Origin of the sequence: Rhizobium sp. N621 (genome assembly GCF_001664325.1) — a bacterium.
Lineage (GTDB): Bacteria > Pseudomonadota > Alphaproteobacteria > Rhizobiales > Rhizobiaceae > Rhizobium > Rhizobium esperanzae.
Genome location: NZ_CP013498.1, coordinates 228,211 through 283,294, shown reverse-complemented (window position 1 = coordinate 283,294; position 55,084 = coordinate 228,211). Strand labels below are relative to the sequence as shown.

Annotated in this window: 58 protein-coding genes and 2 pseudogenes (1 of these 60 cut by a window edge); 28 read left to right on the top strand and 32 right to left on the bottom strand. The window is 61.2% G+C overall.

Annotated elements, in window-relative coordinates; translation table 11 throughout:
• The 7 genes from ku to AMK00_RS25925 all read right to left on the bottom strand — a co-directional run.
• Positions 1 to 302: the start of a non-homologous end joining protein Ku gene (ku, locus tag AMK00_RS25955; RefSeq protein ID WP_064808432.1), read on the bottom strand. The gene continues 598 nt to the left of window position 1, outside the view; only the first 302 of its 900 coding nucleotides appear in the window; it begins with the start codon at positions 300 to 302; the stop codon falls past the left edge of the window.
• 228 nt (positions 303 to 530) lie between these two features.
• A complete protein-coding gene (locus AMK00_RS25950) occupies positions 531 to 1,589 on the bottom strand; it encodes an ABC transporter ATP-binding protein (RefSeq protein ID WP_046977162.1) in 1,059 nt (352 codons plus the stop codon).
• 4 nt (positions 1,590 to 1,593) lie between these two features.
• On the bottom strand, positions 1,594 to 2,424 hold the full coding sequence (locus AMK00_RS25945; protein ID WP_016737554.1) for a carbohydrate ABC transporter permease: 831 nt from the start codon (positions 2,422 to 2,424) through the stop codon (positions 1,594 to 1,596).
• Positions 2,425 to 2,428: 4 nt separating this feature from the next.
• Positions 2,429 to 3,364, bottom strand: coding sequence for a carbohydrate ABC transporter permease (locus tag AMK00_RS25940; RefSeq protein ID WP_064808430.1), 936 nt, complete (start codon positions 3,362 to 3,364; stop codon positions 2,429 to 2,431).
• Positions 3,365 to 3,579: 215 nt separating this feature from the next.
• Complete coding sequence (locus AMK00_RS25935; RefSeq protein ID WP_064808428.1) at positions 3,580 to 4,839, bottom strand: ABC transporter substrate-binding protein; 1,260 nt, start codon at positions 4,837 to 4,839, stop codon at positions 3,580 to 3,582.
• 30 nt (positions 4,840 to 4,869) lie between these two features.
• Entirely contained in the window at positions 4,870 to 6,042 is a 1,173-nt protein-coding gene (locus AMK00_RS25930) for a PLP-dependent transferase (RefSeq protein WP_004669611.1), read from the bottom strand.
• Positions 6,039 to 6,761: a FadR/GntR family transcriptional regulator gene (locus AMK00_RS25925; RefSeq protein ID WP_064812174.1), complete on the bottom strand. Its 723-nt coding sequence runs from the start codon at positions 6,759 to 6,761 to the stop codon at positions 6,039 to 6,041. The genes AMK00_RS25930 and AMK00_RS25925 overlap by 4 nt, the downstream gene beginning before the upstream one ends.
• A 201-nt stretch (positions 6,762 to 6,962) precedes the next feature.
• On the opposite strand from AMK00_RS25925, the gene AMK00_RS25920 reads away from it, so the two are divergent.
• A complete protein-coding gene (locus AMK00_RS25920) occupies positions 6,963 to 7,538 on the top strand; it encodes a hypothetical protein (RefSeq protein WP_064812173.1) in 576 nt (191 codons plus the stop codon).
• Between the two features lie 32 nt (positions 7,539 to 7,570).
• On the opposite strand, the gene AMK00_RS25915 is transcribed toward AMK00_RS25920, so the two are convergent.
• Positions 7,571 to 8,125, bottom strand: coding sequence for a cytochrome c (locus AMK00_RS25915; RefSeq protein WP_064812172.1), 555 nt, complete (start codon positions 8,123 to 8,125; stop codon positions 7,571 to 7,573).
• A 191-nt stretch (positions 8,126 to 8,316) separates the two neighbouring features.
• On the opposite strand from AMK00_RS25915, the gene AMK00_RS25910 reads away from it, so the two are divergent.
• From AMK00_RS25910 to AMK00_RS25875, 8 genes are all read left to right on the top strand, one after another.
• Complete coding sequence (locus AMK00_RS25910) at positions 8,317 to 8,820, top strand: cytochrome b (RefSeq protein ID WP_064812171.1); 504 nt, start codon at positions 8,317 to 8,319, stop codon at positions 8,818 to 8,820.
• A gap of 124 nt (positions 8,821 to 8,944) precedes the next feature.
• Positions 8,945 to 9,343: a hypothetical protein gene (locus AMK00_RS25905; protein ID WP_081279287.1), complete on the top strand. Its 399-nt coding sequence runs from the start codon at positions 8,945 to 8,947 to the stop codon at positions 9,341 to 9,343.
• A gap of 93 nt (positions 9,344 to 9,436) precedes the next feature.
• Positions 9,437 to 9,664, top strand: coding sequence for a hypothetical protein (locus AMK00_RS25900; protein WP_064808420.1), 228 nt, complete (start codon positions 9,437 to 9,439; stop codon positions 9,662 to 9,664).
• On the top strand, positions 9,661 to 11,127 hold the full coding sequence (locus AMK00_RS25895; RefSeq protein ID WP_064812170.1) for a TolC family protein: 1,467 nt from the start codon (positions 9,661 to 9,663) through the stop codon (positions 11,125 to 11,127). Before AMK00_RS25900 ends, AMK00_RS25895 begins: the two co-directional genes overlap by 4 nt.
• Before the next feature lie 14 nt (positions 11,128 to 11,141).
• Positions 11,142 to 12,488, top strand: coding sequence for a multicopper oxidase family protein (locus AMK00_RS25890; RefSeq protein WP_064808415.1), 1,347 nt, complete (start codon positions 11,142 to 11,144; stop codon positions 12,486 to 12,488).
• Between the two features lie 34 nt (positions 12,489 to 12,522).
• Entirely contained in the window at positions 12,523 to 13,002 is a 480-nt protein-coding gene (locus AMK00_RS25885; protein WP_064808413.1) for a cupredoxin domain-containing protein, read from the top strand.
• A 24-nt stretch (positions 13,003 to 13,026) separates the two neighbouring features.
• Positions 13,027 to 13,314: a copper-binding protein gene (locus AMK00_RS25880; RefSeq protein WP_064808848.1), complete on the top strand. Its 288-nt coding sequence runs from the start codon at positions 13,027 to 13,029 to the stop codon at positions 13,312 to 13,314.
• 56 nt (positions 13,315 to 13,370) lie between these two features.
• The gene (locus AMK00_RS25875) at positions 13,371 to 13,829 is read left to right on the top strand and encodes a DUF411 domain-containing protein (RefSeq protein WP_064808411.1); all 459 of its coding nucleotides are present in this window, start codon (positions 13,371 to 13,373) and stop codon (positions 13,827 to 13,829) included.
• Between the two features lie 34 nt (positions 13,830 to 13,863).
• On the opposite strand, the gene AMK00_RS25870 is transcribed toward AMK00_RS25875, so the two are convergent.
• The 5 genes from AMK00_RS25870 to AMK00_RS25850 all read right to left on the bottom strand — a co-directional run bounded on the left by AMK00_RS25870 (position 13,864) and on the right by AMK00_RS25850 (position 17,805).
• Complete coding sequence (locus AMK00_RS25870; protein WP_064808410.1) at positions 13,864 to 14,232, bottom strand: hypothetical protein; 369 nt, start codon at positions 14,230 to 14,232, stop codon at positions 13,864 to 13,866.
• Between the two features lie 94 nt (positions 14,233 to 14,326).
• Complete coding sequence (locus tag AMK00_RS25865; protein ID WP_064808408.1) at positions 14,327 to 14,749, bottom strand: EF-hand domain-containing protein; 423 nt, start codon at positions 14,747 to 14,749, stop codon at positions 14,327 to 14,329.
• 150 nt (positions 14,750 to 14,899) lie between these two features.
• A complete protein-coding gene (locus AMK00_RS25860) occupies positions 14,900 to 15,205 on the bottom strand; it encodes a hypothetical protein (protein WP_020923106.1) in 306 nt (101 codons plus the stop codon).
• A 233-nt stretch (positions 15,206 to 15,438) separates the two neighbouring features.
• Positions 15,439 to 16,254, bottom strand: coding sequence for an endonuclease/exonuclease/phosphatase family protein (locus AMK00_RS25855; RefSeq protein WP_064808406.1), 816 nt, complete (start codon positions 16,252 to 16,254; stop codon positions 15,439 to 15,441).
• A gap of 87 nt (positions 16,255 to 16,341) precedes the next feature.
• The gene (locus AMK00_RS25850; RefSeq protein ID WP_064808844.1) at positions 16,342 to 17,805 is read right to left on the bottom strand and encodes a phospholipase D-like domain-containing protein; all 1,464 of its coding nucleotides are present in this window, start codon (positions 17,803 to 17,805) and stop codon (positions 16,342 to 16,344) included.
• 162 nt (positions 17,806 to 17,967) lie between these two features.
• Here AMK00_RS25850 and AMK00_RS25845 point away from each other — a divergent pair, with 162 nt between their 5' ends.
• The 4 genes from AMK00_RS25845 to AMK00_RS25830 all read left to right on the top strand — a co-directional run bounded on the left by AMK00_RS25845 (position 17,968) and on the right by AMK00_RS25830 (position 20,832).
• The gene (locus tag AMK00_RS25845) at positions 17,968 to 18,609 is read left to right on the top strand and encodes a UdgX family uracil-DNA binding protein (protein WP_064808846.1); all 642 of its coding nucleotides are present in this window, start codon (positions 17,968 to 17,970) and stop codon (positions 18,607 to 18,609) included.
• 142 nt (positions 18,610 to 18,751) lie between these two features.
• Positions 18,752 to 19,027: a DUF2934 domain-containing protein gene (locus AMK00_RS25840; RefSeq protein ID WP_064808404.1), complete on the top strand. Its 276-nt coding sequence runs from the start codon at positions 18,752 to 18,754 to the stop codon at positions 19,025 to 19,027.
• A 316-nt stretch (positions 19,028 to 19,343) separates the two neighbouring features.
• The gene (locus AMK00_RS25835; protein WP_064808402.1) at positions 19,344 to 19,523 is read left to right on the top strand and encodes a hypothetical protein; all 180 of its coding nucleotides are present in this window, start codon (positions 19,344 to 19,346) and stop codon (positions 19,521 to 19,523) included.
• Between the two features lie 103 nt (positions 19,524 to 19,626).
• On the top strand, positions 19,627 to 20,832 hold the full coding sequence (locus AMK00_RS25830) for an MFS transporter (protein ID WP_064808400.1): 1,206 nt from the start codon (positions 19,627 to 19,629) through the stop codon (positions 20,830 to 20,832).
• A 98-nt stretch (positions 20,833 to 20,930) separates the two neighbouring features.
• Here the strand turns inward: AMK00_RS25830 and AMK00_RS25825 are convergent, their stop codons facing one another.
• The 6 genes from AMK00_RS25825 to AMK00_RS25800 are packed head-to-tail and all read right to left on the bottom strand — an operon-like array spanning position 20,931 to position 26,451.
• Positions 20,931 to 21,623, bottom strand: a complete 693-nt coding sequence (locus AMK00_RS25825; RefSeq protein WP_064808398.1) for an amino acid ABC transporter permease — start codon at positions 21,621 to 21,623, stop codon at positions 20,931 to 20,933.
• A 19-nt stretch (positions 21,624 to 21,642) separates the two neighbouring features.
• Positions 21,643 to 22,350, bottom strand: coding sequence for an amino acid ABC transporter permease (locus AMK00_RS25820; protein ID WP_064808396.1), 708 nt, complete (start codon positions 22,348 to 22,350; stop codon positions 21,643 to 21,645).
• Between the two features lie 56 nt (positions 22,351 to 22,406).
• A complete protein-coding gene (locus AMK00_RS25815; protein WP_064808395.1) occupies positions 22,407 to 23,225 on the bottom strand; it encodes an amino acid ABC transporter substrate-binding protein in 819 nt (272 codons plus the stop codon).
• A 15-nt stretch (positions 23,226 to 23,240) separates the two neighbouring features.
• A complete protein-coding gene (locus AMK00_RS25810) occupies positions 23,241 to 23,981 on the bottom strand; it encodes an amino acid ABC transporter ATP-binding protein (protein WP_064808393.1) in 741 nt (246 codons plus the stop codon).
• Positions 23,982 to 23,989: 8 nt separating this feature from the next.
• Complete coding sequence (locus AMK00_RS25805) at positions 23,990 to 25,465, bottom strand: NAD(P)-binding domain-containing protein (protein WP_064808391.1); 1,476 nt, start codon at positions 25,463 to 25,465, stop codon at positions 23,990 to 23,992.
• Positions 25,462 to 26,451, bottom strand: a complete 990-nt coding sequence (locus AMK00_RS25800) for a LysR family transcriptional regulator (protein ID WP_064808843.1) — start codon at positions 26,449 to 26,451, stop codon at positions 25,462 to 25,464. The genes AMK00_RS25805 and AMK00_RS25800 overlap by 4 nt, the downstream gene beginning before the upstream one ends.
• A gap of 166 nt (positions 26,452 to 26,617) precedes the next feature.
• On the opposite strand from AMK00_RS25800, the gene AMK00_RS25795 reads away from it, so the two are divergent.
• Complete coding sequence (locus tag AMK00_RS25795; protein ID WP_064812169.1) at positions 26,618 to 27,100, top strand: CMD domain-containing protein; 483 nt, start codon at positions 26,618 to 26,620, stop codon at positions 27,098 to 27,100.
• Complete coding sequence (locus AMK00_RS25790) at positions 27,097 to 27,672, top strand: peroxidase-related enzyme (RefSeq protein ID WP_064812168.1); 576 nt, start codon at positions 27,097 to 27,099, stop codon at positions 27,670 to 27,672. Before AMK00_RS25795 ends, AMK00_RS25790 begins: the two co-directional genes overlap by 4 nt.
• 47 nt (positions 27,673 to 27,719) lie before the next feature.
• Here AMK00_RS25790 and AMK00_RS25785 read toward each other — a convergent pair whose 3' ends face one another.
• Positions 27,720 to 28,202, bottom strand: a complete 483-nt coding sequence (locus AMK00_RS25785) for an Lrp/AsnC family transcriptional regulator (protein ID WP_064808386.1) — start codon at positions 28,200 to 28,202, stop codon at positions 27,720 to 27,722.
• Positions 28,203 to 28,298: 96 nt separating this feature from the next.
• Between AMK00_RS25785 and AMK00_RS25780 the strand changes: the two genes are divergently transcribed.
• The 6 genes from AMK00_RS25780 (at position 28,299) to AMK00_RS25760 (ending at position 35,358) form a co-directional block, all read left to right on the top strand.
• Positions 28,299 to 29,798, top strand: coding sequence for an aminotransferase class V-fold PLP-dependent enzyme (locus AMK00_RS25780; protein WP_064812167.1), 1,500 nt, complete (start codon positions 28,299 to 28,301; stop codon positions 29,796 to 29,798).
• On the top strand, positions 29,791 to 30,669 hold the full coding sequence (locus AMK00_RS25775) for an MBL fold metallo-hydrolase (RefSeq protein WP_064812166.1): 879 nt from the start codon (positions 29,791 to 29,793) through the stop codon (positions 30,667 to 30,669). Before AMK00_RS25780 ends, AMK00_RS25775 begins: the two co-directional genes overlap by 8 nt.
• A gap of 64 nt (positions 30,670 to 30,733) precedes the next feature.
• On the top strand, positions 30,734 to 31,513 hold the full coding sequence (locus tag AMK00_RS25770; protein ID WP_064812165.1) for a sulfite exporter TauE/SafE family protein: 780 nt from the start codon (positions 30,734 to 30,736) through the stop codon (positions 31,511 to 31,513).
• Between the two features lie 77 nt (positions 31,514 to 31,590).
• Positions 31,591 to 31,752, top strand: coding sequence for a hypothetical protein (locus tag AMK00_RS31595; RefSeq protein WP_189637645.1), 162 nt, complete (start codon positions 31,591 to 31,593; stop codon positions 31,750 to 31,752).
• 11 nt (positions 31,753 to 31,763) lie between these two features.
• On the top strand, positions 31,764 to 32,312 hold the full coding sequence (locus AMK00_RS25765) for a hypothetical protein (RefSeq protein WP_064812324.1): 549 nt from the start codon (positions 31,764 to 31,766) through the stop codon (positions 32,310 to 32,312).
• Between the two features lie 310 nt (positions 32,313 to 32,622).
• Entirely contained in the window at positions 32,623 to 35,358 is a 2,736-nt protein-coding gene (locus AMK00_RS25760) for a hybrid sensor histidine kinase/response regulator (protein WP_064812164.1), read from the top strand.
• On the opposite strand, the pseudogene AMK00_RS33640 reads toward AMK00_RS25760, so the two are convergent.
• Positions 35,318 to 35,588: pseudogene (locus AMK00_RS33640) on the bottom strand (hypothetical protein). The gene AMK00_RS25760 and the pseudogene AMK00_RS33640 overlap by 41 nt on opposite strands.
• A gap of 274 nt (positions 35,589 to 35,862) precedes the next feature.
• Between AMK00_RS33640 and AMK00_RS25755 the strand changes: the two are divergent.
• The 3 genes and pseudogenes from AMK00_RS25755 to AMK00_RS25745 all read left to right on the top strand — a co-directional run bounded on the left by AMK00_RS25755 (position 35,863) and on the right by AMK00_RS25745 (position 37,305).
• Entirely contained in the window at positions 35,863 to 36,177 is a 315-nt protein-coding gene (locus AMK00_RS25755) for a hypothetical protein (protein ID WP_064808370.1), read from the top strand.
• A 112-nt stretch (positions 36,178 to 36,289) separates the two neighbouring features.
• Positions 36,290 to 36,577 (top strand): annotated as a pseudogene (locus tag AMK00_RS25750) (DUF3175 domain-containing protein).
• A 2-nt stretch (positions 36,578 to 36,579) separates the two neighbouring features.
• Positions 36,580 to 37,305, top strand: coding sequence for a glutathione S-transferase (locus tag AMK00_RS25745; protein ID WP_064812163.1), 726 nt, complete (start codon positions 36,580 to 36,582; stop codon positions 37,303 to 37,305).
• Here AMK00_RS25745 and AMK00_RS25740 read toward each other — a convergent pair.
• The 8 genes from AMK00_RS25740 to AMK00_RS25705 form a co-directional block, all read right to left on the bottom strand.
• Positions 37,288 to 38,316 (bottom strand): DNA topoisomerase IB, encoded by a 1,029-nt coding sequence (locus AMK00_RS25740; protein WP_064812162.1) that lies wholly within the window; start codon positions 38,314 to 38,316, stop codon positions 37,288 to 37,290. The genes AMK00_RS25745 and AMK00_RS25740 overlap by 18 nt on opposite strands.
• Before the next feature lie 15 nt (positions 38,317 to 38,331).
• Entirely contained in the window at positions 38,332 to 40,488 is a 2,157-nt protein-coding gene (gene glgX, locus AMK00_RS25735) for a glycogen debranching protein GlgX (protein WP_064812161.1), read from the bottom strand.
• A gap of 103 nt (positions 40,489 to 40,591) precedes the next feature.
• A complete protein-coding gene (locus AMK00_RS25730) occupies positions 40,592 to 41,386 on the bottom strand; it encodes an SDR family NAD(P)-dependent oxidoreductase (protein WP_064812160.1) in 795 nt (264 codons plus the stop codon).
• Between the two features lie 193 nt (positions 41,387 to 41,579).
• On the bottom strand, positions 41,580 to 42,785 hold the full coding sequence (locus AMK00_RS25725; RefSeq protein ID WP_064812159.1) for an MFS transporter: 1,206 nt from the start codon (positions 42,783 to 42,785) through the stop codon (positions 41,580 to 41,582).
• A gap of 135 nt (positions 42,786 to 42,920) precedes the next feature.
• A complete protein-coding gene (locus tag AMK00_RS25720) occupies positions 42,921 to 43,403 on the bottom strand; it encodes a GNAT family N-acetyltransferase (RefSeq protein WP_064812158.1) in 483 nt (160 codons plus the stop codon).
• A 48-nt stretch (positions 43,404 to 43,451) separates the two neighbouring features.
• Complete coding sequence (gene pcaF, locus AMK00_RS25715; protein ID WP_064812157.1) at positions 43,452 to 44,657, bottom strand: 3-oxoadipyl-CoA thiolase; 1,206 nt, start codon at positions 44,655 to 44,657, stop codon at positions 43,452 to 43,454.
• A 10-nt stretch (positions 44,658 to 44,667) separates the two neighbouring features.
• Positions 44,668 to 45,357, bottom strand: a complete 690-nt coding sequence (locus AMK00_RS25710; protein WP_064812156.1) for a CoA transferase subunit B — start codon at positions 45,355 to 45,357, stop codon at positions 44,668 to 44,670.
• Positions 45,354 to 46,061 (bottom strand): 3-oxoacid CoA-transferase subunit A, encoded by a 708-nt coding sequence (locus AMK00_RS25705; protein ID WP_064812323.1) that lies wholly within the window; start codon positions 46,059 to 46,061, stop codon positions 45,354 to 45,356. The genes AMK00_RS25710 and AMK00_RS25705 overlap by 4 nt, the downstream gene beginning before the upstream one ends.
• A 124-nt stretch (positions 46,062 to 46,185) precedes the next feature.
• Here AMK00_RS25705 and AMK00_RS25700 point away from each other — a divergent pair, with 124 nt between their 5' ends.
• Positions 46,186 to 46,944 (top strand): IclR family transcriptional regulator domain-containing protein, encoded by a 759-nt coding sequence (locus tag AMK00_RS25700; protein ID WP_064812155.1) that lies wholly within the window; start codon positions 46,186 to 46,188, stop codon positions 46,942 to 46,944.
• Positions 46,945 to 46,995: 51 nt separating this feature from the next.
• Here the strand turns inward: AMK00_RS25700 and AMK00_RS25695 are convergent, their stop codons facing one another.
• The 3 genes from AMK00_RS25695 to AMK00_RS25685 form a co-directional block, all read right to left on the bottom strand.
• The gene (locus AMK00_RS25695) at positions 46,996 to 48,087 is read right to left on the bottom strand and encodes an acyltransferase family protein (RefSeq protein WP_064812154.1); all 1,092 of its coding nucleotides are present in this window, start codon (positions 48,085 to 48,087) and stop codon (positions 46,996 to 46,998) included.
• 82 nt (positions 48,088 to 48,169) lie between these two features.
• Positions 48,170 to 49,684, bottom strand: coding sequence for a lipopolysaccharide biosynthesis protein (locus AMK00_RS25690; RefSeq protein WP_064812153.1), 1,515 nt, complete (start codon positions 49,682 to 49,684; stop codon positions 48,170 to 48,172).
• 19 nt (positions 49,685 to 49,703) lie between these two features.
• Positions 49,704 to 50,792, bottom strand: a complete 1,089-nt coding sequence (locus AMK00_RS25685; protein ID WP_064812152.1) for a polysaccharide pyruvyl transferase family protein — start codon at positions 50,790 to 50,792, stop codon at positions 49,704 to 49,706.
• A gap of 338 nt (positions 50,793 to 51,130) precedes the next feature.
• Here AMK00_RS25685 and AMK00_RS25680 point away from each other — a divergent pair, with 338 nt between their 5' ends.
• The 3 genes from AMK00_RS25680 (at position 51,131) to arfA (ending at position 55,011) form a co-directional block, all read left to right on the top strand.
• Positions 51,131 to 52,201, top strand: coding sequence for an acyltransferase family protein (locus tag AMK00_RS25680; protein WP_064812151.1), 1,071 nt, complete (start codon positions 51,131 to 51,133; stop codon positions 52,199 to 52,201).
• Positions 52,202 to 52,368: 167 nt separating this feature from the next.
• A complete protein-coding gene (locus tag AMK00_RS25675; RefSeq protein ID WP_064812150.1) occupies positions 52,369 to 53,292 on the top strand; it encodes an ArsR/SmtB family transcription factor in 924 nt (307 codons plus the stop codon).
• Positions 53,293 to 53,502: 210 nt separating this feature from the next.
• The gene (gene arfA / locus AMK00_RS25670; RefSeq protein WP_064812149.1) at positions 53,503 to 55,011 is read left to right on the top strand and encodes an arabinosylfuranosidase ArfA; all 1,509 of its coding nucleotides are present in this window, start codon (positions 53,503 to 53,505) and stop codon (positions 55,009 to 55,011) included.
• Positions 55,012 to 55,084 lie beyond the last annotated feature (73 nt).

Below are 55,084 nucleotides of genomic sequence, written 5' to 3'. Positions count from 1 at the left end.
GGAATAAACGCCTCCACCTTCAGCGTTTTGTCGCTTTCGGGAACGGCGGCGGCGACCTCCTCGGGCTCAAGGACAACATAGCGACCATCTTCGATCTCGAAACCCTTGACCTGGTCCTCGCGTTCGACCGGATCGCCGGTCTCGCCGTCCACGAATTCTCGGCGCACCCGATTGCCGGTCTTCCTGTTCAGCGTGTGAAACGCAATCCGCTCGGATGTGGAGGCGGCGGTGTAGAGCGCCACGGGGAAAGCGACCTCTCCGAACTTGATAAAGCCTTTCCAATTCGCTCTCGGGGCAACCATTTCGTACGCGCTCCTGCCGCAACCAGTGCGAGTCAACCGAATCACTTTACGATTGGTTCCGAATCAAAACGAATCAAATTTCAATAGCTTAGCCAAAATGATTCACGCGTTTTCCGAGTCTCGATCATCCCCTTGAATCTGATCGATCTTTTCCACGCCCGGTGCTTTCTGCGATGGGAACAACCAGGAGATAGGAGCGCCTGAGGAGTGGTTTTGATCCTCGACGGCTCAATCGACGCGTTGTCCTTCGCCATCGAACACATGCAGATATTGCGGCGGGAAGGCGACGTTGACCTTCGGCCCCGCCCTCAGCGCATCGCGGTCGAGCGTGAAGATCTTGAACGGCAGGCCGTGAAGCGCGAGGTGCAGGATGATGCCGAAGCCGGTGGGCTCGACGAGCTCCACATCGGTTGCAAGCCCGGTTCCATCATTCGTCATCAGCACATGCTCGGGCCGGATGCCGAGCGTCACCTTCGCGCCGTCTTCAAGCGGCAGCGGCTTTGCCAGCGGCACGATCGTTCCGTCTTTCAGCCGCACGCCACCCGCATCATAATTCGCCTCGAGGAAATTCATCCCCGGCGAACCGATGAAGCCGGCGACGAACAGGTTGGCCGGCCGGTCGTAGAGTTCCAGCGGACTGCCGACCTGCTGGACGACGCCGCCATGCATGGCGACGATCCGGTCGGCCAGCGTCATCGCTTCGATCTGATCGTGGGTGACGTAGATCGAGGTCGCCTTCAGCTCGCCGTGCAGTTTCTTGATTTCGGCGCGCATCTGTTCGCGCAGGCGCGCATCGAGATTGGACAGCGGCTCGTCGAACAGGAAAGCCTTCGGCTGGCGCACGATGGCGCGGCCCATGGCGACGCGCTGGCGCTGGCCGCCGGAAAGCGCCTTCGGCCGCCGTTCAAGCAGCGGGTCGAGGCCGAGCTTGGCGGCGGCCGCCGCCACCGCGCTCGTGATCTTCTCCTTTGCCGTCTTTCGCAGTCTGAGGCTGTAGCTCATATTGCCGGCAACGTTCATGTGCGGATAGAGCGCATAGGACTGGAACACCATGGCAATGTCACGGTCCTTGGGATGCCGTTCGTTCACCCTGGCGCCGGCAATCCGGATTTCGCCCGATGTGACATCCTCCAGCCCGGCAATCATGCGCAGCAGCGTGGACTTGCCGCAGCCGGAAGGGCCGACGAGCACGACGAATTCGCCGTCCCGGATTTCAAGATCGACGCCGTGCAGCACCTGCACGTGGCCATAGGCTTTGCGGATGTTCTGGATGTCGATCGATGCCATTTGTTTAACCCTTGACCGCGCCGGCCGTCAGGCCCTGGACGAGATAACGCTGGATAAGCAGGAAGAAGAGACCGGCCGGGATGAGCGCCAGGACGCCCGCCGCCATCATCTGTCCGAAATCCACCGAGAATTTCGAAACGAAGGTGAGAAGCCCGACCGGGAAGGTCGCCGCGTCATTGCCGTTGATCAGCATCAACGCAAAGAGCAGCTCGCTCCAGGCCGCGGTGAAGACGAAGCCGAGTGTGGCGGCGATGCCGGGCAGCGTCAGCGGCAGGATGATTTGCCGGAAGGCGGTGAACTGCGTTGCCCCGTCGATCATCGCCGCCTCTTCGAGATCTTTGGGGATGCCGTCGAAAAAGGACTGCATCAGGAAGGTGGCGAAGGGCACGTTGAAGGCGGTGTAGACGATAACGAGGCCGGTCAGGCTGTTGGTCAGATGCAAGGGCGACAGGATCTTGAAGATCGGCGCGACCAGCATGACGAGCGGGAACATCTGGGTCAGCAGCATCAAGGCGACAATCCAGTATTTTGCCCGGAAATTGAAACGCGACAATGCGTAGCCTGAGAGCGAGGCGCAGATCGTCACGGTCACGGCCGTCGAGACCGAGACGATCAGACTGTTCTTGAAGAAGGTCGGAAAGGCGCTGTGCTGCAGCACGAAGGCATAGTGATCCCAGCTCGTGCGCGACGGCCACATACGCACGCCTTCGCTATAAAGCAGGTCGTTCGGCGTCACCGAGACCTTCAGCAGCCAGAACAACGGGAAGAGCGCGAAGGCGATGTAGCAGAGGATTGCCAGGCGGTGCGCGATCGTGGGAAGGATGGATCGTCTCATGGTCTCAATCCTTGTTCAGCAGCGTCTGCCTGAGCAGGATGATCAGCATCGAATAGGCGAGCAGCAGGGCAAGCAGCACCAGCGCGATCGCCGAGGCATAACCGAAATCGAGCCGTTTGAACGCCGTCGTGAAAATATAGCTCGCGACGATCTGCGTGCGGTCGGCCGGCCCGCCATTGGTCATGACGACGATCAGATCGGCGAAATTGGAAATCCAGACGGTGCGCAAGAGCACGGTGATGGCGATCGTCGGCGCGAGAAACGGCAGGGTGATGGAGCGGAAGCGCTGAAACCAGCCGGCGCCGTCGATCGAGGCCGCCTCGTAGAGATCGCGCGGGATCGCCTGCAGGGCCGCCAGCAGCGTGATGGCGAAGAAGGGAATGCCCCACCAGACATTGGCGACGATCGGTCCCCACATCGCAAAGTTGGGATCGGAAAGGATATTGCCCGGCGCCTGCATCAGCCCGAGGGCGAAAAGCCAGTGCGGGATCGGCCCGATAACCGGATTGAACAGCCAGGCCCAGTTGAGGCCGGCAAGAAAGGACGGCACCGCCCAGGGCAGGAAGACCAACGCCTGCGCGATCGCCCGGCCCGGGAACGGCTTGTCGAGCAACAGCGCCAGGATGAGCCCGAAGACGAACTGCAGGACGACGGAGGCGCCGGTCCACCAGAGCGTGTTCCTCAGCGCCCCGTAAAAGGCGGCATCGCCCGCAAGCTCGCGGAAATGATCGAGCCCGATGAAGCCGCCGGAAAACGGATTGAGCAGCTGGATATCGCGGAACGCATAGGACACGCCCAATGTCAGCGGCACCAGCATGACCGCGATGATCAGGATCAGCGACGGCGCGCTGTAGAGATAGGGCTCCGAAGCATCGGCAAGACGACGCAGCCACGGCCTGCGGTCGCGACGTATGTCGATAATATCGGCGGAAATGGTCATCGGTTTGCAGTTTCCATTATCTTTACACGGTGAGGCCTTGCGCGGGTGGTGCCTTTGAACTGGGTGGCTGAGGCCCCCTCATCCGACCCTTCGGGCCACCTTCTCCCCTAGGGGAGAAGGGATATGCCGCAACGTTTCGACTCCCTCTTCTCCCCTCGGGGAGAAGGTGCCCGTAGGGCGGATGAGGGGCTTCTGTCTCGAAGCCCCCTTCACCCCTACTTCTTGCTCAAGAACTTCTGCTGCGCCTTGGTCAGATAGTCCGCCCACTGGTCAGCCAGATCCTTTGCCGAGATATCGCCGAGCAAGGCCTGCTGCGAGGTCTTGATCGCCAGCGAATCCTTGAAGAAGGCGAATTCCTCGAGATAGGTCGGCATGACCGTCGGCACGGTGTTCGGATCCGCCAGCTCTTCGAACCAGCCCTTGAACTGGTCACCGGCGTAGAAGGGATCCTTCTCGGCCGCGGTATAGGCCGGCAGGGCGCCGATGCGCTTGTTCCACTCGATATTGCCTTCCGGCCCTTCGAGGGTGGCGATCAGCTTCCAGGAGAGATCCTTGTTGGCGCTCGTCGCAAACATCGACCAGCCGCCGTAACCGATGGTCGGGAAGGACTTGCCATCAGGCCCCTTCGGCAGCGGCATGACGCCGAAATCTTCCTTCTTCATGCGTTCGGCAATGGCGATCAGCGCATCCGGGTCCTGGTCGAGGAAGGCGCAGGTGCCGGAATAGAAGCCGGCGACGACTTCGTTGAAGCCCCAGTTGACGCTGTCCTTCGGCGCATAACCCTTCTTGTAGAGGTCGACCATCCACTCGATGCCCTTGGCCCAGCCAGGGCTGTTCATTGTCGAGGTGCCGTCCTCATTGAAGTATTTGTTCGAGCCGGCCATCGAGGCGGCAAAGATCATCCAGCCGTTGAGACCGCCCGGTCCGCCGCGCATGCAGTAGCCGTATTTGCCCTGCAATTTGGAGACTTTTTCGGACGCAGCGGTGAATTCATCCAGCGTCTTCGGCGGCGCGGCGACACCGGCTTCCGAAAGCAGCTTCTTGTTGTAGAACATCGCCCTCAAATAGAAGCCATAGGGCAGCATGTAGGCGGTGTTCTTGACATCGCGGCCGAGTTCGAGGGCACGCGGCGTCAGCTCCTTGGTGTGCTCCCACTTTGCGAGATAGGGCTCGAGGCTTTCGAGCATGCCGTTATTGGCGTAAAGCGACAGCCAGGTATCGGGCATTTCCATCACATCGGGCACGTCGCCGGCCGACACCATGGTGGCGAACTTCTGAAAGGCTTCGTTCCAGGGCAGCGAGATGATGTCGACCTTGGTGCCGGGATTGGCGGCCTCGAACTTGCCGACGATCGATTTCAGCGTTTCGGTGCGCTCCGGGCTGGTGATGACTTCGACGAGCTTGAGCGTCGTATCGGCAAAGGCCGTACCCGCCATCATCGTAGCAAAGAGCGTCGAGATTATTAGTTTTTTCATGCTCAGTCCCCCTTTTAGGTTCTCTCGGTTTCAAGATTGCGAGGCGGCGGCGAGCGCCTCCTCGATGTCTCTCCACAGCGCCTCGGTTCCTTCGAGACCGACATGGAGACGTACGGATCGCGCATGGATGCCAAAGGTTTGCGCGGAATTCGGCTGGGCCTTCTGCTGCAGCACCACCTCGCCCGGTACGATCAGGCTTTCGTGCCCACCCCAGCTCACACCCAGTTTGAAGAGCTTGAGGTGATCGGCGAAGGCGCGGATATCGACCCCTTCGCGGAAGATGAAGGAAAACAGGCCCGACGTGCCGTTGAGCCCGGCCGGCAGCCGGTTGGCGAGGCCCGGATGACAGACCGTCTCCACCACCTCCAGCCGCTGCAGGCGCCGGGCGATCTCGAGAGCCGAGGCCTCATGCGCCTTCATGCGCAGCGGCAGGGTGCGCAGGCCGCGGATCAGCAGCCAGGCGTCGAAGGGCGAAAGCTTGCCGCCGAGATAGGGATAGGCCTCGGCCTTGATCCGGGCGACCACCTCCTTCGAGCCGGCGACGACGCCCGCCACCACATCGCTGTGGCCGCCGAGATATTTCGAAGCCGAATGGATGACGAGATCGACGCCGAGTGTCAGCGGTCGCTGGAAGAACGGGCTTGCCCAGCTGTTATCGATCATCGAGACGACGCCGTGGCGCTTGGCAAGGGCGGCGAGCGCGCCGACATCATGCGCCTCCATCACCCAGCTCGTCGGGCTTTCCAGGTACAGCAGCTTAGCGCCGGGCAACGCTCTGGCAACGGCCTCCTCGTCACGCCCGTCGACATAGGTCACCTCGATCTTCATCCGTTTCAGGATGGTGCCGAACAGGCGGAAGGCATCGGGATAGACGTGTTTGACGGCGACGATGCGGTCGCCCGGCTCGACGAAGCTCAAAACACTCGATGAGATCGCCGCCATGCCGCTGGCAAAACCCAGCGCATCCTCGGCGCCTTCGAGCTTGGCCAGCATTTCCTCGAAGGCCCGCACCGTCGGGTTCAGCCCGCGCGTATAGGTCGGCCGCACCTTCTCACCGCGATAGACAGTGATCATCTCGTCATAATCGGAAAAGGTGAAAAGCGAGGTCTGGAAGATCGGCGGCACGACGGCGTCGGCGAAATTGCCGTCGTCATGGGCGGTGATGATGGAGGCAAGATCGAACGGGTCTGCGCCGCTGCTCATTTGGACATTTCCTTGATGTCTTCCTCGACGATATCGAGAATTTTCAACGTTTCGGCGCGCGCCGCCTCGGCATCTCCGGCGGCGATCGCGTTGAAAAGGGTGCGGTGAAAGGGAAAGGACCGGCGGGCGAAATCCTGCCGGTCGAAGGGATGCTCCCAGAAGCGCTCGAAGGTCTCGCGCATCTGTTCGAGCAGCTGGCGAAACAGCGGATTGTGGGTGGCGTCGTAGACGGCGAGATGGAAGGCCAGATCCTCCGGCCCCGATGTGCCCTTTTCCAGATGCACCCGCTCCATCTCGTTCAGTTTCTCCTCGATGACGACGAGATCCTTGGCGCTACGCCGCCGCGCCGCGACCATGCCCGCCTCGCATTCGATGCCGCGGCGCACTTCGAGCGTCTGCAGCAGCGCGTCGCGCAGATGCGCCGCGTCGAACGACAGCGGCATATGGATCGTTGCCCTCGAAACCGGTTTCAGCAGATAGGTGCCGCTGCCCTTGCGCGTCTCGATGACGCCGAGCGCCTGAAAATGGCGGATCGCTTCGCGAATGGTCGAACGCCCGACGGCAAGGGCGGCCATCAGTTCCCGCTCCGCCGGCAACCGGTCCCCGGCCTGCAGGCGCGCGTCTTCGACATAATCCGCCAACGCATCGGTGACCTGACGCGCGCGGTCGATAACAGGAAGCGGCCGGATCACCGGCCTGTCGCTGCTGTTTGCCTTCATGGGTTCCCCATTTTCTTATCAGGCAATCCGGCTAAAATTGGTCTGACATCTTAGCATTTCGCAAAGTTGGGAAGGCGTCAAGAGATGTTTGCACTAAGGAGCCGATCGCAACGAATCTCATCGCCAAGTTCAGACATTGCGGCATCGATTCTGCCGTGAGATGTTCCAGGACGTTGCGGCCGAAATCGGAGGCTCCGAACCATGCGCGACTATGTGAAAAGCAAAGATTTTCACCGACATATGCGCTCGCTGCTGGTCGCGAGATTTCAGGAGCTCGGCTGGCAATCGCAAGCGGCTGGCAAGTGCAGCTTTGTCCAAGGCAGACGTGTTTTCTGGCTACAGGTATCGCAATATTCGAACAGCCTTACCGGCGGCAAGTTTACGCTCAATCTTTCGGAAGGTGTGGGCGCCGCCGGCGATACGAGAATATTGCGCCATCTTGACGAAACTGACCGAGCCATTGGCAAGGCTTTGGAAGAGCACATCATCGCCCGCCTTCCCCGGCCCGATCCCGATCCGGACGTCGAGGTTGTCGGAGACGACGGCGGACCTGTCTTGGTGAAACTCGGTGATCTGGCGAAGGCAAATCCAAGACAATGGGATGGTCCCTCCGACGTCTGGCTGCCCTACTTCAGCAAGAGCGACCTCGACGACTGGGCCGCGTTTCTTCTGCCTCGGCTTGACAGGCTGATTCGGCCGTCCAAGCCTGAAATCATCGATCCGATGATCTGGGCCAGGTGGTTTGATCACCTCACGGGTTTGTTTCGCCGGCGATGAGCCGGACGCCGCCTGCGCGCAGACGCCTCGCGTCAGCGCTCCATCCTGAACCGCGCATGGCAGGTTGTGCAGGTCTGCAACATCAGGTGGAAAAGGTGTTCGGCGGGAAGCGACGACAGGCTCGACGCGTTGGCGACATGGGTTCCGAGCGGTCCGCCGCCCATCGGCTCTCCCGGCTGCATCCGCATGCGCTCAGTCATCGCCCCGGGATTGGCTTTCGCCGCCGCGCCCAGTGCGCGCGCATAGGTCCGAAGATCCTCGGCAAGACGGTCGAAGCGATCACGCTCGCGGGCGATGTCAGGCTTCGCTTCCGACCTCGCATCCTCGATGCCATCCGCAAAATGTCCTGCAAGAACCTCGCCCGACCTCTCGGCGATCGCGCCGGCGGCGGCTGCGAATGGCATGGAGGAATAGGTGTCGGGGTTCCGGAACATCTCAGCCATGGTCTTCGCCGCTGCGGCCATGGCTTTCATGTCGGCCTGTCGGTCGCTGATGATATCCGCGCTCGCCGGTGCAACCAGTGCGGACACGGCGAGGGCGGTGCCGAAAATGGTGGGCACTCCTGAAATCATCGAGAAACCTCGCATGTGATTGACCGGCCGGTCGCGCCAATTCTGAAGAGGCGAACTGAACGACCCTCCGACCCTGTCGCAGCGAAGTCGAGCGAAAAGAGGGCGTAACCGCTCTGCCGCGCGGCGGGCGTCGATGGTACAGCGCTGGCAGCGCACGAAACATTAACTGCGGCAGGATAGGTTGTGGAGCAGGTCCGGAGGGGATGATGAAAGGCAGCTATTCGACGGCGCAGATCGGCCTGCATTGGCTGATCGCTCTGCTTCTCCCGGTCCTGTACCTCACCGGCGGCAGCATCGAACGCACTCACCATGCCGCCTATATGGGCGTAACACCCTCGTCCTTCGATCTCTTCCAGCACAACGTCCACAATTATGCCGGCATGCTGATCGGAGTGCTGATGGGCGTCCGGCTGCTTCTGCGCATCACGAGGCCGCCGGCGCCGCGATCGCCGGCTTCACGGCGGCAGAAGGCTGCGGCCGCCCTTCATCACGCCCTGTACGCGGCAATCCTGGTGCAGGCCGGCTTGGGTTTGGTCACCAGCTATTTCTGGTTCGGAACCGCAGCCTACCATGTCGCCATCGCGAAAATCATCCTGCTGATCGTCGCTCTGCACTTCGGCGCCGCGGTGTGGCACACGCTTGTCCTCAAGGACGAAACGCTTGATCGGATGATCTTTCCGCGTCGCGATCCATCCTCCGAAAAGCTGTAAACTCAAAGCTATAGAGTGTCAGCCTGCGGGCGCACGATGCGCCGGCGCCACAGAAATGGCGCGAATCGCTGCCAGTCCTTCCGTGCAATTGATAATGGACGGCGTTCGATGTAATCGACGCAGTATGGGCAATATGTACCGAATCGCACTGAGCAGACTGCTCCTCCTCGTGCGGCTGGCGATCATCGTATCGCTGGCTGGGTACAGCATTTCCACTGTCGACGCCGCCATGCACGGTCCCGCCCTGCAAGTTGAAAAGACCATGTCCAGTGCTGCGTCCCACGGCAGCTACGATATGGCCAGCGTCTCAAACCACAAGCACGCACATGCCGATGCAGCCGACAATGACGGTCCTTCCAAGATCGCCAAACAGGAATGCTGCAAAGATTTTTGCGGCGGCTTCGTGCTTCTGTGCGCGAGCCAGAGCTTAGGCGGGCCGGTCGTCGCCTCGATCCGGCAGTTTATCGACGATCAGCACGTGATGGGGGAATTGCCGCCCCTGGATCGCCCCCCGAATATCTGATGAGGGATATGCCGGCTTGACCGGATCCAGTCGGTCGCCTGCCCGCATCAGGGCAAGCGCGCCGTAGGCTATCTCTTTTTCGGAAATTTCATAATGAAACCCTCGCTTTTCGTGGTGGGGCTGCCGCTTGTTGTCGGCGGCTGCGCATCCACGCTTCCTCCCGATGTCGTGGCGTCTTCCGCCGCGATCGAAGAGCCGTCCCCGCGCCCGGTCGTCTATCGATCACCGGTTTCGGGTTATATCACCAGGCAGCCGGTCGACCCGAAGCCGTGGCGCAAACAGAATGATCTGCAGTCTCCTCGGAAGGGAGATGCCTCATGATCGGCCTCGGAAAATTCGTCACGGTACTGGCCTTCCCGCTGATGCTGAGCGGCTGCGTCACCGGCGCCGAATATGCAAGCAAGCAGGCCGGTTTTGCTTCCGTTGCCGACAAGACCGCGATCGTCACCACCAAGCAGACGGTCTGGATACAGAACCAGAACCAGGCCCGCTCGGCGGCCGCGCAGGTAAAAAGCCTGCTTGCGCAAAAGAAGACCATCGATGTCGAGACTGCCGTTCAGATCGCCCTGCTCAACAACAAGGGCTTGCAGGCCGCCTACGCCGATCTCGGCGACAGCGCGGCCGATGCGTGGCAGTCGACGATGTTCACCAACCCGACCGTTGCCATCGCCACGACGGGCATAGGGACGCCGGAACTTGGGGCGTTCAAGACCATCGAGGCGATGATCACGACGAACATCCTGGCGCTCGCGACCAGAAACCGGGACATAGCGATTGCCGACACCCGTTTCCGCCAGGCGCAACTGACCGCAGCCGTCAGGACGCTCCAGCTCGCCGCCGACACGCGACGTGCCTGGATCGGGGCGGTGGCGACTTGGGAGACGGTCGGCCAGCTCCAGCGCGCCCAGGCGGCGGCGGATGCCGCTTCCGAACTGGCGGAGAAGCTCGGCGAGACAGGCGCGATGACCAAGGGCGCCCAGGCCCGCGAACATGTGTTCGTCGCCGAACTTGCCGGAGAGACGGCAAAAGCCCGCCTGGCGGCACGCCTCGCCAAGGAGGAGCTGACGCGGCTCATGGGCCTGTGGGGCAACGATCTGGACTATCAGGTCCCGAACAGCCTTGCGCCGCTGCCCAAGGCCATTGCCGGACGAGACGCGATCGAGGCCGAAGCAATCCGAAACCGGATAGACCTCCAGATCGCAAAGCTGGAACTCGAAGCCACAGCCAGATCCTACGGCCTGACCGAGGCGACACGCTATGTCACCGATCTCGAGATCCTGACCGGCTTCGAAACGGAGCGGGAAGTCGAGGACGACGAGAAGAAGACGAGGACGACCGCCCAGGTCGAGCTGGAGTTTGCGATCCCCATCTTCGACAGCGGAAAGGCCCGGATGCGCAAGGCCGAGCTGGCATACATGCGGGCGGCGAACCAGCTCGCGGAGAAGGCCGTCAACGTCCGCTCGGAAGCGCGCTCCGCTTACGAGGCGTACCGCTCGCACTACGACATCGCGCGGCACTACCGCAACAATGTCGTGCCGCTGCGCAGCAAGGTCGAGGAGGAATCCCTGCTCACCTACAACGGCATGATTACCAACACCTTCGAGCTGCTGACCGACACGCGCGACAAGATCAACTCCATCCTGCTCTCCGTCAATGCGAAACGCGACTTCTGGCTGGCCGAAGCCAATCTCGCGCCCGCGATCTATGGCGGCGGGGCGTCGAACGCGTCGGCAGAAACCGAAGTCGGCGCTGCTTCCGAAAGCAGCGGGGGCGGCGGCCATTGAGAAAGGACCTCACCATGTTCAACAGACGACAACTGTTCGGAGCAAGCGCCGCCCTGCTGGCGGCTGGCGCTTGGACGAAGACCTCGGCCATGGGCCTTCCCGACGCTCCGACAATGGAGACGGCCGACATGCAGCCGCCGCTTCACCCGACCTCAGGCCCCGACTACCAGCCGGTCGTCACCCTCAACGGCTGGACCCTGCCCCACCGGATGATTAACGGCGTCAAGGAGTTCCACCTCGTCGCCGAACCGGTGGAGCGTGAGATGGCCGAGGGCATGACCGCCTACCTGTGGGGTTACAACGGCCAGTCGCCCGGACCGACGCTCGAGGCCGTCGAGGGCGACCGGGTGCGCATCTTCGTCACCAACAAGCTGCCGGAACACACGACCATCCACTGGCATGGCATGATCCTGCCATCCGGCATGGACGGCGTCGGCGGACTGACGCAGCCGCACATCCCCGTCGGCAAGACCTACGTCTACGAGTTCGACCTCGTGAAATCAGGCACCTTCATGTACCACCCGCATTCCGACGAGATGGTGCAGATGGCGATGGGCATGATGGGCTTCTTCGTCGTGCATCCGAAAGATCCGATGTTCATGCGCGTCGACCGCGACTTCGTCTTCCTGCTCAACGCCTACGACATCGATCCCGGTTCCTATGTGCCGCGCATCATGGAGATGACCGACTTCAACATGTGGTGCTGGAACAGCCGCGTGTTTCCGGGCATCAGCCCGCTGGTCGTCTCGAAGAACGACAGGGTGCGGGTTCGCGTCGGCAATCTGACGATGACCAACCACCCCGTCCACATGCATGGCTACGACTTCGAGGTGACATGCACGGATGGCGGCTGGGTGCGGCCGGAAGCGCGCTGGCCCGAGGTCAGCATCGACATCCCGGTCGGCGCGATGCGGGCCTACGAGTTCGACGCCAAGCATCTCGGCGACTGGGCCATCCACTGCCACAAGTCGCATCACACGATGAACGCGATGGGGCACGACATCCCGACCTTCATCGGTGCCGACAAGTCGAAGGTCACCGAAAAGATCAGGAAGCTGCAGCCGGAATACATGCCCATGGGCACCAAGGGCATGGCCGATATGGGCGAGATGGAAATGCCCATTCCCGAAAACACTGTCCCCATGATGACGGGTTGGGGCCCGCACGGCCCCATCGAAATGGGCGGCATGTTCTCGGTGGTGAAAGTCCGCGAGGGCATCTCGGCGGACGATTACGCCGATCCGGGCTGGTACGAAAACCCGCCCGGAACACAGGCCTGGGAATGGACCGGCGAACTGCCGGACGCGACCAAGGCCAAAGACGCAAAAACGCAAATCACACCGAAGCCGACAAAGGGCTGAGGTTCAATCCCCCACGTCCAGAAAGGATATATGCATGAAGAATTATCTACTCGCATTGGCGATCGTCGCCTTGGCAGGCCCGGCTTTCGCCTCCGGCAATCACGCCGGCGGCCACGGTGAGAAAATGGCTGTCGGCGAGCCCGGCGACAAGGCCAAGGCGACGCAGACGATCCGCGTCACGATGAAGGAAACCGATGACGGCAAAATGCTCTTCACCCCGGCTGTCTTCTCCGTCCGCAAGGGGCAGACGGTCAAGATCGCGATCAAGAACGCCGGGACGGTCGACCACGAGTTCGTGCTCGATCAGGAAGACAATATCCTGGAGCACAAGAAGGTCATGGAGAAGTTTCCCGAAATGGAACATGCCGACGCCAATTCCATCCGCCTCCCGGCCGGACAATCCGGCGAGATCGTCTGGAAATTCACGTCCGACGGCGCCTTCAAGTTCGCCTGCCTGATCCCCGGCCACTACGAAGCCGGCATGCACGGCGACGTCACCGTCGCTGGCAAGTGAACCGCAACACAAGGAGATATGAAGATGAAATCCACAATGATCAAAATCGCCATCGCCGCTCTGCTCTCGGCCTCAGCAGCCTTCGGTGCACTGGCTGAGGAATTCACCAAGGGCGTCGTCAACAAGGTCGATGCCAAGGCGAAGAAGGTCACCATCAAGCATGAAGACCTGAAGAACCTCGACATGCCGGCGATGACGATGGTCTTTCGGGTCGAGGACCAGGCGCTGCTCGAAAAGCTGAAGGAAGGTTCGAGCATCGAGTTCGTTGCCGAACGCCTGAATGGCAAGCTGACAGTCACCGAGGTAAAATAACGTGCGACTGCCGCCCGGTTCAAAGCCGGGCGGCAGCACATCAAGGAGTGGAGACCATGCGCAGGAGAAGCTTCATCGCGATGGCAGCGTCCGTCCTCGCGCTCCCCGGCCGGGCAACCCTCGCCGGCCCGGCGAAGATGACGGTCTACAAGGACCCGAACTGCGGCTGCTGCCACGAATGGTCAAAGGCAATGGCCGCGGCGGGATTTTCCGCCGATACCCGCGACACCGACGACCTCGCCGCCGTCAAGGCGCGGCTGGGTGTGCCCGCCGATCTGGAGGGCTGCCACACCGCCGTCGTCGAGAAATACTACCTCGAGGGACACGTGCCGCTCGAGGCCGTCCAGCGATTGCTGCGCGAGCGGCCGCCGCTTCGGGGGCTGGCCGTGCCGGGCATGCCGTCCGGTTCATTGGGGATGGGTGACGATCCGACGGCCTCCTATGACGTTTATGCGATCCGCTCGGAGACCGGAGCGCCATACGTGTTCATGGAGGTGCGCCCTCCGAAGGGCTGAGGTCTGGGCCGATCGAGCCGCGTCGTACTGCCGCTTATGAAACTGGAGCGTTGCAGAGCGCTGCCCAGAGATCGTGCTTCCAGTCGGCCCCAGGTCGCGCCGACAGGTCGACCGCATAGTCGGCGGAATTGATCCGCACCATCGCGGGCGAAACGCAGCGAACGCTTGCCTGGTGTTTCCCTGCATCCCGATAGAGCACTGTCCCACCACCATCGAATTCCGACAGTATGATCACGACGTCGAAATCGAAGGCCGGGTTGCGGGCTGGCCTGCCCTCCGCCAGGCTGAGGCTCACCGAGCGGCTACTGTCGAACGAAGCGGTATGGAAAACCGAAAGCTCGGACGCCGCAGATATCGATGCGGACTGCGAGCAAAGGATCAAAGTCAAAAGGACTCGGCGCATTTACCTCTCCCACGGTGAAATGCAGCCCGATCCTATCACATCGTCGGAGCCGGCGCGACCATTCGCACGGTTCCGAGCTACTCATCCGGGTTGACTAAGGTCGCCAGAATGCCTGCATCTCCTCAATCGTTACCTTTCCGTCCTTGTTGGCGTCCACGCCGCCGAAAATCCGTTTGTGGATGGCGGTCACTTCATCGAATGAAAGCGAACCGTCGCCATCGGTATCGGCAATCGCGAACATGATCTTCATCATCGGTCCGCGCATGCCCATCATCGGCATGCCGCCCATGCCGGATCGCATCATGTTCCGGCCCATCATTCCGCCGGGCATCATGTCGGAGCCGGGCATTTCTCCCGGGCTTCCGGTCATTCCCTCCACGTCCGAAGGCGAGGTGGTCTGCGGCGCGTCTTCGGGATGGTGTGGATCCGGTCCATTAGCCTGAGCAAAGGTCATACCTGCCGTGCCGGCCGTTATAGCCCCGGCCAGCAGGACAGCGTTAATAATCGGCACTCTCATAGGTCTTCTCCTTCGGCTGGTCACAGTTCACGCTTCCGCTGACGCGGCGGCGGGATGACTTCGAATTATGTGCTTCGCGTGCACGCCGCCGGGCCAGGCCCGTTGACGGACGCAGCGCCTGGGCGGCAGAGCCGAACGGCGCGTCGCCAATCAGCCAAACCGGCGGCTGATGACGTTGAAGATGGCTCCGAGCAATGCGCCCGCATAGCCGCCGAAAACGACGCTTTGAACCGTGCCGAGCACCACGCTCCAAAGGTCGAAGCCGGTGAGCCCGAGGTAGAACTGCAGCCACGGCCTATGGAGGCCCCACTCGGGAGCTATGAAGCCAAGAAGCATGCAAAGCAGGAACGATACGGCTGCAAAAACCGCCACCGTCGCGCTGAGAACAGGAACGGAAATTTGCGCAGGGGTCGTCGTCGGCGCATCGGAACGGGTGTGGAAGATTGTGTTCGCCATTGTGGTTCTCCTTCGGAGTTGTTGATGCCGCAAGACCACGAGACGACAGTAGATTCATCCTTTCGCGATGACCTTGATCCAGATCAAGAACGACACCCGGCTCGTCGAGACCGCATGGCGGGTTTGCCGGAACTCCGACGAAATTGCTCGCCGCTGCGGCTCTATAGTGCGTTAGCCGCCAACCAGCTCCGCGGTTCAGACCGCGGGCCTCTGCGCGATTTTCTGGAGCTGATCTATCGGCCAGCCTGTTTCAAGTTGACAAGCGCCTTGATCGGCAAATGATCCGAAGCGGTGCGGGCGAGCGGCGTGTCATGCGCTTCCACCTCGGAGATAATCCCCTTGCGGTTGGCGATGATGCGGTCGAGGGCGAGCAGCGGCAAGCCGGCGGGAAAGCTGGGGACTGCAGGTGGTAGCTCTCCGAAGGCGGATTGGAAGGTATTGAGCGAGGAGCGGTCGCCCAGCCGCCATTCGTTGAGGTCGCCGAGCAGGATGGTCGGCATCTCGTGCCTGTTGTTGATGAGTTCGACCAGTGTGCGGGCCTGCTGGGCTCTGTTATGGCGCAGCAGGCCAAAATGCGCGGCGATGACGCGCAGCACACTGCCCTCTTCCAGCTCGATTTCGGCGACGAGCGCGCCGCGCGGCTCCAGCCCCGGCAGCTTGACCTGGTGCACGTCATGCACCAGCCCCTTCTTGAAGAGCACGACATTGCCGTGCCAGCCATGCGCCTTGGCCATGCCGGCGACCGGCACCGGGATTAGCCCCGTCTCTCGCTCGAGTCGGCCGAGATCGAGAATGCCGGTGCGCTCGCCAAAACGCGTATCGGCCTCCTGCAGTGCGATGACATCGGCACCGATTTCATGGATCACCCGACTAGTCCGTTCAGGATCGAAGCGGCGGTCGGTGCCGACGCATTTGTGCACATTGTAGGAGGCGATCAACGTTCCGGCACTGCGCGGCCGTGTCTCCGTATAGGCGGGATCAAGCCGCTTTTTCCTGTTCCTGATCGAGGCGAGAATACTGGCCGGTAAATTTTCTTTTTTAGCGTGCATCGGAGGGCGCACTTGTTTCGTTGATCGAAAGGCTCTCTCGCCAGTATAGGCAGGCAGGCTGAACTTGCCATGTCCGGGCACAAAAAATCAAAGATAGGGCGACCCCAGCCACAGCACCTTCTCAAGCAGCCGCACCGGAAAGGGCCGCGCGCGCAAGCCCTCCAGCGTCACCAGCGTTGCCGATTTCAGGGTTTCGTCGAGATGCTCGTCGATCTCGGCGGCAAAGCCCTCGTTCAGCACTTCGAGGTCAACCTCGAAATTCAGCCTGAGCGAGCGCGGATCGAGATTGGAAGAGCCGACATAGGCCCAGGTGCCGTCGATGGTCAGCAGCTTCGAGTGGCTGAAGCTGCCGGTCGAGCGCCAGATGCGGCAATAATTCTTGAGGATCTGATCGAATTGCGCCGTCATCGCCCGGTCGACCAGCATGAGGTTGTTGACGTCAGGCACGACGATATCGACTTCGACGCCGCGGCGCGCCGCCGTCACCAGGGCGCTGATCAGTTCGCGGTCCGGCAGGAAATAGGGCGACATGATGCGGATCGATTGACGCGCGACGGAAAAGGCGCCCATCAGCATCTTATGGTTGGTTTCGACGCTGCGATCCGGCCCCGAGGCGACGACGCGCATCAGGATGGGATCGCCGGGGTTGCGCTGCGGCGGTTCGATGCGCCAGGCCTCGCCGTTCAACAGCTCCCCAGTGGTGAAGCGCCAGTCTTCGGCGGCAAGGTCGAAGAGGTCGGCGACCACAGGGCCGGTAACACTGAAATGCGTATCATGGGCGAAGCTCTTGCCCGTCTCCTGCTCGCTGAAACCCGCCCGAATATTCATCCCGCCAGTCAGCGCAATGCGGCCGTCGACGATCAGGATCTTGCGGTGGGTGCGCAGATTGGCATAGGGCAGCCGCAAACCCATGATGACATTGCCGTTGAAGACGGCGACGGTGACGCCGCCCTCCTTGAGATGGCCGAGAATGCTCGGCACCGAATAACGCGCGCCGACGGCATCGATCAGCACCCGGACCGTTACACCCCGCTTCACCGCGGCAATCAGCGCATCGGCGATGCGCAGACCGATGACATCACGGTCGAAGATGTAGGTTTCGAGCAGGATGCTGCGCCCCGCTTCATCGATGGCTGATTTCATCGCGGTATAGGCCTCGTCGCCGGTCTCCAGCATGTCGATCGTATTGCCTGATGTCAGCGGGTTGCGTGTCACGCGGTCGCCAAGCGTCTGCAGCGCCGCAAAGCGGCGGCCGAACTGGCTGATCACGGTCTCGGCGTCGGCGTCGAACGTCTCCAGCTCGTCGGTCCCGGGCGCGAGCAGCAGGGCGTCGCGGCGAATGCTCAGCGATTTGCGGCGGATGCGATTGATGCCGGCAATCGCATAAAGCAGCGCACCGACAACAGGCGAGAGGATGATGACGCCGACCCAGCCGATCGCCGCGCGCACCTCCTCCTTGGTCATGGCGGCATGGATCGCCGCCGCGGCTCCCATGGCGATCGAAACGACAAAGAGGATATGCGGCCAGTAGGTCGACAGGAGATAGAACATCGCTGGCCAATATAGCCGCGAAACGGCGGCGTTCAATTATCCAGCCGCTCCCCCATGGCGCGAAATTTCTCCTCGGGATTGTTTTGCCGGGAGTGGTCCGTTCGATCGCGGGAACAATCCCGGTTGAGATCGATTCCTTCTCAGAAGATGAGGATCGCCATCATGAATATCGCCGCAAGCGTCGGTCCTGCCTTGGCGCTCGAAGTCGCGGATGCAGACAGCATTGCCGAACTCCGGCATCAGGCCGAGGACTGCACCCGCTGTGACCTCTATCGGAATGCGACGCAAATCGTCTTCGGTGAAGGTCCGGGAAAGGCCGAGATCGTCCTTGTCGGTGAGCAGCCGGGTGACCGGGAAGATATCACCGGCAGGCCCTTTGTCGGCCCGGCAGGCCATCTGCTCGACCTCTGTCTCGATGAAGCCGGCCTGGACCGTCAACGCTGCTACGTCACCAATGCCGTCAAGCACTTCAAGTTCACGCCGCGCGGCAAACGACGCCTGCACGCGAAACCCAATGCCGGCGAGATAAGGCGTTGTGCCTGGTGGCTCGGTGCGGAACTCAACATCCTGCAACCGAAACTCGTGGTGGCGATGGGCGCAAGCGCTCTCTATGCGCTGCTCGGGCCGAAGGCAAAACTGACGCCCGAGCGCGGTCACATCCTGCAGCCTGCAAACCATCCGCCGGTTCTGGTGACCATCCACCCCTCCTATCTCCTGAGAATCCGCGATGAGGCCGAGCAGGACAGGCAGCGCCAGGCATTCGTGTCAGATCTGCACAGCGCGGCGGAATTTCAGTCTCGGTGAATGCCGATTCTCAACCTTGATATGCTGCAACGCGAAATATTTACGGTTGCAGTTCGATTTCGCTTGAAACGGCGCTCCTCCTCTGGAACCATCCCGGCAGTATCGCGTTCGAACGACGGCATTATGTGACTGGAGATCAGCGATGTCAGAAACTCGGGAAGAGTGGATCAAAAAACGTGCATACGCCCTTTGGGAAGAAGAGGGCCATCCGACAGGACGAGATTCCATCCATTGGGAACGGGCGCGGCACGAGCGCGAAGCGTTCGAAGGCTCTGCTGCCTCTTCCAACGGCAAAGAAGCCAAACCCAAGGCCAAGCGCGCCGCAACGGCCACGAAGCGTGCCGCAACGGGCGCCAAGACAAACGGCGTTGTCACGCCGGCGCCCAAGCGGACGGCGAGCCGCAAGACGGCATCCTGACTGCTGGAATACCGATCACATTCAAAAAAGGGCGTCGTTGCGACGCCCTTCGGCTGTGCTTTGTCATATGCCTGAATTAGTTGGGTTTTAAGAGATTGCAGGCGGGCTTGCCGCGCGGGGTGAACAAAGGCCGGATGACGCTGCAAGTTTTGAAGCTTCCAAAAAAATTTGAGGCTTCGCCCGCAAGCCAGGAACAAGACGATACGAAACTGTTTATGGCGAAACGAGGGAGGCGGCCATGAACGATCGTATCGAAATCCTCTTCGCTACGCCTCTTGCAGCCCGCAGCCACGCTTCCAAGGTGATCGTGTAAGCCATGGAAATATCGCTCGTGCTCATCGCCGCTCTGCTTTATCTCGGTCTGGCGCTCGGCTTCATCCTCGTCGTCGATAAGCTCGTCGAGCTGGTTTTCCGCGATTCCCGTACGCCGCTGCGACTGCCCTCCTTCGATATCGGCCGCGCCTTTGCAGCGTCGCAGAAATTCCACCGGAAATAACAGTTCAGCTGGCGCCCACGCACGGTTAGAAAGTAGGGTGGTCTGGCGCAGCGACCCCGAAAACCGGAATTGATTTTCGGAAAGCAGGATGAGATCGAGGACAATGGGACAGCGGCGAAGCGTTCAGCCGGCGACATGGCTTTTTGCGGCGCGCTCCTTGCGTGACTTCGGCGACGGCTTCGTGGCCATTCTTTTGCCGGTCTATCTCCTTGCTCTTGGATTTTCGCCCCTGCAGGTCGGCGTCATTGCCACGGGATCCCTCTTCGGATCAGCACTTTTGACCATCATCATCGGATTTCTCGGCGGGCATCATGATCTCCGCCGCCTGCTTTTGGCAGCCGCCGGCCTGATGGTCGCCACCGGTGTCGCCATGCCCATGATCAGCGACTATGCGCTGCTGCTCGCCGTCGCCTTTGCCGGCACGATCAATCCGTCGGCAGGCAGCGTGAGCATCTTCGTGCCGCTTGAACATGCGGTCCTTGCCCGGGAGGTGACCAACGCCGATCGAACGAGAATGTTTGCGCGTTACAGCCTGGTCGGGGCGCTCGCAAGCGCCGGGGGCGCGCTTGCTGCGGCGCTGCCTGACGTCATGACGCGGTTCGGAATGACGCAACTGAGTTCGATCAGGCTGATGTTCGTTCTCTATGCGCTCGTTGGCATTCTCGGCGGCCTTCTTTATGCCCGCATACCGTCTCGCCCGGTGACGCACGAAGATCACAAGCCGGCGGCACTCGGGCCTTCGCGCGCCATCGTTATGAAGCTCGCGGCCCTCTTCAGTCTCGATGCCTTCGCTGGAGGTTTCGTGGTCCAGTCCTTGCTCGCGCTGTGGCTGTTCGAACGATTCGATCTTTCGCTATCCCAGGCTGGAGTGTTTTTTTTCTGGACCGGCGTGCTGTCGGCGTTTTCGTTTCCTGTCGCTGCCCGGCTATCGAACCGGATTGGCTTAGTGAACACCATGGTGTTCACCCACATTCCATCAAGCATCGCTCTCGGCCTTGCCGCATTCGCCCCCACCTTGCCGTTGGTGCTTGCCTTGCTGCTGGTTCGGGCCGCGCTTTCGCAGATGGATGTGCCAACCCGTTCTTCCTACGTGATGGCGGTTGTCACCGAGGCGGAGCGAGCCGCTGCCGCAAGCTTCACATCGGTGCCGCGCAGCCTCGCATCGGCGGCCAGCCCTGCGCTGGCCGGTGCTCTTTTCGCCGCGTCTTATCGGGCTTGGCCGCTTATCATCTGTGCCGGCCTAAAGATTATATACGACCTCCTGCTGTTGCTGCAGTTCCGCCACCTCAAGCCGCCCGAGGAATCCTGAAGTCCATGCCTGCCTCCGGCGGAAGTTCATCGGCTACCGCCCCTAAACGCAGCGCCGGCGGGCGCGAGCAGCGTCAACTGCAACGGGCGCATGCCCCCTCAGGTCCGTCCTCTGAGAGCTCGCTCTGTTCTGTCGGCGATTTGGGTCACGGCATAGGCGATCACCATGTAGATCACCACGGCGACCAGGAAGGCTTCGAGATAGTAGAAATTCAGCGCCGCGGTCAGCTGCGACTGTGCGAAGATGTCGACCACCTCGATGGCGAAGCCTAGCGACAGCGCCTTCATGATCACCATGAAGGAGTTGGCGAGATCCGGGATCGCTGCCACAATCACCTGCGGCAGCATGACCCGGCGGAAGAGTTGGCTCTTCTTGTAGCCGAGCGAATAGGCGGCGTCCGCCTGCCCCGTGTCGAACGAGTTCAGCGCGCCCTTGACCACCTCCGCCTGGAAAGCCGCGACGCAGGCTGTCAGGGCGACGATGAGCGTCACCCAATTCGGCGTCGAGTGACCATTGTACTCCACGCCGACGAGCGAGGTAAGGAACTGCAGCGTCGACGGAAGTCCATAATAGGCAAGGAAGATCACCACCACCATGGGGACGCCCTTGAACGCCACCTTGTAGGCGACAACGAGCTGGCGAAGGACTGGGACCCGACGATACTCGACCATGGCAAACAGGCTGCCGATGATCGTCGAAAGCACGAAAATGGCGAGCGCCATGGCAAGCGTCAGCGGCACTGCGCCCAGGATATCCCGGAGGTCGGGAAGAAGAACTTCGATATCGAACATGGTGTGCTCCTTCCTTCGATCAGACGCTTGCCATCAGCGTGGCCCGGGCGGGCGCAGCACTCGGGGCGAACTTCGCAGAACGAAGCTCGAAGAAACGGACGATCAGCCAGGCGGCCAGGCAGAGGACCGAATAGAGCACCGCCAATAGGAGGTAGGTTTCGAACTGATATTGGTTGTAGTCGCGCTCCATGACGAGGTGGGCGGTCGCCATCACGTCGGCGGCGCCGATGTACATGACCAGAGCTACATTATGGATGAGGTAGATGATCGAGTTTCCGTAGCCGGGAAGCGCGATATGCACCGCCTGCGGCGCGACGACGCGCACCAGCTTCTGCCGGAACGTATAACCGAGGCTGTCGGCGGCGTCATGCTGGCCGCGCTCGACGGCAAGAAAGGCCGGACGCATGACTTCCGACAGATAGCCGCCATGATAGAGGCTGAGGCCCAGCATGGCGGCGATCGTCGGCGAGACGAAGTCGTCGATGCCGAAAACGCCGACAAGCACCGGAAGACCATAAAAAGCCACGAACAGCTGCAGAACGACCGGAACGCTTCGCGCGTAGGACACGTAGAGGTCGGCCAGCTGGCTGACCACCGCAATCCTGCGCACGCGGAACGTCGTCGTCATCAAAGCCAGCACGAAGCCGGCGAACATGGCCGTGAACGTGATCGCAAGCGTCAGCGGCAGCGCCGAGAGCAGCTCGGGGATCATGATGGATAGGTCCACTTGGGAACACTCCTTCTGTCAGTCAGGGGCCTGGTCGCCGGCTTCGAAGCCAGGCGTTACTTCATGTATGTGGTGATGTCCTCGCCGAACCATTTCTGCGAGAGCTTGGCGAGCGTGCCGTCGGCCTTGAGCTCCTTCAAAGCCTTGTCGATGCCGTCGGCGAGCGCCTTGTTCTCTTCCGAGCGATGGATGAGCACGAAGGTGTTGTTGATCGCGACCGGCTCGCTTGCCTGGACGTTCAGCTTCTGCTGGTCGATCACGGTCTGCTCGCCGAGATTCGACGGCAGGACGAGCGCGTCATACTTGCCGTTCTCGACCTCCTTCAGGCGATCCGGATAGGGAATGCCGGCACTCGAAGCGGTGATTTCGATCTTGTAGTCGGGATTCTTTTCCTGCCACGCCGTAGCGAACTTGTAGATGCCGCCGCCCGCCGTCACCGGCACGATCTTCTTGCCGACCAGATCCTTCATCTCCTTGATGCCGCTGTCCTTGCGGCTGTAAATCTTGATCAGGCTGGCGCCGATCGGCGCTTCCGGAATAAGGAACTGCTTTTCGCGGGCTGGCGCACGATAGTAGCCGCCGGTTGCGATATCGTACTTGCCGGTCGCAAGGCCCGTCTCCTGCGCGATGTCGGCAGCACCTTCCATCACGAACTTGTACTGCGGCAGCTTGGCGTTGATCGCCTTCAGGACGTCGGGCTCGTAACCCTGCGGTTCGACGCCGATCGCGCCCCAGGAGAGCGGCTTCGATTCCGCCGCGGTGGCGATCTTGATCGTCCGAACGTCCTCGGCGAAGGACGCGGTTGCGAACGCGATCGCGACGCCTGCTACGGCGAGACCGAGACCACGGCGCGAGATTGAACTCATGGAAGTCATTTCAGGCATCCTTTCTTACTGGATCGCGCGTTCGGAATTGAGAAACTGAGCGAGGCGCGGGTTGGAGGGCGTGTCGAAGATTTCGGACGGACTGCCGTCAGCTGCGACGACACCTCGGTCCATGAAGACGATGCGGTTCGAGATGTTCTTGGCGAACTGCATCTCGTGCGTGACGAGAAGCGAGGTGATGCCCGAGGACGTGACATCCTTGATCACCTTGAGGACCTCGTTCACGAGTTCGGGATCGAGCGACGAGGTCGGCTCGTCGAAGAGCATCACATCAGGTTTGACCGCGAGCGCTCTGGCGATGCCCGTTCTCTGGAGCTGCCCGCCCGAAAGCTGCGACGGATAGTTGTCGAGCTTGTCGGAAAGCCCCACCCGCTCAAGCTCCTGCAGCGCAATGGCGCGGGCTTCGTCCTTCGACTTGCCCTGCACGACAACCAGCGGATCCATGACGTTCTGGATGACCGTCATGTTCTTGAAGACGTTGAACTGCTGGAAGACCATCGCGGTGCGTAGACGAATCGCCCGAACGGCGGTCTTGTCCGGCCGCGCGAAGTCCATCCTGATATCGTCGAAGGCAATCGTTCCGGATGCCGGCTTCGCCAGGTGGTTGATGCACTTCAACAGCGTCGTCTTGCCGGTTCCGCTGGGACCGATGATCGAAACCACGTCACCTCGTTTCACCGAGAGATCGACGCCATTCAGGATCTGGGTGCGACCGTAGGACAGCTTCAGGTTCTTGATCTCAAGCATTTCGGATATCAGGTCCTTTCGGAAGACAGTTCGGGAAGCGCTTCGGTCTCGGCATCGAACCACTCGTCGCCGAGAAGTTCCGGCGTGTCGAAGGCCTGGAGGTTTGCAAAGTGCTTCTCGCGGTCTTCGACGAAGAGCGATCGGACGACGCCGCGCGCCAGGCGGTCGGCGCCCTCGCTGATTGCAGGGATGTCGCCTGTGAGCTTGCCGTGGCTGAGGGTCGCCGGGAAGTTGAAGCAATGAATCTTCGAGAGAACCGGGCAGGAACCCGGTTCCCTCTCAAGGAATTCGAAAGCCTCGCCAAGATCAGGCGATCCTTCAAGCTCCGCATTCGCCATCCCGGCCGGCATCGGGAAGCGGTCGCGCCAAAGTCGGATGTGGGGTTCGAAGACCGCCAGTTCCGGCCGATTGGTCAGATCGATCTTGAAGCCGGTCCCGAAGATCAAGAAGTCGAGGGGGTAGCTGGCCTTCGACGTCGTCACGACGAGCTGGTCGCCGTCCTGCTGCAGGCCGGTGATCGGGCTTTGGAGATGAAGGTGGGCCCGCTCGAAGGAGCTGACGCGCAGCACGCTCGGACGCGGCGGCGGCGTCTGCTGGCTCATGGCGTAGTCGAGGAAGCGCCACTTCCATTCGTCGGGCAGTCCGGCGAAGCCATGGACGACGCCCTGGCTGCCGATGCCGGTGAACTTGTTGATCCGCGGCAGTTCCTTGCGGCGGACGAACATGTCGAGGCGGGCGACACCTGCTTCGAGCGCGGTCGCGGCATTGTCCATCGCCGACGCACCCGCACCGATCACCCCTACCCGCTTGCCGCGCAGCGCTGCGAAGTCGATCGCATCGGCGGTGTGCGCCCAGAACCTGCGATCGATATTTTCGGCGATGTCGGGCACGAAGGGGCCGCCGAGACCGTCGCGGCCGGTTGCGAGAACAACGTGGCGGGCGATAATCGTTTCCGTGCGCCCATTCTCGCTGCAGGCGAGGTCGAGCATGCCATCGTCGCGCGGCAGGATCGCATCGACCGAGACGCCGTTGCGCACCGGCAGCTCGAGCACCTTCCGATACCAGATCAGGTAGTCCATCCACGTCTCGCGTGGCGCTCGGTCGAGCGCCATCCACGCTGCGCTGCCGAAGCGCGCTTCATAATAGGCCCGGAAGGTGAGCGCCGGCAGTCCCATCGCGGGGCCTGTAAGCTGTTTCGGAGATCGAAGGGTGCGCATCCGGGCGAAAGTGACCCACGGCCCTTCCTGCCCGGCGGGTGCCTTGTCGAGGATGACATGGTTGGCGACGCCAAGGCGCTTCAGCATTCCGGAAGCGACGAGGCCTGCCATGCCGCCGCCGATGATGACGACGTCGATGACAGGCTGGCCATCAATTTCGCGGGCGGGAACCCACGCCTTGGCGGGCAGTTCCAGCCAGGAGAGGTCCTGACGAAGACGCGCTTCGAGGGCGTCAAGATTGTGAGGATGTGTGGAAAGGTCGCTCATGCCGGCGCTCCTTCGGAGATCGCAGCCTGCCCGTAGACGGTGTCCGCCAAGGTTTCGATGCCATTCGCCTCCAGCAGACGGCAGCCAGGCATCTTCAACGCTTCGAGCCGCGCGGCATCGATAACGGCGGCGACGGTCGGCGCGAGCGGCAACGCCGCCGCCGAGATCGCACCGAACAGGAACGGGATGGCCAGGTCGAGCACGCGCATAACGATGCCATCGAGGGGCACGCCGCAGACGGTCGCGGGCTCGACGATGGCAATGCCAAGTCCTGCGCGCACCAACGAGAGCGCAGTCAGCGAGGCGTTGACGTCGATGATGCGATCCGGCGCCACCCCTGCTCGTTCCAGCGCCTCGTCGACGCGATGACGAAGCCGATAGGGGTTCGCGAGCGTGATGATGCGACGCTCCGCGAGATCGGCCAGGCGAACGACGTCGTTCGCAGCGAGAGGATCGTCGGCGCCGATGGCGATCACGCAAGGTGCTTCCGCGATCCAGTGGATGTCGAGACCGCGATGTTCGAGCGGCAGGCTCGATATGCCAAGATCGGCCGACCGGGCGAGAACCGCCTGCACGACGTTTTCGGCGGCGAGCGCCTGGACGTGGAGATGACGCGGGATCAGGTCGGGCGAGACGGCCGCCAAAGCCTGCGGCAGGATTCCTGCGGCAAGAGACGGCGTTGCCGCGATGGTCAAGGTCGCGGGCTCGTCGAGACCGATTGCCTCGGCCCGTTCGCGGATGTGCGTCAGGCTGGCGAGATGACGTTCGACCTCGGCATGGAAGCGCAGTCCGCGCGACGTCGGCTGGATGCGCGGACCGCTTCGGTGGAGGAGCGCATAGCCCAGATCGGCTTCCAGGTCCTGGATCTGCCGCGTCACGGCCGGCTGGGAACGGCCGAGCAGCCGGGCTGCGCCGGTGACGCTGCCAGCCGACATCACCGCCGCGAAGGCTTCGAGCTGCCGGATGTCGAACGGGCTTTTATTCATATTCAACATGAACCACCACTATCCATGCTTTGGAAGCATTCGCTTTCCATGATTTGAGCAGATACTAGATAATTATTTCGCATGGATTGCAAGTCTCCATGTGATTTTGACATAATGAACCTCCACCCTATCTAAAGCTCTCCCGCGAGATGCAAAGGAGCCTGCCTTGACGCTCATCGAAACTCTTGCCGCCGTCAGACCCGGCTCAGCCCTTGCCGAGGCCATGGAAAAACGGGCGGAGATCCTGCGCCTCAGCGAAGCCGCCCACGACGCAGTCCTTCTTCCGCGTGATCCCGGTGGCCTGTCGCATGGCCTCAGGGCGGCGCTTGCCGCCCGTATGGCCCGTCACAACCACAGCGAAAAACTGGCGAAGCACTATGACGAACTGGTAAAACGTGCCGCCGAGGCATCGACAGCGCCGCTCGCCAAGCCAGGTACTAGCGCAACCGATGGGCGCATCGCAGAGATCGTCCGCCATGCGGACCGACTGACGGTCGCGCCGCGGGAAGCGACCCGCGACCACATAGAAAGATTGCGCAGTGCGGGAATGACCGACGCAGACATCGTCCGGCTGTCGGAGCTTGCGGCCTTCGTAAATTATCAGGTTCGCGTCATTGCAGGGCTGGCGCTGATCGGAGGAAGACAATGAGCGAAATCGTCCATACCTTCACCACTGAGGTTCCACGCTGGCGGCCTTACGTCATTCCAGTCGATCTTGAAACTGCGACCGCCGAGCAGCGGGCGGCAATGCAGGTCACGCCCTCCAACAAGGGCATCTCCCCCTACGTCCTGACGCTTGCGCATGACCCGGAATCCCTCGCCGTCCGCTCACCCCTGTTCAACCTGATTATGTACGGTAAGGACGGGCTTTCACCGGGAGAACGCGAGCTGGGCGCCACTGCTGCTTCCGTCGTCAATCGCTGCGTCTACTGCGCCGCCGTCCATGCCTCCCGGTTCATCAGCCATACCAAGCGGACTGACGTGATCGACGCCATTTTCGCCGATGGGCTCGACGCCGAACTCGATGAGCACCTTCAAACCATCTTCGATTTCTCCGCCCATCTGTCGACGACACCGCCGGAAGCAACGCAAGCTGACGCGCAGGCGCTGACGGACGTCGGTCTTTCCGAGCTTGAAGCCCTGGACCTCGTGTTATCGTCCGCCATATTCGGCTGGGCGAACCGCCTGATGCATACGCTCGGCGAACCAGTAAAGGACTAGACATTTCCGGGTTAGCTTGAAGCATTCTGTTGGATTCGGCGTAGGCGTCACCGCATGCGCATCAGGTCCACAGCGCGATTGCTGATGATTGCTTCCATCGAAAAATAGCCGGTCACTGTCGCAAGATCGAAGTTCGTTATCAGCTTCTGGTAGAAAGCGTCATAGCCCGACATTCCTTTGGTGATGACCTTGATCAGGTAGTCCCAGTCGCCGCCTATTCGGTAGAAATCGACGACTTCCGGCATCCGGTCGACGTGCTTGCGAAAATCTTCCGACCATTCCTTTGAATGATGGCGAGTTCGGATCATGACGATCACCGTGAGATCATAACCGAGCGCTTCGAAATCGATGGAGGCGCGCGATCCTTTGATGACACCTGTCGCATAAAGGCGCTGAAGCCGGCGCCAGCAAGCATTCTGCGATAGTCCGACCTGCTCGGCCAAGTCGCGTTGAGAAAGCGAAGAATCCCGCTGCATGCACGTCAGAATTCTCAGATCAATTTCGTCAATTTTCAAATTATTATCGATCATATGACCCAATCTTGTCCTATTCGTCCAAAAAATCGGTGAAGTTTTCGACGGTGATGCAGATTAGAATCGTTGTCAAATCCTTCGCGGAGAATGACGATGCACGAACTGGCTGCGCGCTATCCATCAAAAGAACTCTCCACGGTCCTCGGCAAGTTCAAGAGTGATCTCAACCGAGATGACCCCATCGGCAGGTTCAGGGCGGGGCTGATAGGCTCAAAGGCGAAGGTCGACGGCCCGTTCGGCCCCAAGGACCTCGTCTATGCCGACTACGTGGCTTCGGGACGCGCCCTCATACAGATCGAAGAATTCATCCTCGAAGAGGTCCTTCCCTACTATGCGAACAGCCATACCGAGGCGTCCTACTGCGGAGGGATGATGACCCGCCTTCGACGGGAAGCCCGCTCGATCATTGGAGAGCTCTGCGGAGCCGATCGACAGCATGCCGTCATCTTTGCCGGATCAGGCGCGACGGCGGGCCTCAATCGCCTGGTGAAGCTGCTGGGCGTCGCCGATGCGATCGCGGCCGGCAAAAGCGTGCGCGTCGTCCTCGGCCCATATGAACACCACTCCAACATCCTGCCTTGGCGCGAGAGCGGAGCGGAGGTCATCGAAATTGCCGAGCGCAGCGACGGTGGTCCCGATCCGGTCATGTTGCAGAAGGCACTTGAGAACGCGCCCGCAGATTTGACCGTTTGCTCGTTCTCTGCCGCATCGAACGTCACCGGCATCCTGACCGACGTCGTGGCTTTCACAAAGATTGCAAAGGCCGCAGGCGCCAAAGTCGTCTGGGACTATGCGGGGGCCGGACCATACGTGCCGATTGCGATGACGCCCGAGCTTGGCGCCGAAATCGACGCAATCGTCGTGTCTCCTCACAAGTTCCTGGGCGGCCCAGGGGCCTCCGGCATATTGGTCGTGCGGCAGGACGCGGTAGTGACGAGCAAGCCATCCTGGCCCGGGGGCGGCACGGTGAAATTCGTGTCACCCACGGGGCACGATTACAGCGACAGCCTGGAGTCTCGGGAGGAAGCGGGAACACCCAACGTCATCGGCGACATCCGTGCGGCGCTCGCCTTCCTGGTCAAGGACGCGATCGGACTTGATGCAATCAAGCGGCTGAACGACGAGTACACGCGGCGCGCCTTCACCGCCTGGAAGGACGTTTCGGAGATCGAACTGCTTGGCTCCACCTCGATCGCACGCTTGCCGATCTTTTCGTTTCGCGTGCGCGATGGAAAGGGTGGCTACATCCACCAGCAATTGATTACCCGCATGCTCAGCGATCGGTTTGGCATTCAGGCGCGTGGCGGCTGCGCCTGCGCTGGACCCTACGTGCATCGGCTGCTTTCGATAGACACCCGGACGTCGGAGCGCATGCGGCAGGCGATCTTGGCTGGCAACGAAATCGAGAAACCCGGATTCACGCGGCTCAACTTGAGCGTCCTGGCATCGGACGAAACAGTTGCCTTCATCCTGGATTCGGTCGCGCAACTCGCGCGGGACGCACCGTCGTATGTCGCGCTCTACACCTTCGACCCGGCGCGCGCGATCTTCTCACCGGTCGCGTCCGGTCGACAGGAGGCGGTCTGTGCGTAGACCTGATGTCGCCGCGTTCTTCGACGCGCGGACCTTTTCGATTCAATACGTGGTCAGCGATCCGCAAACCAGGGCCTGTGCGATCATCGATCCGGTTCTCGATTTCGACGAGAAGTCAGGATCGACAACGACCCACAACGCCGAAATGCTGTTGGACCACATTCGGGACCAGGACCTGCGCCTGCACTGGATCCTCGACACTCATCCGCATGCCGATCACCTTTCGGCCGCCGCCTATCTGAAGGAGCGGACCGGCGCGCCAACGGCGATCGGGAGCCGCGTCACGGATGTTCAGAAAATCTGGTCGAAGATCTACAACTGGCCTGATCTTCCCGTCGACGGCAGCCAGTGGGATCGGCTCTTCTTCGACGGAGACACCTTCTCTATTGGGAACATCGAGGTCGGCGTCATGTATTCGCCTGGCCATACCCTTGCCTCGATCACCTACACGGCGGGCGACGCCGTGTTCGTTCATGACACTGTCTTCATGCCTGACAGCGGCACTGCCCGTGCGGATTTTCCAGGCGGCAGCGCCAGGTCACTCTGGTTGAGCATTCAGAACATCCTGACGTTACCCGGCGATACGCGCCTCTTTGTGGGACACGATTATCAGCCCGGCGGCCGGCAGCCGCTCTGGGAAAGCACAGTGGAACGTCAGAGGGCGGAAAACATCCACGTTGCGCGATGTGCTTGCGCCGACGCGTTCGTCACCCTTCGGGAGGCGCGTGATCGCACGCTGCCGATGCCGAAGCTCATACTTCACGCGCTGCAGGTCAACATCAACGGCGGCCGGCTACCGGAACCCGAAGGGAACGGCCTTCGCTATCTCAAGTTCCCGATGGGTGCCTTTCAAGGTTCCGTCTGGTCCTGAGCAACCCGATTACGGCACCTCGTCCGCTGACTGAACATTCTGTGCTCACGCAGGATCCTGAAAAATGGCGCTAGATCTTTTCCAATATGGCATGGGGACCCTCAGCGGCGCCTTGGTTGGCTTCACCCTCGCCCTTCTGGGCGGTGGCGGCTCCATCCTTGCCGTCCCGCTTCTTGTTCACGCCGTAGGACTGACCGACGCCCATACCGCCATTGCCACCAGCGCCGTTGCCGTTGCTTCGAATGCGTTGATCAGCCTGGTCATGCACGCGCGCCGAGGAACGGTGATATGGCGGTATGCGGGACTCTACTGCGCGACTGGCACCGTCGGAGCGCTGCTCGGCGCCTCGATCGGAAAGATGCTGGATGGGAAGCATCTGCTTTTGTATTTCTCGGGGCTGATGATCGCCATCGCCATCTTGATGCTGCGTCGAATAAGCGTCGCCAGCGAAGATACCTGTATCTTCGAACGTCGGAACACCACCAAGGTTCTTGCGATCGGTGGCGGGAGCGGCGTCGTCTCCGGTTTTTTCGGAATAGGCGGTGGCTTCCTGATCGTCCCCGGCCTGGTGTTTTCCACCGGCATGCCGACGATCAATGCGGTGTCGACCTCTTTGGTCGCGATCGTGGCGTTCGGTTCGACTACGGCTGCCACCTATTCCATCTCAGGTCTCGTCGACTGGCCGCTCGCCGCGGTCTTCATCGCGGGAGGCGCGTTCGGCGCCGTCCTCGGCTGCAAGCTTGTGCACCGCCTTAGGCCCTATCAATCTGCTCTCAATAGTGTTTTTGCGGGCGCCATTCTCACCTTCGGCATCGCCATGGCGTGGAGCACCCTCCTCGGATAGCTCGCCGTAGCCCCGGTCGATTTGCTTGTGCTTCCACATCCTCTTCACATTGCCGAGCAACGGCTCGAGATGGAGTAATGTCGCCGACCGCGGTGGTCTTCCGGGACCGCATCTCCTATCTGATGAGAAGGCATCCGCAATTGCTTGCCTCCGTCTCGCGCGCGATGGCCGGTCTGGCTGGTCTCGTGCTTGTCGCTATCGCCGCGATCGAGATAGCGAATTGGTTGAACGCGCGATGAGGATCAGAGCGATGCTAAGACTGCAGACTATACTCGCTTCGGCAGCAATTGCTTTCGTGCCTCTCACCAACGCCCTTGCGGACGATGCTCTGCCTCCGTTCGACCGCTTCGCCGATCACTGCCTGGACCGCGGGCCGCAGTATGATCGCGCGGCCGCACTCGCCCACCGATACAAGTGGCCGTCGCTTGCTGCCGACATGGTGTTGAGCATTCTTCCTCTTTCGGAACCCGTGGCATTCGACGGCTGGATCACCGGGGCGGGCAGCACGGCGCCATTCGAAGCCCTGGTCGTTGGACGGGCTATGGTCGGAGAGAAGGCTGTCGAGAGCTGCACGATGGCCTTCGCGGGGACCGACGCCGCAGGCTTCGAGCGCAGCCTTGTTTCAACAAGAGCGGCAAGGCCGTCCGGAGAGCAGAACGGTGAAGGACGTATCCGGAAATTCTTCACGATCGAGCGCGATGGGTTGAAAGAGGCGGTGACGCTCGATCTTCCCATCTACCCGAACGGCAGCGACGAGGTGCTCGCGAGCGTCGTCGCCGAGCAACAAACCGAGCACTGAATATGTCCCGGTGACAAAGCGATCAATGCATTCTGTCCCGCCATGCCGCATCGGCCGCGCCTTCGCAGCATCGCAAAAATTGCCGAACTAGCAGTTGTTGCCAGCGTCCGCTTGCGGCTAAAGCGCTGAACACGGGACGGTAACGATATTTCGACCGAACCCTTTCCCTGCCATTTCAAACCTCTATGTTGACGGTTGGACGAGCTAAACCCCTACGGCGCGCATCTTTTCAGGCGCGCAAGAAATGCTGTAGAACGTTGAATTGCTGCCGTTCACACCGGCGCGGCGGGCGATAGGGAAGCGGTTTTGAATGAGAAGCGTCGGCAACAGCTGGCCGAGAGGCGGCGGCAAAATCGGCGAATTGTTGCGGCATCCGGCCTTTGACGCCGTCGGTCTCGGACCGGTCGAAAGCTGGCCTGCTTCTCTCAAGCATATCGCCGAAATGGTGTTGAATTCGCGCCAGCCGAAATTCGTCGCCTGGGGTCCGGATCTCGCCTTTCTCTACAATGATGCCTACGTGCCTGTTTTCCCCGACCGGCATCCTGGCGCACTCGGGAGACCCTTTCGCGAGGTTTGGGCTGATATCTGGGAACAGTTCTCGCCGATCGTCGCCAGCACGCTTGAAGGCAGGCCGCAGCTGTTTAAAGAGCTGCTCATCCCGATGCGCCGGGACGGCCGCACCGAGGATACCTGGTTCACCTTCTCCTACACGCCGCTGCGCGACGATGACGGCGCCATCGCCGGCATCCTCTGCGCGACCCTCGACGTCACCGAACAGGTCGCCGCCAAGCGCGGCGAGAAGCTGGCGCTGGAAGAACTGCGCGCCAAATCGGAGGCGCTTGCAGTCGTCAACCAGGCGGGCGCCGCTATTACCATCGAGCCCGATGTCGAACGTCTCACCCAGATTGTCGTCGATGCCGGTGTGACACTGACGGGCGCCGAATTCGGCGCCTTCTTCTACAATGTCGATGATGGGGAGGGCGGCAGCTACATGCTTTACGCGCTCTCCGGCGTCGACCGGAAGAACTTCGAGAAATTCCCGATGCCACGCAATACAAAGGTCTTCGAGCCGACCTTCAGCGGCGAAGGCATCGTGCGCTCCGACGACATCCTGCTCGACCCGCGCTACGGCCAGAATCCGCCGCATTCCGGCATGCCGACGGGGCATCTCCCGGTCAGGAGCTATCTTGCCGTGCCGGTCAAATCGCGCGACGGCAGCGTTATCGGCGGCTTGTTCTTCGGCCACGGCGAACCCGGCCGCTTCTCTCAAGCGGCCGAGGCGAGCCTCGTCAGCCTCGCCGGCCAATCGGCCGTCGCGATCGACAATATTCGGCTGTTCCGTGCCGCCAAAATCGAAATCGACCAGCGCCGCCACATGGAAGATCAGCTGCGCAAACTCAACGAAATGCTCGAGGTCCGGGTCGCGGCCGAAATCGCCGATCGCCAGCAGGCCGAAGCAGCGCTCCAGCAGTCGCAGAAGATGGAATCGATCGGCAAGCTCACCGGCGGCGTTGCCCATGACTTCAACAATCTGCTGCAGGTGATCTCAGGCAATCTCCAGCTTCTCGGCAAGGACGTGGCCGATAACGGCCGGGCCAGGGAGCGCATTTCGAATGCGCTTGCCGCCGTCGAACGGGGCTCGCGACTGGCAAGCCAGCTGCTCGCCTTCGGCCGCCGCCAGGCGCTGGAACCGAAGGTCGTCAATATCGGCCGCCTGGTCACCGGCATGGACGACATGCTGCGTCGCGCGCTCGGAGAGGAAATCGAAGTCGAGACCATCGTCTCCGGCGGCCTCTGGAACACCTTCGCCGATCCGGCCCAGATCGAGAACGCCCTGCTCAACCTCGCGATCAACTCGCGCGACGCTATGGATGGCGTCGGCAAGCTGACGATCGAGGTCGGCAACGCCTTCCTCGACGATTCCTACAACCGCACCCATCCCGAGGTGAAGGCCGGCCAATATGTCGTGCTCGCCGTCACCGATACCGGCTCCGGCATGACGCAAGAGGTGATGGAGCAGGCCTTCGAGCCGTTCTTCTCTACGAAACCGGAAGGTAAGGGCACCGGTCTCGGCCTGTCGATGGTCTACGGCTTCGTCAAACAGTCCGGCGGCCACGTGAAGATCTACAGCGAGATCGGCGAAGGCACGACCGTCAAACTCTACCTCGCCCGCTCGGTCCGCAGCGAGGATCGCGCCACGGCGGCCGACACCATGCCGGCGACCGGTGGAACCGAAACCGTCCTTGTCGCCGAGGACGACGAGGGCGTTCGCGCCACGGTCGTCGAGATGCTCTCGGATCTCGGCTATTACGTGCTGAAGGCGAAGGATGCGCACAGCGCCCTCACCGTGATCGAGAGCGGCGCCCATATCGACCTGCTCTTTACCGATGTCGTCATGCCCGGCCCCCTGCGGAGCCCGGAGCTTGCGCGCATGGCGCGACAGCGCCTGCCCGACATCGCCGTGCTCTACACCTCGGGCTATACCGAAAACTCGATCGTCCATGGCGGCAGGCTCGATCCGGGCCTGGAGCTGCTCTCCAAGCCCTATACGCGCGAGGAGCTCGCCCGCAAGATCCGCCAGGTGCTCGCCAACCGGCCGCAACGCCACCAGGCGGAGGCCAATGCGCGGGTGTCCAATGCAAGGCAACCTGATCCACAGGTTCCCGGCACGGCTGGAAAGCTGAGGCTGCTGCTCGTCGAAGACGATGCGTTCATCCGGATGGATACCGCCGAAATCCTGCAGGATCTCGGCTACGACGTCATCGAGGCGGGCAGCGGCGAACAGGGCGTTGATATCCTTGGCCACACGCTCATCGACGTCATCGTCGTCGATGTCGGCCTGCCCGGCATGTCGGGCTCGGCCTTTGCCGCCAAGGCGCGGGACGCCCTTCCGTCCGTCGGCCTGGTCTTCGCGACGGGCGACAGCGACCCGCCCGACGCCGCTCGCTTCTCCGGCTCGGTGCTGCTGACGAAACCCTACGACAACGCTGCGCTCGACCGGGCGGTCAAGAGAGCCGTCGAGCTATCCCAAGCTGAACCACTCTAACCCCACCCCCCTCGAACTCGGGATAATTGCGCATCAGGTCGACCTCGCTGGTGCAGCTGTCGTCGCGGGCCGTTAATTCGATCGAGATCATGTCGGCAGGCTTGAGGCAGCCGTCGTTATGTAGGAATGTCCCTTCCCTTCCTTGAAGCTGACGATTAGGTGACCGGCGATACTTGGCCGTTCACGTCGATCGCGCCGTTTCCATCGCCTCTGACGATGTGTTTTTCCATGTTCTCGATTCCCCGCTGCACGCAGGTTTAAGCAGGCTTACCTATCGGAAACCTGACAAAACAGGCTTTTGTTCCGAATTTCGGGACAATGGCTCCTGGAGCGCCGTGTGTCCGTTCGGAGCGCAGAGGACGCTCTAACTCTTTAAATCTACGCACCGGACTACCGAAAATCGATCTCGTTCGGGCCGATGCTGTAGGGAACTTTTCCCCTCGGCACCGGTTGGATTCTCTTACAAACCGCGTTCGAGCGCTTTGCAAACCACAGGAGGCGAAGATGCCGCGAGGAGACAAATCCGACTATACCGACAAGCAGAAACGCAAGGCCGAACACATCGAGGAGAGCTACGAGGAGCGTGGCGTCTCCGAGAAGGAAGCCGAACGGCGCGCCTGGGCGACAGTCAACAAGGAAAGCGGCGGCGGCAACAAATCCGGTTCCGGCCGCGGCAAGAAGGATACGCACGAATCCTCTGAAAAGGGCGGTCGGGCCGGCGGTGCTGCATCCGCGGCACGCTCGAAGGAGGAACGCTCCGCTTCCGCCAAGAAGGCGGCCGCGACACGCAAGCGCCACGAGCACCATAGCCATCACTAAGCATGTGCCGAAGGGTGTGAGCGGTCTCAGGCGGCGTCATGCTCCAACTCTGTAATCGAGGATCGGCAGGCGTCAGTCTATCGCCTGCCCATCCGGCAAAGGGATTTTCGCCATGGCCAAATAGAAGAAGTGGTCGCAGGACGTTACCGAACACAGCAACGCGATGGACCTCAAGGAAGGCGTGTTCAAATCGGACGATCCGAAGAAAATTGCCCGGTCGATCAAGCACTCCGCCGAGGAGAGCGATCGCCGCAAGTCGAGCCCGTTTCGCGCCGCCATGTCGATGCTGACCTTCTACATCAACCGCGCCGGCGAGCAGCTGTCGAAAAAGCGGCGCGGCACCCTTGAAAAAGCCAAGGACGAACTGCGAAAAGACTTCGGTCGTCAACCGAGGCATTGAACATGGCATATGAGCTTTATTATTGGGACGGCATTCAAGGCCGTGGTGAATTCGTGCGCTTGGCGCTGGAGGAAGCCGGCGCCGACTATGTCGACGTCACGCGTCAGCCCGGCCGAGGAACGGGCGCCATGCTCGAGATCATGAAGAGCGAAGGCGAGCTTCACATTCCCTTCGCGCCGCCCTTCCTGAAAGACGGCGATCTTCTTATCCCGCATGTCGCCAATATCCTGTTTTACCTAGGGCCGAAGCTCGGCCTTGCGCCGGAGGACGAGAGCCTTCGCTATGTCGCCAACGGCCTGCAGCTCACCATCACCGATTTCGTCGCCGAAGCGCACGATACGCACCACCCGATCGACGTGTCGCTTTATTATGAAGACCAGAAGCAGGAAGCCAAAGCCCGCTCGGTCGCCTTCATCCGGGACCGCATTCCAAAATTCCTCGGTTATTTCGAGCGCGTGCTGACGCGAAATCCGCAAGCTCCCAATCATATGATTGGCAATTCGCTCACCTATGTCGACCTCTCCCTCTTTCAGGTGATCGAGGGCCTCACCTATGCCTTTCCCAAAGCGATGAAGAAGAGCAAGGCCGAATACCCCGCTCTCCTTGCCCTGCACGATGCGGTAGCCAAACGCCCGAACATCGCCCGCTATCTCGCCTCCCCTCGCCGCCTCGCCTTCAATGAGGAAGGTATTTTCAGATACTACCCGGAGCTAGACGCAGGGAGCTGAAGAGTTCAGTTCGGCCTCGCGGGTGAGGAAATCAAGCAGCCTGTTTTCTTCGGCCCGCAGACCCCGCAGCGGCTCGTTGCCGCCCTCGGTCAAAGGATGATCATTGCCGGCGAGCGCAATGATGGCCGGATGGATATAGCTCGAGCGTGAGATCGCCGGCGTATTGTGCAGCGCCTCGGCCGCAGCCTCCGACATTTCCTTCACCGTCGGCCGGCCGCCGCCGACGATCCTCTCGCGGGCGACACCGAAGGCCGCCAGCGATCCGGCCCAGGTGCGGAACGTCTTGGCGGAAATCGGAATGCCCGATATTTCGGCCAGATAGGCATTCAGCCGGCCGGAATCGACCGGTTTCAGCGCGCCGCTTTCATCCTTCCAGACGAAGAGCTGGCGGCCGGGCAGGTCGGAAATCTCTTCCAGGATTTTCTGCAGCCTGGGATGTTTGAGGCTGCGCTGGACACGCTTGCCGCCCTTGGCGCGGAATTTGAGCTCGATGCGCCCGTCAACGATTTTCAGATGCCGCTTCAAGAGCGTCGTCGCGCCATAGGTGCCGTTCTCCCTGACATAGGCCTGGTTACCGACTCGCAGATGCGCCTCGTCCAGCAGCGTCGTCAAAGCCGCCAGCACACCGTTGACGTCTTCGGCACCGGTGTCGAGATGGCGCAGGACGGTGCGGCGGATCTTCGGCAGTGCCTGGCCGAATTCGATCAGCTGGTGGAACTTTCCGGCACTGCGGAAGGACTGCCAGTCCTTGTGATAGCGATATTGCTTGCGCCCGCGCGCATCGATGCCGGTCGCCTGCAGATGGCCGTTCTCGTAAAGACAGATCCAGACGTTTTCGTAGGCCGGCGGCAGGCCGAGCGCACCGATGCGCGCCCGCTGCAACTCATCGGAAAGTGTTGTGCCATCCGGCATCACATAGCTGAAGCCCTTGCCTTTCCTGCGCCTGCGGATGCCCGGTTCGGTATCGCTGACATAGATCAGGCCAAGTTCGGTGATGGCTTCGGCATTCATGCTGTTGATGACCTGCTATTTGCTCCTGCGGCCGAACTGAAACCATCGGCGGCGCTGGGCCTTGGTCGCCCCCTCCGGCGGTTGCGTCTGGCCTGTCGGTGCAAAGACGGCCAGGCTTTGGGTGTAGACAATGACCGGATTGTCCTGATCGTGCACCTCGAAGGCGCCGGTCTCCGCCCCGGTGTCGAGAACCCGTGACCACTGCGTCAGTCCGTTCACCTCAGGCAGATGGACCTCGCAGTCGCCGCCGGCGTTGAAGACGAGGAAAAGGTCATCCATGTTTTCGGTATCCAGCGCATGCGCGCTCTTCGAGAGGTAGAGGCCGAGCACCTGCAATCCTTCATCGTTCCAGGCCCCGTCGTCCATGAAGCTGCCGTCGGGCTTGTACCAGGCGATCTCGATGCGCCCGTCCTCGCTGATCTCGCCGGTCAGGAACCGCTCCTGCCGGAGGACTGGATGAGCCTTGCGGAAGGCTGCCGCCCGCCGACAGAAATCGAGGAAGGGATCGTCGAGCCCGTCCCAGCCTGTCCAGCCGATCTCATTGTCCTGGCAATAAGCGTTGTTGTTGCCGCCCTGGCTGTTGCCAAGTTCGTCGCCGGCCAGGATCATCGGCACGCCTTGGGAGAGCATCAGCGTCGCCATCATGTTGCGCCGCCGGCGGGCGCGGGCCGCGTTGATGTCGGGATTATCGGTGGCGCCCTCGGCGCCCATATTATCGGAATGATTGTCCGAATGGCCGTCCCGGTTATCCTCCCCGTTCGCCTCGTTGTGCTTGCCGTCGAAGGACACCGTATCCATGAGCGTGAAGCCGTCATGGGCCGACAGAAGATTGATCGAGGAGGTCGCGCCCCGATCGGAATGATTGAATTGCGGCGCCGAGCCGGTGATGCGCGCCGCCAGCTCCGACACCATGCCGCCGTCGCCCTTCCAGAAGCGGCGCACGTCGTCGCGGAACTTGTCGTTCCACTCGCGGAAAGGGTGCGGGAAACCGCCGACCTGATAGCCGCCCGCGCCGATATCCCAGGGCTCGGCGATCAGCTTGACGCCGGCCAGGATCGGATCCTGACGGATAGCACCGAAGAACAGGCCCTGACGGTCGAACTCCAGATCCTGGCGCCCGAGCGTGCTGGCAAGATCGAAGCGGAAGCCGTCGATATGCATGACCCCAACCCAGTAGCGCAAGCTGTCGAGCACCATGCGCATCACCATCGGATTGGCAACGTTGAGCGTGTTGCCGGTCCCGGTCGTATCGAAGGTGTGGCGGGGATCGTCGGGAGAGAGGATGTAATAGCTCGCATTGTCGAGCCCTCGGAAAGACAGCGTCGGCCCCTTCTCGCTGCCTTCGGCCGTGTGGTTGTAGACCACGTCCATGATGACCTCGATGCCGACGGCATGGAACTTCTTCACCATGGTCTTGATTTCGGTGATCTTGTCACTTGAGAGATAGCGCGCCTGCGGCGCGAAGAAACCGAGCGTCTGATAACCCCAATAATTCCTCAGATTCTTTTCGAGGAGATAGCGGTCGTCGAGGAAATATTGGATCGGCAGGAGCTCGATCGCCGAGACGCCAAGTCCGACGAGATGATCGATGATCGGATCGCTGCACATGCCGAGAAAGGTGCCGCGCAGCCGGTCGGGCACTTTCGGATGCGTCATCGTCAGGCCGCGCACATGCGCCTCGTAGATGATGGTATCCGGCCAGGGCCGCCGGATCGCCTCTTCACCCGCCCAGTCGAAATCGGGATCCTGCACGACGCCCTTGACCATGAAGGGCGCGCTGTCGCGGTCGTCGAAGGAAAGATCGTCCTCGCCGATCCGATAGCCGAACAGCGCATCATGCCATTCCAGCTCGCCCGTCACCTGCTTGGCATAGGGGTCGAGCAGAAGCTTGTTCGGATTGAACCGGTGGCCCGCACCAGGATCATAGGGGCCATGGGCGCGATAGCCGTATACGGTGCCCGGTCCGATGCCGGCTATATAGCCCGACCAGATGTCGCCCTCGCGTTTGGGCAAGGGCAGCCGGGCAATCTCATCTTTTCCGTCAGGGGAAAACAGGCAGAGCTCGATCTGTTCCGCATGCGCCGAGAAGACGGCGAAATGAGTACCGGAACCCGTATACTCCGCCCCCAGCTCCGGCTTGAGGAAGTCGAGTTCCGAAAAGGAAAAGCTCATGGCGCCCCGCTTGATGAAAAGACCAAGCGGGAAACGTGAAGATGGTTCGAAAGTTCCGTAGCGGCGGGGGAAAGCGGACGCTGTCGTTTGCCGATCGAAGCGTTTACGGCATCAGCTGGCCGCCGTTGACCTCGATGACCTGGCCGGTGATGTAGCCCGAGAGCGTCGGCGAAGCGAGGAAGAGATAGGCTCCGACGCAATCCTCTGATGTGCCGACGAAGCCCATCGGGATCGATTTGCGTTGCAGTTCCATCTGCTCGTCATTGGTATAACGCTCGTGGAAGGGCGTGGCGATCACACCCGGCGCCACCGCGTTGACGCGGATCCTGTCGGCGACGAACTCCTTGGCATGGCCGCGCGTGATGGTCGAGACGAAGCCTTTGGAGGCGGCATAGAGGACTGCGCCATTGCCGCCGCCATTGCGGGCGGCGATCGAGGTGGTGTTGATAATGAAGCCGCCCTGCTTTTTCAGCCAGGGATGGGCCGCGCGCGTCGCCGCCAGCACCGAACGGGCATTGAGGTCCATCACCGCGGCATAATGGGCGTCGGTATATTCGGAGGTCGGCTTGCGCCCCAGCATGCCGCCGGCATTGTTGATGAGCCCGTCGAGATGGCCGAAGGTCTTCGCCGTCTCCTCGACGACACGCTCGGTCTCCCCTTCCCTCGACACGTCGCCCTGGATCAGATGCACCGTGCCGCCGGCAGCCCGAATCTCTTCGCCGAGCTTCTCCGCCGGCTCGCGGCTGGCGTTGTAATGCACGCCCACCTTGGCTCCTTGCGCCGCAAAGGCGCGGGCAACCGCCGCCCCAATCCCAGTCGAGGCGCCGGTGATCAGCACCGCCTTGCCTGATAGATCCGGCAATTTGATGGATGCGAGCATTTGAGCAAGTTCTGTCATGGCTATGACGCCTCCCGAAAAACCAAAGACATGGGTGATGAAACAGGCAGGGGAAAGTCTATCAGCCGAAATCTAAGAAGGGCAATGCACGAAATGGCGAGAGCCGAGGTCCTTGCAACACCTCGAATTCCTCTCAGCGGGCATCATCGCCGATGCCCGCCGGAGGACGTTCACTGGACCTTGAAAGAAATTGTTAGGAAGACACGCCCAAAACCGCCTCCTGCTCCCGCCGGACAAGCGGCGGAAATGCCAGCGCGATTGCCGCAGCACCGAGCCCAACCATCGCAGAACCGGTGAAAAGCCAGGAATAATTGGCGAAAGTATCGAAGATCCAGCCGCCGATCAGAGGGCCGAAGGCCATGCCGAGGCTGGAGAGCATCGTCGCGGCGCCCAAGACGGTGCCGATGATACGCTGGCCGAAATATTCCCGCGCCAGCACCGCATAGAGCGGCATCACGCCGCCATAGGCACTGCCGAAGACGATGGCGAGGGCATAAAACTCCGTCAGCTCGCTGACCAGGAGATAGGTCGCGAGCGCGGCCGCCTGCACCAGGAGGCCGGCGATGAGGACCGGCTTCACGCCGAGTCTGTCGGCGAGGCTGCCATAGAGCAGCCGGCCGCCGAGGCCCGCCAGGCCTTCGACACTGTAGATGCTGACGGCCGCCATCGGTGCGACGCCGCAGATCGTCGCATAGTTCACCATGTGGAAAATCGGGCCGGAATGGGCCGCACAGCAGGCAAAGAAGGTGAGGCCGAGCACGATGAATTGCGGCGACCGGAAGACTTTCGACAGCTGTGGCCGACCGCCTTCCGCGGCAAACTCGGTGCCGGCTTCGGCAGGCGGGCGCCTGACCAGCAGGGCGGCCGGCACCAGGAGCACCCAGGTGGCGATGCCGATGATCAGCATGGCGGGGCGCCATTCATAGGCCGAGATCAGCCAGCGCGCGAAGGGCGAGATGGTCATCGGCGCCACCCCCATGCCGGCCGAGACGAGCGACACGGCAAGCCCGCGGTTCACGTCGAACCAGGCGGTGGTCGCCGCGATCATCGGCGCGAAGAAGGCGCTGGCGGCCAGTCCGACCAGAATGCCATAGGTCAACTGAAATTCGATGAGCGTTGCGGCGCGGCTGGCGAGCACCAACGCCAGGCCGAGAAGCACGGACCCTACCAGCACGACGATGCGCGGCCCGAAACGGTCGCTTGCCGCGCCCCACAGGAAACCGCCGAGACCCATGACGAGGAAATTCAGCGTCATGGCGCTGGCGATGCCGACATGCGACCAGCCGGTCGCGGTGGCGATCGGCTCCTGGAAAATCGCCAGCGAGAACATTGCGCCGATCGCGACGCACGACATCAGGGCGCCAACGGCGACGATGACCCAACGATAGGAAACACTCATGGCTTCATACCTCCATGCCGACAGAGTGATCGCGACGCGCGCAGCCGGTCCGCCGCTTTCCGCGCCTTGCGATTAAAGACGTTTGAACCGCTGCGATTTCGACAGCGCCCTCACATCTTTTTACCACCGTGCCGTTTAGAGCGTGCGGAACATCACCAGGGCGTCGACATAACCCTCAGTCGGATGAAGGAAGACGCCCGGCAGCCGGCCGACGATTTCGAAGCCGAGGGATTGCCACAGCGCGACGGCGCGGCGATTGCTGCTGATGACGAAGTTGAACTGCATGGCGCGAAAGCCCCGCAAGCGGGCATGTTCAAGCGAATGTTCATGCATCCGGCGGGCGACACCGCGGCCGCCCGCCGCAGGATCGGTCATGTAGCCGCAATTGCAGACATGGCGCCCACCGCCCGCCTGATTGGCCTTGATGTAATAGGTGCCGAGGATGACGCCATCCTCTTCCGCGACGAAGGTCTCGCGGTCCGCTCCCATCCAGTAGGCGAGCGCATCGGCTTCGGAGAGATCGCTGTCGAGCGCATAAGTCTCGCCGGCACGGATCGTCGGGCCGATGATTCTCCAGATGGCGCTTCGGTCGTCATTGTTTGCGGGTCGGATCAGCATGGCCGTTTCTATCGAAGCCCGGCACCGGAGGCAACGGGCTGAGCCCTGTCAGACCCTTTCGAGGGCAATGGCGATCCCCTGCCCGACACCGATGCACATGGTCGACAGCGAATAACGTCCGCCGGTTTCGGCAAGTTCCAGCGCCGCCGTGCCGGTGATGCGGGCGCCCGACATCCCAAGCGGATGGCCAAGCGCGATTGCGCCGCCGTTGCGGTTCACCCGTTGATCGGCATCGGCAATGCCGAGCGCCCGCAGCACCGCCAGCCCCTGGCTGGCAAAGGCCTCGTTGAGTTCGATCACGTGGAACTGCTCCTGGGTCATGCCGAGCCGCGCCATCAGCTTGCGCGAGGCCGGGATCGGCCCGATGCCCATCACCCGTGGAGGAACCGCGGCGGCCGCGCCGCCGAGGATGCGGGCGATAGGGGTCAACCCATATTTCCGCGCCGCCGCTTCCGAGGCGACGATCAGCGCCGCCGCTCCGTCATTGACACCGGAGGAGTTGCCCGCCGTCACCGTGCCGCCTTCTTTCTTGAAAGGCGTGGCGAGTTTTGCCAGAGCCTCGATCGTCGTCGCGCGCGGATGCTCGTCCTTGTCGACGACGATGGGATCGCCCTTGCGCTGGGGAATGGTGACCGGAGTGATCTCCTTCGCCAGCCGTCCGCTCGCTTGGGCAGTTGCCGCCTTCGCCTGGCTGCGCAGCGCGAAGGCGTCCTGATCGGCGCGGCTGATATGATAGTCCTCGGCGACGTTCTCGCCGGTCTCCGGCATGGAATCGACGCCATACTGTTTCTTCATCAGCGGGTTGATAAAGCGCCAGCCGATCGTGGTGTCGTGGATTTCGGCCGCCCGCGAAAAGGCCGTTTCGGCCTTCGGCATGACGAAAGGCGCCCGCGACATGCTCTCGACACCGCCCGCGATCATCAGCTCCGCCTCGCCGGCGCGGATGGCGCGCGCCGCCGTGATCACCGCATCCATGCCGGAGCCGCAGAGCCGGTTGATCGTCGTGCCCGGCACCGCAATCGGCAGGCCGGCGAGCAGCGCCGACATGCGCGCGACGTTGCGGTTGTCCTCGCCCGCCTGGTTGGCGCAGCCGAAGATCACGTCGTCGACCGCTTCCCAGTCGACGCCGCCGTTGCGCGCCATTAGCGCCTTCAGCGGGATGGCGCCGAGATCGTCGGCCCGCACCTGGGAAAGCGCGCCGGCGAAGCGGCCGATCGGCGTCCGGATATAGTCGCAGATGAACGCTTCGGCCATGGCTTTCCCTTCAGAGTTTCGGAACGACGAGATCGGCCACCGGCCGCTCGACGTGCAGTCGCGCCCCGGTCATCGCCTGCAATTCTTCCAGCGACATGGCGGCGAGCTTCTCGCGCAGCAGGAAGCGCCCCTCGACAATGTCGATGACGGCATGGCTGGTATAGACGCGGGTGATGCAGGCCACACCGGTCAGCGGAAAGGTGCATTTCTCCACCAGCTTCGGCTCGCCCGTCTTGGTGACATGCTCGGTGATGACGCAGACCTGTTGGGCGCCATGCACCAGGTCCATGGCGCCGCCGACAGCCGGCACGCCCTTGCTGCCGACCCGCCAATTGGCGAGATCCCCATTCTCCGCGACCTGATAGGCGCCGAGGATCGCGACGTCGAGATGGCCGCCGCGCACCATGGCAAAGCTGTCGGCATGGTGGAAGAAGGCCGCACCCGGCTTCAGCGTCACCGCCTTCTTGCCGGCGTTGATCAGATCCCAATCCTCCTCACCTTCGGCGGGCGGCTCGCCAAAATTGAGGATGCCGTTTTCGGTATGGAAGATCGCCTGACGGCCGGGCGGCTGGTAGCGGGCGACCATTTCGGGAAAGCCGATGCCGAGATTGACATAGGCGCCGTCGGCAATGTCCTGCGCCGCGCGCCAGGCGATCTGCGCATTGGAAAGTTTGATGTCGTCCCTGATATCGACGGTCATACGTAGGCCACTCCGGCTCGGATGAGCTCTTCTTCCTGCTGCGGATGCGGGACGGCGACGATACGGTCGACGAAGATGCCGGGGGTGACGACATGCTCGGGATCGATGCCGCCGGCCGGCACGATCGAGGAGACCTGGGCAATCGTCCTGGCCGCCGCCATGCACATCAGCGGATTAAAATTGCGGCCGGCCTTGTTGTAGGTGAGGTTGCCGTGAGTATCGCCGATCGCCGCCTTGACGATCGCGAAATCGGCTTTCAGCCAGCGCTCCTGCACATAATGGCGGCCGTCGAATTCGGCGATGACCTTGCCTTCCGCCAGTTCCGTGCCGTAGCCGGTCGGCGTGTAAAAGGCCGGAATGCCGGCGCCACCGGCGCGGATGCGCTCGGCCAGCGTTCCCTGCGGCACCAGCTCGAGTTCGATCTCGCCGGCCAGATATTTGTCGGTGAAGGCGCGCGGATCGGAGGAGCGCGGGAAGGAGCAGATCATTTTCCGGACCAGGCCGGCGTCAATCATCGCGGCAATGCCGATGCGGCCGTTGCCGGCATTGTTGTTGATCACAGTCAAGTTTTTCGGGCCCTTGTCGATCAGGGCATGGATCAGCTCGATCGGCGCACCGGAGCCGCCGAAACCGCCGATCATCACCGTCGCGCCGTCGCCGATCTCGGAGACGGCCGCCGCCGTGCTCGCGATTGTCTTGTCCATGGTGATCTCCTCAGCCTTGGCGTCAGAAATAAAACGCTGCAGGAGCAGCGGCAAGATATTTCGTGCGTTATTTGACATTTGTTCGTATATCGCACATAATGGCCAAGGATTGGACGCCGGAACCATGCGCGAAAGCGATTTCGTCAGCGGCTTTGCCCGCGGCCTGAAAGTCATCGAAGCCTTCGGCGAGACGCGACAGCGGCTGTCGATCGCGGAAGCCGCCAAGCTGACCGGGCTCGACCGCGCTACCGTGCGCCGCTCGCTGCTGACCCTCGCCGAGCTCGGTTATGCCGATTACGACGGCAAATTCTTTATGCTGACGCCGAAGATATTAAGGCTCGGCCATGCCTATCTCCAGGCGACGACGCTGCCGGCGCTGTTGCAGCCGCATCTCGATCATCTTTCGGAACAGGCCGGCCAGAGCGCCTCGGCCTCGGTGCTCGACGGCACCGAGATCGTCTATATCGCCCGGGCCGCGCAGCGCCGGGTGATGTCGATCAATCTCACCCCCGGCAGCCGCCTGCCCGCCTATTGCGCCTCGATGGGCCGAGTGCTGCTTGCGGCTCTTTCCGAGACCGAAGCGCGCGCCGTCCTCGCCAGGAGCGAGCTCAAACAGAACACGGCAAAGACCAAAACCGACCCGGAGGAACTGATCGAAGAATTCCGCCGGGTGCGCGCCGAAGGCTACGCCGTCATCGATCAGGAGCTGGAAATCGGCCTCTGCTCGATCGCCGTGCCTGTCGAAAACGACCGCGGCGAAACGATCGCGGCGATCAATATCGGCGCCCCGGCCGCCCTCGTCCCGGCCGCCGAGATGAAGGCGCGTTATCTCAAGCTGCTGAGGGAAACGCAGGCCGCCTTACGGCCGCTGCTGCGACGGTGACAGCAGCTGGAGCTGCGCATGCCAGATCACTCGCGGTTGCCTGTGATCGAACTATGCGGCCCGACGCGCCCGTAAAGCCGTGGCTTTGTCTACGAGACGAGCGGTCATGTAAGCGAAACAGACGACTGCGCCCAGAAGCACCAGGAAGGCGGCAGGGCCATTCAGACCAATCGAACCGGCAAGCGGCTTGAAGACGCCGATCACGCCTCGGTGCAGGATGTAGACGGGATAGGAGATGTATCCGATCCACGTCGCCAGCCCTTCTGCCTGGGCGGGCATCTCCAGCAAGAGGCCGAGTGTTACGATGAGCGGCGCCAGGGTGATCGCGAAGATCAGATCGTAGTAAGGCCGCAGCAATACCGGAACCGGAGCTACGATGCAGATCAGCAAAAGCAGGCAGGGCGCTAGTGCGACCCAGCCGCGCCTCCACGCCGATACGCGGTTGAACAAACGGCTGATAACCACACCTGCGGTAAATGAGAACATCACTCGGGGCAGTCCACCCACTGCTGAAGGCCACTCCCAGCCGATATTCAACATGCCGTATTTCAGACCGACAAGGACCAAGGACGCCGCCGAGACGAGCGCAACGGCGCAGAGGGCGCGGACGGAGAGCTGGAAGAGCCACAATGCGAAGACGATATTGACCAGCAATTCCCAGAACATCGACCAGGCCGGGCCGTTGATCGGAAACATCCCTTGCATCGGATGCGCTTGAAGAAAATACATCGGGCTCGGCAGAACGAAGGTGTTTGTCGCCGTCGACACCAGCAGATCGACCGCGCTTTGGGCGCGCAGTCCCCAGCTCGTCAACAGAATGATCTGCACGAGGCCAACCAAGATCCCGATCAGATAAAGCGGATACAGGCGTTTCATGCGGGCCTTCATGAACGACTGGAACGGCAGGCCGCGCGACAGCCTTCGTCCGTAAATGTCGGCGATAATGAAGCCGCTCAGAACGAAGAAAAAGTCGACCGCCAGATAAGCCGATGGCGCATATCTCTCCTGGAAGTGCGTGGCGACAACACAAATGGCGGCAAAGCCGCGCATGGCATCGAGCGTATAGTAGCGGCTGCGTCCGCTTGTCGAAACATCTGCCCGGTGAAGCCGATGTGACGGATAATCGCGGTCGAGATCGGTCATCTTGTCGATTATCCCATGCGCTTGCGGCAGAAGGCCGTTTGGGTTGAGAGACGGGCGGCGAAACAATCCGCCGCGCTGGAAATCACACAGGGGTGGCCACTGCGCCCCTGTTGCCCTTGCGCTGCCGAGCCTGCTTGATGCTGCCGATCAACACATTCAGGCGCGCCCTGCACAGTAAGAATATCAGGCTGCAGTAAGCGATCCCGCCTGCAAGGGCTTCGATAGCCAGACGTGCGTAGGGCGACCAATGAAGCAACAGTTCGTGCAGCAGCAAAACGACAGCCACCATCGCTGCACTGGCCGTGGTCGGCCGCAGGAACTGCGCCAAATATGCCGGCACACTCAGCTCTATATGCTGCGACACCTTCCAGCTGGTGATCGGCCAGAACAGCAGAACTTCGATCGTGATCGCAAACACGATTGTCGTCACGCCGTAGGGGTAAAGAACTGCGATGGTCAGAAGCGTGAGAACGTTTCGAGCCAGCTGGTAGTAAAACCACCAATCCATCTCTCCCTGGCTTTTTATCAGGGATGCCTGCACGTAGCCGATGCCAGCCATCAAGCCAATCACGCAGTAGAACCGAACCGGCCAAACCGCCTCGATCCAGTGCGCCCCGAAAATCGTCGTGATCGCATCATCGGCAACTGCCGCAAGACCGATGAAGACGGGGTAGGAAACCAGGGCACAGCCAAACGTCGCCATCAGGAATGCTTCCCGGACTTTCTTCGGATCGGCCCGCAGTGAAGACAGCAGCACGTGCGTCACCGACGTCAAGCCGCCGGCGATGACGTTGTTGATCATGTCAAACAGGCGCTTGGAAAAGTTATAGATACCGAGCGCCGATGGGCTCAGGAGCACGCCGATGAGCAAGTTGTCCAGGCTCATCGTCTGCAAAAAGCGGGTGCCGGATGCAAAGAAACCATAGTGAAGCAGATCCTTGAGGCTCGCTCTCTTGATCTTCAGGCCGGGGATCCAACCCGCACCCCAGAAAGCGGCGCCGCACGATGCCGCTGTGGCGGCGATCTGGGCAATGGCAAGACCCCACAGGCCGAAACCGGCGAGAACCAGTACCAGGCAAAGGCAAGCAGACGTGACGGTCGCGATGACTGTGCGGACGGCCACCAGATGGAAGGACATTTTCCTGTTCACGATCGCATTCGGAACGACGGCCGTGAAGTCGAAGAATACCTTCAATCCCATGATGTAAATGAGATAGGTGACTTCCTTATGTCCGACATAGGTCGCGATCGACGAAGCGGCCAGGCATAAGGCGCCGTAGACCAGGAATGAAAAGCCGAGCGAAAGCAGGAAGATCGTGTCGAGGTGGCTGCGCCTGATCTCGGCTCTCTGGATGATCGCTTCGCCAAAGGCAGTGGGCCCGAAACTCGCTGCAAAGGAGACGATGCTGAAGGACAGCGCGACAAGACCGAAGTCCTGAGGCTGGAGAATACGAGACGTGACCACAAAAACAGCGAAGGTCAGGACCGTCGGAATTAGGGTACTGAGTGCCGACCAGAAGGCACCCGTTACGGCTGCGGCGGACCGGTTCTCACTGACATGGCTGAAGAGAATATCGTCGTCTTGCAAAACCGACAAACTGAGCTCCTACCGATAATCAGACTATGGAAGGTTGAGGGACCAGATCGGGGGCGGGAATACCGGGACCGACAGTGATGGGGCGGCTCGACTTGTACCAGGTGCCGCCGATCTCATATGGCAGGCGAGACATTGCTGCGAAAATCTCGCCGGCATTCGTTGCTGTCTCCACCAGAGGGCTATCGCCCGTCCGGCTGTTGATGAAGGCGTGCAGACTGCTTGCCTCCCTCGCAACCGCGATATGCGGCTTATTGAGCAACAGACAGAGAATATGACCGTGTAAATGGTTGGTAATGATCCGCTCTGCGCCGGACAGGATCCGCACGCCGTAATCGACATACCGACGGGCGACATCCTCGCGGTGCTGGGCCAGCATTGCCGCGCGGCTCAATCCATGCCGCAGCGCTGAGCTGACGATGCTCGACATGCGCAAGCGCGACAAACTGGCGGGACCATTGATCCAGTTGGTCAGAGGTCCGTCAACAATCGAGCGCGCTTTCGCTATATCGACGTCGTCGTCCTCGCCAAGAGGCTTCATAACATACAACACCCTCAGAGGGTCGGCGTCGAAGGGCTTCAGCGTCTCGATACCGAATGCCGTGTCCGGGCCCGCCCCGACATCACAGTCGAAGTTCGCCCTTGCCAGTTCGAAGCTCTGGTCATCGCGCGTCAGGCAGAAGAAGTTGCGATGCCTGCCAATCGTGCGTTTGGCGTATTCCTTGAGCGACTCGTTGGCGAAGTGAATCCTCTGCGGCATCTGGATGATCGTCCGATCCGGATATTTCCACATCAATCGGCAGCGAAGATCATCCCTGCCCGCCCGCAAATCCCCAAAATCACTCCACCCGCAAATGAAAATTGGAGCATCGGCCGGCGTTTCCCTTATCTCGTCTATATTTTGGGATGCACCGCAAACAAGCGCCGGCATCCTGCCCGTTACTTGCTTCAATACCTGCGACAACCCAAGCCAACTTGCATGATGCCCCGGATCTTTATTCGAGGGAAAGTCCATTATAATGTAAGGCTGTCCGGTATTTACGAACTTCCTTACTATCTCAATCAACTTTTCTTTTTGTCTATGTATTACAACTTCGCCGAGGTGATGCATCAATACAACGTGATTCTCTAAATTTTGTCGAATGATCTATATCCATCAGCTGAATGAGTCAATTGGACTTCGGCGCGACATAGAATCGCACCAGATTTACATTACTTTTTCGTAATGTTAGACATGCTGGATTTTCGGAGATGACTTCGTTCTAGCGCTCACTCCGATAGATCTGAGGCGGTGGGCCACGGCTCATCCGGTCGTTGTGCCGAGCGCACTGTTGTCAGAGGCGCAGTTGGGCAGATCGGAGAGAGTCTGGACTTGAGCCCATTTTCACAACGGCTCGTTCAAAACTCGCCTTAATGGCGTGTCAAACTTTAGAGGTGCGGGAGGCTCGCATGCACGGGGGCGATGGCAAGAAGGCATTTTACCCGAACTTCAACATGATCAGGCTCGTCGCAGCCTCGACGGTGATCTTCTCGCATGCCTTCCTTATCGTGGAAAAGACCTCGGCGAATGAGCCCTTCGAGCGGTTGTTCGGAGAGGGTAATATCCTCGGCCTATTCGGCGTCTATGTGTTTTTCATCACCAGCGGCTTCCTCGTCACGCAGAGCGCGCAGTTCGGCAGCGCGGGTGGTTTTCTCTGGCGGCGGGCGCTGAGGATATACCCGGCGTTCATCGTCTGCACCCTGCTCAGCGTCTACGTCCTGGGCGCCCTGTTCAGCCCGTTGGGCGTCAGCGGCTACTTGCTGAAATCGCTTCATCTGAAGACGACGTTGCATTCGCTGCTCGACCCGAACTTTGGCATGACCCTGCCGCATGTGCAGTTTTATGATCCGGCAATCTCCTGGCTCGCCACCTCCGTCAACGGCTCTCTCTGGACGATCGGGCAGGAAATCTTCTGCTACCTGATCGTCGCGGGATTGATGGCAATCGGGCTTCTGCGAGCGCCGCTGATGGCACTTGCCGTCGCCGTGGGCGTGACATGGCAGCTTTTCTTCGATCATCCGTGGCCAAACATACGCTTCCTGACGGATTTCACCTTTATCGCTCCCTATTTCTTCTGCGGTTCGCTTCTCTGGTTCGTGATGGAAAAGCGGCAGCCCAGCATTGTCCTGGCATTGGTCTTCGCGGCGCTCGGCGTGCTCTTCCTCGTCTTCTGGCCCGGCTATCTTTACGGCCGCATGTTGTTCGCCTATCCGCTTGTCTACATCGCGACCTCGCCCTCCATTCGCCTGCCGACTCTCGAACGATTGGGCGACGTCTCCTACGGGACCTATCTCTATGGCTGGCCAGTGGAGCAGGTGATGAACCATGCCCTCGGCCAGTACAGCACGTGGTGGGCGGTCTTTGCCCTTTCGCTGCCGACATCGTGGTTGCTCGGCTGGCTTTCATGGCATCTCCTGGAAAAGCGTGCGCTGCGCCTGAAGCGCATCTCGCTCCTCCAGCGACAGCCTGTCAGCCCTTGAGAAAAGCTGACTTCCGACCCACAGTTCGCAGCGACGTCTGACGCTCTGATTGTCGCAGCCGACCTTGGCGCGTGATTGTTCTCGCTTAGCGCATCATTCCGACCTACTCCACTTGATGCATCATAATTTCCGATATACATCATTACTTCTGAAATTATGGGGAACTGATGGAACGCTCGTTTCTAACGATTGCGGCCGGCGAGAATAGTGAGGCCATACGGGCGCTTTCGGCGCCGGCGCGGATCGAGATATTGAAGCTGCTCTGCGCCAAGGGGCCGCTCAATATCAACGATATCGCCCAGGCGCTTTCCCTGCCGCAATCGACCGTAGCCACCGGCATCCAGATCCTGGAAGATGCCGGACTCGTCGATTCCCGGCTGGCCAAGGCGCGCAAGGGCAACCAGAAGATCTGCTCGGCGGTCTATAGCGAGATCCTGATCAGTTTCGAGGAAAGTGCGGCGCAACGGGCGAACAATATCATCGAGGTCGAGATGCCGGTCGGGCTTTATACGAGCTGCGATGTGCATGCGCCCTGCGGTCTCTGCTCGACCGAAAGCGTCATCGGCCCGCTCGATGTACCCGATTATTTCCTCGATCCGCAGCGCATGCAGGCCGGGCTCGTCTGGTTCGGCCGCGGTTATGTCGAATATAAATTTCCCAACAATGCCAAGGTGTTGAACAAGGATATCCGCGCCATCGAATTTTCGCTGGAACTGTCGTCCGAGGTGCCCGGCACCAATCCGGACTGGCCGTCCGACATCACGCTCTGGGTCAACGGCATGGCGATCGGCACCTGGACGTCGCCCGGCGATTACGGCGACAAGCGCGGCGCCTTCACGCCGGCGTGGTGGAAGCTCGAGGGTTCGCAATACGGGACGATGAAAACCTGGCGGATCTCGACGCGCGGCACCTTTATCGACGGTATCGCCGCATCGAATATCACGCTCAGCGATCTGGCGCTCGGCCAGCATTCCTCCATCCGCCTGCGCGTCGGCATCGCCGAGAATGCCGGCCACACCGGCGGCGTCAATATATTCGGCCGCGGCTTCGGCAATCACGGCCGCGACATCACCATGCGGCTGCATGTCTGAAAAGTTAATATCGGATATCTTGATTTAAAAATCGCATTTATTTCGTGTTTCAGCAGCCGCTAAATCTATTCAATATACTGAAATTAAACGGTTTTTATCGACTTCCGCATTAGTATGATTAAATCAGCCTTTTGGTTGACATCACGACATTCCTGATATCAAGTTAGAGGCAAGAAAACAAAATTTCTGATACATAAACGGGAGGATCCGTTGAAGACGAATGTCGTTGCCCACCGCGATTTTCGCATCGCGACCATTGACGCCAGGCTCTACAGCTCATTTCTCGAGCATCTCGGCAGAGCGATCTACGGCGGCATCTATGAGCCCGGACATCCCACAGCCGATGAAGACGGCTTCCGCCGCGACGTGCTCGATCTGGTGCGTGAGCTCGACACGCCCTACTGCCGGTATCCCGGCGGCAATTTCGTCTCGGCCTATAATTGGGAAGACGGCGTCGGCCCGCGCTCGGAGCGGCCGGTTCGCCTCGACCTTGCCTGGCGCACCCGCGAGGCCAACCAGGTCGGCGTCAACGAATTCGTCGACTGGTGCAAGAAGGCCAATACCAAGCCGATGCTCGCGGTCAATCTCGGCTCGCGCGGCCTCGACGCCGCCCGCAATTTCCTGGAATATTGCAATCATCCCGGCGGCACCTACTGGTCGGACCTGCGCCGCAAGCACGGCTGGTCCAATCCGCATGATGTGAAACTCTGGTGCCTCGGCAACGAGATGGACGGTCCCTGGCAGGTCGGCCACAAATCGGCCTATGAATATGGCCGGCTGGCTGACGAGACAGCGAAAGCCATGCGCGGCTTCGACAAGTCGCTCGAACTCGTGGTCTGCGGCTCGTCGAATTCCGATATGAAGACCTATCCTCAGTGGGAGGCTGAGGTTCTCGAGCAGTGCTATGACAGCGCCGACTACATCTCGCTGCATATGTATTTCGCCAACCGCGAGAAGAATACACTGAACTACCTCGCCCGGGCGACCAAGCTCGACCGCTACATCACCACGATCGGCGGCGTCATCGACTACATCAAGGCGAAGAAGCGCTCGAAGAAGACAATCGGCATTTCCTTCGACGAATGGAACGTCTGGTATCATTCCAACCAGCAGGACAAGGAAATCCTGGCGCGCGACGAATGGCCGGATGCGCCGCATCTGCTCGAGGACGTCTATAATTTCGAGGACGTGCTGCAGGTCGGCGGCATCCTCAACACCTTCATCCGCCGCTCCGACCGGGTGCGCATCGCCTGCATCGCCCAGCTGGTCAACGTCATCGCCCCGATCATGACCGAAGATGGTGGTGCGGCCTGGCGCCAGACGATCTATTATCCCTTCTACTACGCCTCGCGATATGGCCGCGGATCGGCGCTGCAGCTCGTCGTCGACGGCCCGAGCTATGACAGCGACGAGGAGAACGAGGTTCCCTATCTCGACGTCTCGGCCGTGCATTCCGAGGATGGCCGGTCGCTGACCTTCTTCGCCGTCAACCGCCATCCCGATACGGCGCTCGATCTCGACGTGCGGCTCGAAGGTTTCGGCGGCGCCCGGCTGATCGAGCAGGTGGAGATGACCCACGGCGATCTCGAAGCCGTCAACACGGCGCGGCGGCCGGAGACGGTCGCTCCGGTGCAGGTCGAGAGCGCCAAGATCGAAGACGGACGAGTGCGGGCGGCGCTGAAGCCGCTCTCCTACAACGTCATCCGGCTGTCGGTGTGACAGTCGCCGCCGGGTAAAGACCCGGCTAGAAAATCGGCTCCCTGCGAGGAGGCAGGCAGCCGGAGGATGGTTC

Excerpts from the sequence above, each read along its gene's own strand:
- AMK00_RS25755 (WP_064808370.1), top strand. The coding sequence starts at position 35,863 with ATGCCGCGAGGAGACAAATCCGACTATACCGACAAGCAGAAACGCAAG.
- AMK00_RS25700 (WP_064812155.1), top strand. The coding sequence starts at position 46,186 with ATGCGCGAAAGCGATTTCGTCAGCGGCTTTGCCCGCGGCCTGAAAGTC.
- AMK00_RS25675 (WP_064812150.1), top strand. The coding sequence starts at position 52,369 with ATGGAACGCTCGTTTCTAACGATTGCGGCCGGCGAGAATAGTGAGGCC.
- AMK00_RS25880 (WP_064808848.1), top strand. The coding sequence starts at position 13,027 with ATGAAATCCACAATGATCAAAATCGCCATCGCCGCTCTGCTCTCGGCC.
- AMK00_RS25740 (WP_064812162.1), bottom strand. The coding sequence starts at position 38,316 with ATGAATGCCGAAGCCATCACCGAACTTGGCCTGATCTATGTCAGCGAT.
- AMK00_RS25840 (WP_064808404.1), top strand. The coding sequence starts at position 18,752 with ATGTCAGAAACTCGGGAAGAGTGGATCAAAAAACGTGCATACGCCCTT.
- AMK00_RS31595 (WP_189637645.1), top strand. The coding sequence starts at position 31,591 with ATGTCGCCGACCGCGGTGGTCTTCCGGGACCGCATCTCCTATCTGATG.
- AMK00_RS25885 (WP_064808413.1), top strand. The coding sequence starts at position 12,523 with ATGAAGAATTATCTACTCGCATTGGCGATCGTCGCCTTGGCAGGCCCG.
- AMK00_RS25785 (WP_064808386.1), bottom strand. The coding sequence starts at position 28,202 with ATGATCGATAATAATTTGAAAATTGACGAAATTGATCTGAGAATTCTG.
- AMK00_RS25930 (WP_004669611.1), bottom strand. The coding sequence starts at position 6,042 with ATGAGCAGCGGCGCAGACCCGTTCGATCTTGCCTCCATCATCACCGCC.
- AMK00_RS25725 (WP_064812159.1), bottom strand. The coding sequence starts at position 42,785 with ATGAGTGTTTCCTATCGTTGGGTCATCGTCGCCGTTGGCGCCCTGATG.
- AMK00_RS25800 (WP_064808843.1), bottom strand. The coding sequence starts at position 26,451 with ATGAATAAAAGCCCGTTCGACATCCGGCAGCTCGAAGCCTTCGCGGCG.
- AMK00_RS25850 (WP_064808844.1), bottom strand. The coding sequence starts at position 17,805 with ATGTTCTATCTCCTGTCGACCTACTGGCCGCATATCCTCTTTGTCGTT.
- AMK00_RS25845 (WP_064808846.1), top strand. The coding sequence starts at position 17,968 with ATGAATATCGCCGCAAGCGTCGGTCCTGCCTTGGCGCTCGAAGTCGCG.
- AMK00_RS25855 (WP_064808406.1), bottom strand. The coding sequence starts at position 16,254 with ATGCACGCTAAAAAAGAAAATTTACCGGCCAGTATTCTCGCCTCGATC.
- AMK00_RS25760 (WP_064812164.1), top strand. The coding sequence starts at position 32,623 with ATGAGAAGCGTCGGCAACAGCTGGCCGAGAGGCGGCGGCAAAATCGGC.
- AMK00_RS25770 (WP_064812165.1), top strand. The coding sequence starts at position 30,734 with ATGGCGCTAGATCTTTTCCAATATGGCATGGGGACCCTCAGCGGCGCC.
- glgX (WP_064812161.1), bottom strand. The coding sequence starts at position 40,488 with ATGAGCTTTTCCTTTTCGGAACTCGACTTCCTCAAGCCGGAGCTGGGG.
- AMK00_RS25810 (WP_064808393.1), bottom strand. The coding sequence starts at position 23,981 with ATGCTTGAGATCAAGAACCTGAAGCTGTCCTACGGTCGCACCCAGATC.
- AMK00_RS25680 (WP_064812151.1), top strand. The coding sequence starts at position 51,131 with ATGCACGGGGGCGATGGCAAGAAGGCATTTTACCCGAACTTCAACATG.
- AMK00_RS25875 (WP_064808411.1), top strand. The coding sequence starts at position 13,371 with ATGCGCAGGAGAAGCTTCATCGCGATGGCAGCGTCCGTCCTCGCGCTC.
- AMK00_RS25805 (WP_064808391.1), bottom strand. The coding sequence starts at position 25,465 with ATGAGCGACCTTTCCACACATCCTCACAATCTTGACGCCCTCGAAGCG.
- AMK00_RS25730 (WP_064812160.1), bottom strand. The coding sequence starts at position 41,386 with ATGACAGAACTTGCTCAAATGCTCGCATCCATCAAATTGCCGGATCTA.
- AMK00_RS25935 (WP_064808428.1), bottom strand. The coding sequence starts at position 4,839 with ATGAAAAAACTAATAATCTCGACGCTCTTTGCTACGATGATGGCGGGT.
- AMK00_RS25910 (WP_064812171.1), top strand. The coding sequence starts at position 8,317 with ATGAAAGGCAGCTATTCGACGGCGCAGATCGGCCTGCATTGGCTGATC.
- AMK00_RS25745 (WP_064812163.1), top strand. The coding sequence starts at position 36,580 with ATGGCATATGAGCTTTATTATTGGGACGGCATTCAAGGCCGTGGTGAA.
- AMK00_RS25710 (WP_064812156.1), bottom strand. The coding sequence starts at position 45,357 with ATGACCGTCGATATCAGGGACGACATCAAACTTTCCAATGCGCAGATC.
- AMK00_RS25685 (WP_064812152.1), bottom strand. The coding sequence starts at position 50,792 with ATGCATCACCTCGGCGAAGTTGTAATACATAGACAAAAAGAAAAGTTG.
- AMK00_RS25865 (WP_064808408.1), bottom strand. The coding sequence starts at position 14,749 with ATGAGAGTGCCGATTATTAACGCTGTCCTGCTGGCCGGGGCTATAACG.
- AMK00_RS25695 (WP_064812154.1), bottom strand. The coding sequence starts at position 48,087 with ATGACCGATCTCGACCGCGATTATCCGTCACATCGGCTTCACCGGGCA.
- AMK00_RS25895 (WP_064812170.1), top strand. The coding sequence starts at position 9,661 with ATGATCGGCCTCGGAAAATTCGTCACGGTACTGGCCTTCCCGCTGATG.
- AMK00_RS25705 (WP_064812323.1), bottom strand. The coding sequence starts at position 46,061 with ATGGACAAGACAATCGCGAGCACGGCGGCGGCCGTCTCCGAGATCGGC.
- AMK00_RS25950 (WP_046977162.1), bottom strand. The coding sequence starts at position 1,589 with ATGGCATCGATCGACATCCAGAACATCCGCAAAGCCTATGGCCACGTG.
- AMK00_RS25925 (WP_064812174.1), bottom strand. The coding sequence starts at position 6,761 with ATGAAGGCAAACAGCAGCGACAGGCCGGTGATCCGGCCGCTTCCTGTT.
- AMK00_RS25790 (WP_064812168.1), top strand. The coding sequence starts at position 27,097 with ATGAGCGAAATCGTCCATACCTTCACCACTGAGGTTCCACGCTGGCGG.
- AMK00_RS25940 (WP_064808430.1), bottom strand. The coding sequence starts at position 3,364 with ATGACCATTTCCGCCGATATTATCGACATACGTCGCGACCGCAGGCCG.
- AMK00_RS25720 (WP_064812158.1), bottom strand. The coding sequence starts at position 43,403 with ATGCTGATCCGACCCGCAAACAATGACGACCGAAGCGCCATCTGGAGA.
- AMK00_RS25780 (WP_064812167.1), top strand. The coding sequence starts at position 28,299 with ATGCACGAACTGGCTGCGCGCTATCCATCAAAAGAACTCTCCACGGTC.
- AMK00_RS25870 (WP_064808410.1), bottom strand. The coding sequence starts at position 14,232 with ATGCGCCGAGTCCTTTTGACTTTGATCCTTTGCTCGCAGTCCGCATCG.
- AMK00_RS25915 (WP_064812172.1), bottom strand. The coding sequence starts at position 8,125 with ATGCGAGGTTTCTCGATGATTTCAGGAGTGCCCACCATTTTCGGCACC.
- AMK00_RS25825 (WP_064808398.1), bottom strand. The coding sequence starts at position 21,623 with ATGTTCGATATCGAAGTTCTTCTTCCCGACCTCCGGGATATCCTGGGC.
- AMK00_RS25890 (WP_064808415.1), top strand. The coding sequence starts at position 11,142 with ATGTTCAACAGACGACAACTGTTCGGAGCAAGCGCCGCCCTGCTGGCG.
- AMK00_RS25765 (WP_064812324.1), top strand. The coding sequence starts at position 31,764 with ATGCTAAGACTGCAGACTATACTCGCTTCGGCAGCAATTGCTTTCGTG.
- pcaF (WP_064812157.1), bottom strand. The coding sequence starts at position 44,657 with ATGGCCGAAGCGTTCATCTGCGACTATATCCGGACGCCGATCGGCCGC.
- AMK00_RS25860 (WP_020923106.1), bottom strand. The coding sequence starts at position 15,205 with ATGGCGAACACAATCTTCCACACCCGTTCCGATGCGCCGACGACGACC.
- AMK00_RS25835 (WP_064808402.1), top strand. The coding sequence starts at position 19,344 with ATGGAAATATCGCTCGTGCTCATCGCCGCTCTGCTTTATCTCGGTCTG.
- AMK00_RS25830 (WP_064808400.1), top strand. The coding sequence starts at position 19,627 with ATGGGACAGCGGCGAAGCGTTCAGCCGGCGACATGGCTTTTTGCGGCG.
- AMK00_RS25945 (WP_016737554.1), bottom strand. The coding sequence starts at position 2,424 with ATGAGACGATCCATCCTTCCCACGATCGCGCACCGCCTGGCAATCCTC.
- AMK00_RS25920 (WP_064812173.1), top strand. The coding sequence starts at position 6,963 with ATGCGCGACTATGTGAAAAGCAAAGATTTTCACCGACATATGCGCTCG.
- AMK00_RS25905 (WP_081279287.1), top strand. The coding sequence starts at position 8,945 with ATGGGCAATATGTACCGAATCGCACTGAGCAGACTGCTCCTCCTCGTG.
- AMK00_RS25900 (WP_064808420.1), top strand. The coding sequence starts at position 9,437 with ATGAAACCCTCGCTTTTCGTGGTGGGGCTGCCGCTTGTTGTCGGCGGC.
- AMK00_RS25815 (WP_064808395.1), bottom strand. The coding sequence starts at position 23,225 with ATGACTTCCATGAGTTCAATCTCGCGCCGTGGTCTCGGTCTCGCCGTA.